The sequence below is a fragment of the Enterobacter cloacae complex sp. IR5403 genome (assembly GCF_049238705.1).
GTDB classification, from domain to species: Bacteria; Pseudomonadota; Gammaproteobacteria; order Enterobacterales; family Enterobacteriaceae; genus Enterobacter; species Enterobacter hormaechei_C.
In genome coordinates, this window is record NZ_JBMKHP010000010.1 from 1 (window position 1) to 57,012 (window position 57,012).

General features: G+C 56.0%; 53 protein-coding genes and 4 tRNA genes (1 of these 57 only partly in view). 33 read left to right on the forward strand and 24 right to left on the reverse strand.

What is annotated here, in order from left to right; all coding sequences use genetic code 11:
- Positions 1 to 156 precede the first annotated feature (156 nt).
- Positions 157 to 1,035 carry a restriction endonuclease gene (locus ACOTW6_RS14505; protein WP_042111475.1) on the forward strand — a complete coding sequence of 293 codons (879 nt, stop codon included), beginning with the start codon at positions 157 to 159 and terminating at the stop codon, positions 1,033 to 1,035.
- A 589-nt stretch (positions 1,036 to 1,624) separates the two neighbouring features.
- Here ACOTW6_RS14505 and ACOTW6_RS14510 read toward each other — a convergent pair.
- Positions 1,625 to 1,700: transfer RNA gene (locus tag ACOTW6_RS14510), tRNA-Phe, on the reverse strand.
- A 169-nt stretch (positions 1,701 to 1,869) separates the two neighbouring features.
- Between ACOTW6_RS14510 and ACOTW6_RS14515 the strand changes: the two genes are divergently transcribed.
- Together ACOTW6_RS14515 and ACOTW6_RS14520 are read left to right on the forward strand one after the other, a co-directional pair.
- Positions 1,870 to 2,715 carry an AraC family transcriptional regulator gene (locus ACOTW6_RS14515; RefSeq protein WP_047052648.1) on the forward strand — a complete coding sequence of 282 codons (846 nt, stop codon included), beginning with the start codon at positions 1,870 to 1,872 and terminating at the stop codon, positions 2,713 to 2,715.
- A 37-nt stretch (positions 2,716 to 2,752) separates the two neighbouring features.
- A complete protein-coding gene (locus tag ACOTW6_RS14520) occupies positions 2,753 to 3,343 on the forward strand; it encodes a LysE family translocator (protein WP_062932493.1) in 591 nt (196 codons plus the stop codon).
- Here ACOTW6_RS14520 and ACOTW6_RS14525 read toward each other — a convergent pair.
- The 5 genes from ACOTW6_RS14525 to aspA form a co-directional block, all read right to left on the reverse strand.
- A complete protein-coding gene (locus ACOTW6_RS14525; protein ID WP_017383972.1) occupies positions 3,340 to 3,915 on the reverse strand; it encodes a transcriptional regulator in 576 nt (191 codons plus the stop codon). The two genes, ACOTW6_RS14520 and ACOTW6_RS14525, sit on opposite strands and share 4 nt — an antisense overlap.
- 49 nt (positions 3,916 to 3,964) lie before the next feature.
- Complete coding sequence (locus tag ACOTW6_RS14530; protein WP_062932492.1) at positions 3,965 to 5,668, reverse strand: protein-disulfide reductase DsbD; 1,704 nt, start codon at positions 5,666 to 5,668, stop codon at positions 3,965 to 3,967.
- Positions 5,644 to 5,967, reverse strand: a complete 324-nt coding sequence (gene cutA / locus ACOTW6_RS14535; RefSeq protein WP_003855908.1) for a divalent cation tolerance protein CutA — start codon at positions 5,965 to 5,967, stop codon at positions 5,644 to 5,646. Before cutA ends, ACOTW6_RS14530 begins: the two co-directional genes overlap by 25 nt.
- A gap of 113 nt (positions 5,968 to 6,080) precedes the next feature.
- Positions 6,081 to 7,382, reverse strand: coding sequence for an anaerobic C4-dicarboxylate transporter (locus tag ACOTW6_RS14540; protein WP_003855921.1), 1,302 nt, complete (start codon positions 7,380 to 7,382; stop codon positions 6,081 to 6,083).
- 116 nt (positions 7,383 to 7,498) lie between these two features.
- The gene (aspA, locus tag ACOTW6_RS14545; protein WP_015572444.1) at positions 7,499 to 8,935 is read right to left on the reverse strand and encodes an aspartate ammonia-lyase; all 1,437 of its coding nucleotides are present in this window, start codon (positions 8,933 to 8,935) and stop codon (positions 7,499 to 7,501) included.
- Positions 8,936 to 9,270: 335 nt separating this feature from the next.
- Here aspA and ACOTW6_RS14550 point away from each other — a divergent pair, with 335 nt between their 5' ends.
- Positions 9,271 to 9,735 carry an FxsA family protein gene (locus ACOTW6_RS14550; protein WP_003855925.1) on the forward strand — a complete coding sequence of 155 codons (465 nt, stop codon included), beginning with the start codon at positions 9,271 to 9,273 and terminating at the stop codon, positions 9,733 to 9,735.
- 23 nt (positions 9,736 to 9,758) lie between these two features.
- On the opposite strand, the gene yjeH is transcribed toward ACOTW6_RS14550, so the two are convergent.
- A complete protein-coding gene (gene yjeH / locus ACOTW6_RS14555; RefSeq protein ID WP_032646955.1) occupies positions 9,759 to 11,006 on the reverse strand; it encodes an L-methionine/branched-chain amino acid transporter in 1,248 nt (415 codons plus the stop codon).
- Between the two features lie 178 nt (positions 11,007 to 11,184).
- Here yjeH and ACOTW6_RS14560 point away from each other — a divergent pair, with 178 nt between their 5' ends.
- Together ACOTW6_RS14560 and groL are read left to right on the forward strand one after the other, a co-directional pair.
- Positions 11,185 to 11,478: a co-chaperone GroES gene (locus tag ACOTW6_RS14560; protein WP_003855929.1), complete on the forward strand. Its 294-nt coding sequence runs from the start codon at positions 11,185 to 11,187 to the stop codon at positions 11,476 to 11,478.
- Positions 11,479 to 11,518: 40 nt separating this feature from the next.
- Positions 11,519 to 13,165, forward strand: coding sequence for a chaperonin GroEL (gene groL, locus ACOTW6_RS14565; protein ID WP_003855930.1), 1,647 nt, complete (start codon positions 11,519 to 11,521; stop codon positions 13,163 to 13,165).
- A gap of 65 nt (positions 13,166 to 13,230) precedes the next feature.
- On the opposite strand, the gene iadA is transcribed toward groL, so the two are convergent.
- From iadA to ACOTW6_RS14580, 3 genes are read right to left on the reverse strand one after another with little or no spacing between them, the layout of a single operon-like run.
- Positions 13,231 to 14,394 carry a beta-aspartyl-peptidase gene (gene iadA, locus ACOTW6_RS14570; RefSeq protein ID WP_121479366.1) on the reverse strand — a complete coding sequence of 388 codons (1,164 nt, stop codon included), beginning with the start codon at positions 14,392 to 14,394 and terminating at the stop codon, positions 13,231 to 13,233.
- Positions 14,395 to 14,404: 10 nt separating this feature from the next.
- Positions 14,405 to 14,866, reverse strand: a complete 462-nt coding sequence (locus ACOTW6_RS14575) for a YjiG family protein (RefSeq protein ID WP_006810414.1) — start codon at positions 14,864 to 14,866, stop codon at positions 14,405 to 14,407.
- The gene (locus ACOTW6_RS14580; protein WP_017694685.1) at positions 14,863 to 15,510 is read right to left on the reverse strand and encodes a nucleoside recognition domain-containing protein; all 648 of its coding nucleotides are present in this window, start codon (positions 15,508 to 15,510) and stop codon (positions 14,863 to 14,865) included. Before ACOTW6_RS14580 ends, ACOTW6_RS14575 begins: the two co-directional genes overlap by 4 nt.
- A gap of 233 nt (positions 15,511 to 15,743) precedes the next feature.
- On the opposite strand from ACOTW6_RS14580, the gene ACOTW6_RS14585 reads away from it, so the two are divergent.
- Positions 15,744 to 16,097: a DUF4156 domain-containing protein gene (locus ACOTW6_RS14585; RefSeq protein ID WP_121479365.1), complete on the forward strand. Its 354-nt coding sequence runs from the start codon at positions 15,744 to 15,746 to the stop codon at positions 16,095 to 16,097.
- Positions 16,098 to 16,162: 65 nt separating this feature from the next.
- On the opposite strand, the gene epmB is transcribed toward ACOTW6_RS14585, so the two are convergent.
- Complete coding sequence (gene epmB, locus ACOTW6_RS14590; RefSeq protein ID WP_062932489.1) at positions 16,163 to 17,191, reverse strand: EF-P beta-lysylation protein EpmB; 1,029 nt, start codon at positions 17,189 to 17,191, stop codon at positions 16,163 to 16,165.
- 40 nt (positions 17,192 to 17,231) lie between these two features.
- On the opposite strand from epmB, the gene efp reads away from it, so the two are divergent.
- The 3 genes from efp to ecnB all read left to right on the forward strand — a co-directional run bounded on the left by efp (position 17,232) and on the right by ecnB (position 18,242).
- Positions 17,232 to 17,798, forward strand: a complete 567-nt coding sequence (gene efp / locus ACOTW6_RS14595) for an elongation factor P (protein ID WP_003855940.1) — start codon at positions 17,232 to 17,234, stop codon at positions 17,796 to 17,798.
- A gap of 57 nt (positions 17,799 to 17,855) precedes the next feature.
- A complete protein-coding gene (locus ACOTW6_RS14600) occupies positions 17,856 to 17,987 on the forward strand; it encodes an entericidin A/B family lipoprotein (protein ID WP_006810410.1) in 132 nt (43 codons plus the stop codon).
- Between the two features lie 108 nt (positions 17,988 to 18,095).
- Positions 18,096 to 18,242, forward strand: coding sequence for a lipoprotein toxin entericidin B (ecnB, locus tag ACOTW6_RS14605; RefSeq protein WP_003855942.1), 147 nt, complete (start codon positions 18,096 to 18,098; stop codon positions 18,240 to 18,242).
- Positions 18,243 to 18,279: 37 nt separating this feature from the next.
- On the opposite strand, the gene ACOTW6_RS14610 is transcribed toward ecnB, so the two are convergent.
- Complete coding sequence (locus tag ACOTW6_RS14610) at positions 18,280 to 18,879, reverse strand: helix-turn-helix transcriptional regulator (RefSeq protein WP_062932488.1); 600 nt, start codon at positions 18,877 to 18,879, stop codon at positions 18,280 to 18,282.
- 262 nt (positions 18,880 to 19,141) lie between these two features.
- Between ACOTW6_RS14610 and sugE the strand changes: the two genes are divergently transcribed.
- A complete protein-coding gene (sugE, locus tag ACOTW6_RS14615) occupies positions 19,142 to 19,459 on the forward strand; it encodes a quaternary ammonium compound efflux SMR transporter SugE (RefSeq protein WP_015572453.1) in 318 nt (105 codons plus the stop codon).
- On the opposite strand, the gene ACOTW6_RS14620 is transcribed toward sugE, so the two are convergent.
- Both ACOTW6_RS14620 and ACOTW6_RS14625 read right to left on the reverse strand, forming a co-directional pair.
- Positions 19,456 to 19,986 (reverse strand): lipocalin family protein, encoded by a 531-nt coding sequence (locus tag ACOTW6_RS14620; RefSeq protein ID WP_047052638.1) that lies wholly within the window; start codon positions 19,984 to 19,986, stop codon positions 19,456 to 19,458. The genes sugE and ACOTW6_RS14620 overlap by 4 nt on opposite strands.
- A 106-nt stretch (positions 19,987 to 20,092) precedes the next feature.
- Positions 20,093 to 21,238 carry a cephalosporin-hydrolyzing class C beta-lactamase ACT-147 gene (locus ACOTW6_RS14625; RefSeq protein WP_062932487.1) on the reverse strand — a complete coding sequence of 382 codons (1,146 nt, stop codon included), beginning with the start codon at positions 21,236 to 21,238 and terminating at the stop codon, positions 20,093 to 20,095.
- Between the two features lie 132 nt (positions 21,239 to 21,370).
- Here ACOTW6_RS14625 and ampR point away from each other — a divergent pair, with 132 nt between their 5' ends.
- Positions 21,371 to 22,246, forward strand: a complete 876-nt coding sequence (ampR, locus tag ACOTW6_RS14630) for a LysR family transcriptional regulator AmpR (protein WP_062932486.1) — start codon at positions 21,371 to 21,373, stop codon at positions 22,244 to 22,246.
- 29 nt (positions 22,247 to 22,275) lie between these two features.
- Here ampR and frdD read toward each other — a convergent pair whose 3' ends face one another.
- Genes frdD through frdA form a run of 4 tightly spaced genes read right to left on the reverse strand, consistent with a single transcriptional unit; the run spans position 22,276 to position 25,569 of the window.
- On the reverse strand, positions 22,276 to 22,635 hold the full coding sequence (gene frdD / locus ACOTW6_RS14635) for a fumarate reductase subunit FrdD (RefSeq protein ID WP_000609653.1): 360 nt from the start codon (positions 22,633 to 22,635) through the stop codon (positions 22,276 to 22,278).
- Positions 22,636 to 22,645: 10 nt separating this feature from the next.
- Positions 22,646 to 23,041 (reverse strand): fumarate reductase subunit FrdC, encoded by a 396-nt coding sequence (gene frdC / locus ACOTW6_RS14640; protein ID WP_121479364.1) that lies wholly within the window; start codon positions 23,039 to 23,041, stop codon positions 22,646 to 22,648.
- 10 nt (positions 23,042 to 23,051) lie between these two features.
- The gene (locus ACOTW6_RS14645) at positions 23,052 to 23,786 is read right to left on the reverse strand and encodes a succinate dehydrogenase/fumarate reductase iron-sulfur subunit (RefSeq protein ID WP_121479363.1); all 735 of its coding nucleotides are present in this window, start codon (positions 23,784 to 23,786) and stop codon (positions 23,052 to 23,054) included.
- Positions 23,779 to 25,569 carry a fumarate reductase (quinol) flavoprotein subunit gene (gene frdA, locus ACOTW6_RS14650; RefSeq protein WP_006810402.1) on the reverse strand — a complete coding sequence of 597 codons (1,791 nt, stop codon included), beginning with the start codon at positions 25,567 to 25,569 and terminating at the stop codon, positions 23,779 to 23,781. Before frdA ends, ACOTW6_RS14645 begins: the two co-directional genes overlap by 8 nt.
- A gap of 310 nt (positions 25,570 to 25,879) precedes the next feature.
- Here frdA and epmA point away from each other — a divergent pair, with 310 nt between their 5' ends.
- Together epmA and yjeM are read left to right on the forward strand one after the other, a co-directional pair.
- On the forward strand, positions 25,880 to 26,857 hold the full coding sequence (epmA, locus tag ACOTW6_RS14655; protein ID WP_047052634.1) for an elongation factor P--(R)-beta-lysine ligase: 978 nt from the start codon (positions 25,880 to 25,882) through the stop codon (positions 26,855 to 26,857).
- A 177-nt stretch (positions 26,858 to 27,034) separates the two neighbouring features.
- A complete protein-coding gene (yjeM, locus tag ACOTW6_RS14660; protein ID WP_213789226.1) occupies positions 27,035 to 28,534 on the forward strand; it encodes a glutamate/gamma-aminobutyrate family transporter YjeM in 1,500 nt (499 codons plus the stop codon).
- 36 nt (positions 28,535 to 28,570) lie between these two features.
- On the opposite strand, the gene mscM is transcribed toward yjeM, so the two are convergent.
- From mscM to rsgA, 3 genes are all read right to left on the reverse strand, one after another.
- Positions 28,571 to 31,894, reverse strand: a complete 3,324-nt coding sequence (mscM, locus tag ACOTW6_RS14665) for a miniconductance mechanosensitive channel MscM (protein WP_047052632.1) — start codon at positions 31,892 to 31,894, stop codon at positions 28,571 to 28,573.
- Between the two features lie 19 nt (positions 31,895 to 31,913).
- Positions 31,914 to 32,882: an archaetidylserine decarboxylase gene (asd, locus tag ACOTW6_RS14670; protein WP_026080660.1), complete on the reverse strand. Its 969-nt coding sequence runs from the start codon at positions 32,880 to 32,882 to the stop codon at positions 31,914 to 31,916.
- Positions 32,883 to 32,979: 97 nt separating this feature from the next.
- Positions 32,980 to 34,032, reverse strand: coding sequence for a small ribosomal subunit biogenesis GTPase RsgA (gene rsgA, locus ACOTW6_RS14675; protein WP_003855964.1), 1,053 nt, complete (start codon positions 34,030 to 34,032; stop codon positions 32,980 to 32,982).
- Positions 34,033 to 34,139: 107 nt separating this feature from the next.
- On the opposite strand from rsgA, the gene orn reads away from it, so the two are divergent.
- From orn to ACOTW6_RS14695, 4 genes are all read left to right on the forward strand, one after another.
- Positions 34,140 to 34,685, forward strand: a complete 546-nt coding sequence (gene orn, locus ACOTW6_RS14680) for an oligoribonuclease (RefSeq protein ID WP_023295796.1) — start codon at positions 34,140 to 34,142, stop codon at positions 34,683 to 34,685.
- Between the two features lie 196 nt (positions 34,686 to 34,881).
- A tRNA-Gly gene (locus tag ACOTW6_RS14685) sits at positions 34,882 to 34,957 on the forward strand.
- A 45-nt stretch (positions 34,958 to 35,002) separates the two neighbouring features.
- Positions 35,003 to 35,078, forward strand: a tRNA-Gly gene (locus ACOTW6_RS14690).
- Between the two features lie 45 nt (positions 35,079 to 35,123).
- A tRNA-Gly gene (locus tag ACOTW6_RS14695) sits at positions 35,124 to 35,199 on the forward strand.
- Between the two features lie 270 nt (positions 35,200 to 35,469).
- Here ACOTW6_RS14695 and queG read toward each other — a convergent pair.
- Entirely contained in the window at positions 35,470 to 36,609 is a 1,140-nt protein-coding gene (gene queG / locus ACOTW6_RS14700; RefSeq protein WP_421766263.1) for a tRNA epoxyqueuosine(34) reductase QueG, read from the reverse strand.
- Here queG and nnr point away from each other — a divergent pair.
- The 14 genes from nnr to rlmB all read left to right on the forward strand — a co-directional run bounded on the left by nnr (position 36,608) and on the right by rlmB (position 52,380).
- Positions 36,608 to 38,131, forward strand: a complete 1,524-nt coding sequence (nnr, locus tag ACOTW6_RS14705) for a bifunctional ADP-dependent NAD(P)H-hydrate dehydratase/NAD(P)H-hydrate epimerase (RefSeq protein WP_213789227.1) — start codon at positions 36,608 to 36,610, stop codon at positions 38,129 to 38,131. The genes queG and nnr overlap by 2 nt on opposite strands.
- Positions 38,124 to 38,585: a tRNA (adenosine(37)-N6)-threonylcarbamoyltransferase complex ATPase subunit type 1 TsaE gene (gene tsaE, locus ACOTW6_RS14710; RefSeq protein ID WP_003855970.1), complete on the forward strand. Its 462-nt coding sequence runs from the start codon at positions 38,124 to 38,126 to the stop codon at positions 38,583 to 38,585. Before nnr ends, tsaE begins: the two co-directional genes overlap by 8 nt.
- A gap of 16 nt (positions 38,586 to 38,601) precedes the next feature.
- Positions 38,602 to 39,942: an N-acetylmuramoyl-L-alanine amidase AmiB gene (amiB, locus tag ACOTW6_RS14715; RefSeq protein ID WP_213789228.1), complete on the forward strand. Its 1,341-nt coding sequence runs from the start codon at positions 38,602 to 38,604 to the stop codon at positions 39,940 to 39,942.
- A gap of 9 nt (positions 39,943 to 39,951) precedes the next feature.
- Positions 39,952 to 41,796, forward strand: a complete 1,845-nt coding sequence (gene mutL / locus ACOTW6_RS14720; protein ID WP_193136422.1) for a DNA mismatch repair endonuclease MutL — start codon at positions 39,952 to 39,954, stop codon at positions 41,794 to 41,796.
- Positions 41,789 to 42,739 carry a tRNA (adenosine(37)-N6)-dimethylallyltransferase MiaA gene (gene miaA / locus ACOTW6_RS14725; protein WP_017383956.1) on the forward strand — a complete coding sequence of 317 codons (951 nt, stop codon included), beginning with the start codon at positions 41,789 to 41,791 and terminating at the stop codon, positions 42,737 to 42,739. The genes mutL and miaA overlap by 8 nt, the downstream gene beginning before the upstream one ends.
- Before the next feature lie 85 nt (positions 42,740 to 42,824).
- A complete protein-coding gene (hfq, locus tag ACOTW6_RS14730; RefSeq protein ID WP_003855990.1) occupies positions 42,825 to 43,136 on the forward strand; it encodes an RNA chaperone Hfq in 312 nt (103 codons plus the stop codon).
- Positions 43,137 to 43,210: 74 nt separating this feature from the next.
- A complete protein-coding gene (gene hflX / locus ACOTW6_RS14735; protein WP_213789229.1) occupies positions 43,211 to 44,491 on the forward strand; it encodes a ribosome rescue GTPase HflX in 1,281 nt (426 codons plus the stop codon).
- 56 nt (positions 44,492 to 44,547) lie between these two features.
- Positions 44,548 to 45,807, forward strand: a complete 1,260-nt coding sequence (hflK, locus tag ACOTW6_RS14740; protein WP_047052628.1) for an FtsH protease activity modulator HflK — start codon at positions 44,548 to 44,550, stop codon at positions 45,805 to 45,807.
- A 2-nt stretch (positions 45,808 to 45,809) separates the two neighbouring features.
- Positions 45,810 to 46,814 (forward strand): protease modulator HflC, encoded by a 1,005-nt coding sequence (hflC, locus tag ACOTW6_RS14745; RefSeq protein ID WP_003855994.1) that lies wholly within the window; start codon positions 45,810 to 45,812, stop codon positions 46,812 to 46,814.
- 71 nt (positions 46,815 to 46,885) lie between these two features.
- Entirely contained in the window at positions 46,886 to 47,083 is a 198-nt protein-coding gene (locus ACOTW6_RS14750) for a DUF2065 domain-containing protein (protein WP_003855996.1), read from the forward strand.
- 104 nt (positions 47,084 to 47,187) lie between these two features.
- On the forward strand, positions 47,188 to 48,486 hold the full coding sequence (locus ACOTW6_RS14755; protein ID WP_003855997.1) for an adenylosuccinate synthase: 1,299 nt from the start codon (positions 47,188 to 47,190) through the stop codon (positions 48,484 to 48,486).
- 192 nt (positions 48,487 to 48,678) lie between these two features.
- Positions 48,679 to 49,104 (forward strand): nitric oxide-sensing transcriptional repressor NsrR, encoded by a 426-nt coding sequence (gene nsrR / locus ACOTW6_RS14760; protein ID WP_003855998.1) that lies wholly within the window; start codon positions 48,679 to 48,681, stop codon positions 49,102 to 49,104.
- 38 nt (positions 49,105 to 49,142) lie between these two features.
- Entirely contained in the window at positions 49,143 to 51,584 is a 2,442-nt protein-coding gene (gene rnr / locus ACOTW6_RS14765; RefSeq protein ID WP_032104769.1) for a ribonuclease R, read from the forward strand.
- Positions 51,585 to 51,648: 64 nt separating this feature from the next.
- Positions 51,649 to 52,380 (forward strand): 23S rRNA (guanosine(2251)-2'-O)-methyltransferase RlmB, encoded by a 732-nt coding sequence (rlmB, locus tag ACOTW6_RS14770; protein ID WP_015572470.1) that lies wholly within the window; start codon positions 51,649 to 51,651, stop codon positions 52,378 to 52,380.
- 91 nt (positions 52,381 to 52,471) lie between these two features.
- Here rlmB and ACOTW6_RS14775 read toward each other — a convergent pair whose 3' ends face one another.
- Positions 52,472 to 53,746 (reverse strand): MFS transporter, encoded by a 1,275-nt coding sequence (locus tag ACOTW6_RS14775; RefSeq protein WP_213789231.1) that lies wholly within the window; start codon positions 53,744 to 53,746, stop codon positions 52,472 to 52,474.
- Between the two features lie 195 nt (positions 53,747 to 53,941).
- Between ACOTW6_RS14775 and ACOTW6_RS14780 the strand changes: the two genes are divergently transcribed.
- Positions 53,942 to 55,564, forward strand: coding sequence for an isovaleryl-CoA dehydrogenase (locus ACOTW6_RS14780; RefSeq protein WP_213789232.1), 1,623 nt, complete (start codon positions 53,942 to 53,944; stop codon positions 55,562 to 55,564).
- Here ACOTW6_RS14780 and ACOTW6_RS14785 read toward each other — a convergent pair.
- Positions 55,561 to 57,012 carry the 3' portion of a methyl-accepting chemotaxis protein gene (locus ACOTW6_RS14785; RefSeq protein ID WP_047052618.1) on the reverse strand. Its footprint extends 480 nt past the window's final position, so 1,452 of the gene's 1,932 nt are visible here — the last part of the coding sequence; its start codon lies off the right edge, out of view — the gene reads right to left on this strand; the stop codon is at positions 55,561 to 55,563. The genes ACOTW6_RS14780 and ACOTW6_RS14785 overlap by 4 nt on opposite strands.

Consider the following 57,012-nt stretch of genomic DNA (forward strand, 5'->3'; position numbering starts at 1 on the left):
GTTTAAACTCTGCGCTGAAATTTCTTTTTTTCATTATGACACCTGTGTTGTTCTGAGGTGAGCATATCACCTCTGTTCAGGTGGCCAAATTCAGTAAACCACTTCATTTCCTCCTCCACTTTCATCCCGTTATACTGTGAAAAAAAGGAGGTAGGCGTGAAACTGAAAATGCAGGATTTGAGGCTGTTTAATCTCGTGTTTGAGAGCGATCCTGGCTGGATACTTGATTTCTCTAACCGCACCTTGTCTGCTTTTTTTGATGAAGAACTAAACATTGATATTGATGATGAACGTTATCAGGAAGAGGGGACGTCAAAGGCCAAACGAGTTAGATGCTTGCTGAAACAGGCTGATCGTGAGACCGCTCTGCGGGTTCTTGGCGCTGTCTGGCAGTATAAAACGGAATCCATGCCTGAACAGGCTGAACAAAGCCGTAATGACTATCTTGCACTGATTTCCCGCTTAGAAAACGCTGGCACCGATGAAGCCAAAGGCGTAAAGCCTGTCCAGGCATGGCATGGTGTTGACTGGCCTTCACTTATCGCTGAAATGAACGAGATGAAATCTCTGCCGCCACATCCACGTGGTTTTCGGTTTGAAGCCTGGCTTGCTGAACTGTTCAGTATCTTTAAGCTCGCTCCCCGTTCGTCTTTCCGAAACACAGGCGAACAGATTGACGGAAGTTTCCGACTGAATGATGAATTTTACCTGATAGAGGCAAAGTGGCATCAGAAAAGAACGTCGGCTGCCGATCTCCATGTATTTGAAGGAAAGCTCAGTACCAAGGCAACCTGGACACGCGGTGTTTTTATCAGTTGGATGGGGTTTACGCCTGAAGGTCTGACGGCTTTTGGTAAAGGGAAGCGTGTTATCTGTGTCAGTGGTTATGATCTTTACCACTCACTGAGTCATGGAATCCCTTTGCCCGGCCTTCTGGACGCTAAAACCCGGCACGCAGCTGAAACGGGAGAGCCCTATGCTGAGTTCGACCGACTATATGCACTGAAGAACAAACAGTTTGGCACGATGAAATAACGGGTTGGGAAGCGGTGACTGCTCCCCGTTGTTTAACACAGAGTGCTGCTAGTAATGCCCGCATATCCCTCCCAGCGGACACTCAGCTTTAACAGTCCAATACGTTTAGCTCAAGTAGTACTACGGATAAACCATTTTATGATGGCGTGGAGGACGGGGGATTCTGGTAACGGTAAGAAATGAAAAGGAAAGAAGATCTGTTGCAGGTGGACTGACTGGTGAAAATCCCCATGTGAATGGTGGAGGGTGTATGCTGCCTGGTTTCCCCGCTTGCTATTGGGGATTTCCCCACCCTATTCCCCGCGACAAAATCACGTTAAGACCAGCGGATTAAGGAGAAATGATAATCCCCCCGTTTTCCCCGTATCTATGAATGATCTGAGAGAAAGGAACCGTAAAGGACCGTAGAAAGACCGTAGCAGTGAGGTTAGGAAAAGGTACATCAGAGGATGTTGAGGTGTCTAAAAGTAACGAACATCTGCGAAAATGGCGAGAAATCCAGCAAACAAATAACGTGTTGCAACGACCAGAAATCTACCGTAGCCAGAAAAGGAAAAAGCCCCGCTTTGCAGCGAGGCCTTATGAATATTGGTGCCCGGACTCGGAATCGAACCAAGGACACGGGGATTTTCAATCCCCTGCTCTACCGACTGAGCTATCCGGGCAACGGAGCGCATTAAACCGCAATCGCGCGCGATCGTCAACATTATTTCGGGAAAAGCTGTTCAACTGCTTAAGTTTGCGGCAATCTGTCCGTTTGTGCCCTGGAATTGCACAAATCTTCCAGACAGTTCAGGCAAGATGTGACAATGCTGACGGTAAGAGGAGGGCAGTATGGCAAACGACTGGCTTGAGCTGCGTCAGCATGCAGAAACAGGTATTGAGACAATTAAGGCGCATTTCGAAGGACATGCCTTTGATCCCCACTGGCATGATAGCTATCTGGTCGGAATAACCCTTTCCGGCACCCAGCAGTTCCACTGTCGCCGTGAACGCCACCGTAGCCAGCCGGGCGATGCTTTTTTACTTGAGCCCGGGGAGATCCATGACGGTGATGCACCGGTAGAGGGGGGCTTTACTTATCTGACCTTTTATCTGGATGAACACTGGCTCACCCGTACGCTTCAAGGGCTGTACGACTCTACTCCCGGGAGCTACACCCTCCACTTTGCCCAAACGCTGACGCGAGAGCCTCAGTTGGTACGCGCTATCGGTGATACATTTGCCTCGTTGCATAACGATGAGATGAAGATCGTCCAACAGAGCACAATGGATAACCTGCTCTCTCAGATCACTGCCCACTGCCACTGGCGTAAGAAACTCCCGTCTCAGCTACAAAGCTCCGCTGTGGCGCATCGTGCCCGCGACTATCTCTATGCGCATATCGGCGAGAACGTGGGGCTGTCAGACCTTGCCCGTGAGACGGGTACGGATCGCTTTACGCTCACCCGCTGTTTTAAGCGCGAATTTCATCTGGCACCGCACGCCTGGCTTATCCAGCTGCGCCTGGCAAAGGCCCGACAGATGCTGGCGTGTGGGGAATTGCCTGTTGATGTTGCGACGGCAGTGGGTTTTGCCGATCAAAGCCATCTTGGTCGCTGGTTCCAGCGGGCATACCGTATTTCTCCGGCACACTACCGCCGGTTGTGCACAAACCTTCCAGACGTTTCCAGAAAATAACGGCACATTCGTGGCTCTAATAAAAAAGGAGTCGCCTGTGAATTTATTACCCTTCCTGCTGTTTGCATTTGTTGCCTCGATTACGCCGGGGCCAACCAATATTCTGGTACTGGCTAACAGTCAGCACTTTGGCGTAAAAAATACGGTTCCAGCGATCCTGGGCGGGTGTATTGCCGCCAGCGCTATTGTTCTGGTTTCGGGGGCTGGGGCAGGAGAAGTGTTACGCCAGTATCCGCTGATACGTCAGGTAATGAGCTGGGCGGGCGTGCTGTGGCTTTCCTGGATGAGCTGGCAGCTGTTTAGCGCCCCGGCCGCGAATCTCTCCTCCAGACGCCATGTCCGGTTTACCGCGCGGGCGGCGGCGTTATTACAGGTTGTAAACCCAAAAACGTGGATGATGGCGCTGGCAGTTGTCAGCCTGTTTGCTCCGGCAAGCGACCATGCATTACGGGATATTACGCTGATGGCGCTATGGTTTCTGGCGATCTCCGTGGTCTGTTTGTTGTGCTGGGCGTGGCTGGGGAAGGCGGTGAACCGGATTTTCCGCACCACCGTGGCGATGGTGCGATTTCAGCGCGCGATGGCGCTGTGTTTGTTTATTTCCGCCTGGACGGGAATGCTGGCTTAGGTCAGAGCACCACCCATACGACACTGCGCAAACCGCAAAATATCTTCCGCCAGACGGTGCGCCGTATCCACATCCGCCTGGCTACGGTTCACCAGCATGCGGCTCAGGCAACCTTCCAGCACCAGCTCCATCTGCTTCGCGACCATTGCCGGATCATCCACTTCAAGTGTGGTCAGCAGCTCGTGTGTGAACTCGTGCGCGGCACGTTTTTGCTGATCTGCCAGTTGATGGATGGGGTGTCCGGGATCCGGATAGTAGGTGCAGGCGGCGATAAACAGACAGCCTGGGTAGCGGTTGTTGGTAACACACTCCGTCAGTGCGGTATAGCGCGCCAGCAGCTTTTGCTCGGTGGTCAGCTCTTCATTCAGCATCAGCTGCCTGCGCCATATATCCACCTGCTGGCTGAGATAGCGCAGGGCATCATACAGCAGCGCCTCTTTATCCGGCCAGAAGCGCTTAAGTTCATCCAGAGGGTAATCGATACGGTCGGCGACCATCTCAAGCGTGGTGCTGGCGATCCCTTGAATCTCAAGCAATTGCAGGGCTTGTCCCAGTACGTCTTCGCGTTGCACGGTTATCTCCTCCGCTATTCCCAACGGTTTGTCCCGTCTAAAGTGTTGTTTACGGTTGGCGATTGCGCAAATGCGCGTTGAATGCCGTCGCGTCCATAAACCCGGTTACACGCTGCGTCGGCTGTTCTTCCCCCTGTTCATTGAAGAACAGGATGGTAGGCAGCCCGAGCACATTAAGTTGCTTCAGTAGAGCCTTATCCTGGGCGCTGTTGGCAGTAACGTTCGCCTGGAGCAGAACGGTATCGCTCAGCGCATGTTGTACCTGCGGATCGCTGAAAGTGTATTTTTCAAACTCTTTGCAGGCCACGCACCAGTCTGCGTAGAGATCGAGCATGACCGGTTTGCCTTTCGCCTGCGCCAGAGCGCGGTGAAGGTCATCCACGTTCTTAATCTGTATAAAATTCAGATACGCCTGCGTTTGACCTGCCGGGGTGCCAAACGCCCAGTCCTGTAGCGGACGGACGCTCACCAGCGCGGCCGCCAGCAGAAGGATCTGTAGCAGGCGCATCCACGGTTTCTTCGCCCCCAGACTCACGATAAACGCCCAGCTGAAGAAGGCCACGCCGAGCATCGCCCAAAGACGCGTACCCCACACATCACCGATGATGCGCTCCAGCAGAAATACCGGCAGCGCCAGAATGACAAAACCAAACGCGGTTTTCACCGTCTCCATCCACGGACCGCTCTTCGGCAGCAGACGATTGCCAAACACCGTCACCAGGATCAGCGGCAAGCCCATGCCGAGCGCGTAGAGGTACAGCGTGCCGCCGCCGAGCCACAGGTTGCCGCTCTGGGCAATATATAACAGGATGGCGCTCAGCGGCGCGGTGGTGCAGGGGGAGCAAATCAGCCCGGCGATGGCACCCATGGCGAACACGCCGCCCGCAGAGCCACCCTGCTGACGGTTGCTCATCAGCGTCAGACGGGTTTGCAGGGAAGAGGGCAGTTGCAGGGTGAACAGGCCAAACATCGACAGCGCCAGCAGAATAAACACCGCTGACAGACCGATAAGCACATAAGGGTGCTGAAGAGCGGCCTGGAACTGCAATCCGGCAGCGGCGACCACGAGGCCGAGCGCCGTATAGGTTAACGCCATGCCCTGCACATAGATAAAGGCCAGCACCAGCGCGCGGGCGGTGGAAAGGCGTTGTTTACCGCCCAGCACGATGCCAGAGATAAGCGGGTACATGGGCAGCACGCAGGGCGTAAAGGCGATGCCGATACCAATCAATAATGCCCAAAGCGCTGAGAACGGAAGGTCTGAAGCGGCTACGCCTTCACCCCTCACACTGGCCATTTCCCCTGAGGGGGGAGGGGAGGCCGCCGCTTTCACTTCGCTAAGCGGAACGACCTTTGTTTCAGGTGGGTAACAGAATCCGGCATCGGCGCAGCCCTGATAGGTGACCGTTAATGTGGCGCCTTTATCGGCATGGTTCACCGTGACGGGCACGCTTAAGCGCTGGCGATAAATTTCACTCTTACCGTAGAACTCGTCCTCGTGCCACTCGCCAGCGGGCATCTGCAACGCGCCGACGTTCGCCTTTGCCGGCGTGATGCTGACTTGCTTGCGATAGAGGTAGTAACCCTCTTTCACCTGCCAGGTGAGACTGAGATCGTGCTGGTTTTGCTGAAAGTCGAAAACGAATGCCTGGTCGGCAGGAATAAAGTTCGAACGGCCGGGTGCGTCAAACAACCCGGCAAAAACTGACGTGCTGCACAGCAGCAGGATCAGCGTAATGAAGCGTTGAGCCATGAGAGATAATCGTTATCGCCGTGGACCACTGGCAGAACCAGCAGCTCCGGGGTTTGGTATGGATGATGAGACTTGAGGCAATCGAGGAGCGCCTGCTGGTTTGTCAGGTTGGTTTTGAGCAACATCTGGACTTCGTACTCTTGCTCCAGCTTGCCTTCCCAGTAATAAAGGGAGGTGGCGCCGGGAAGAAGTGTGACACAGGCAGCCAGTTTTTCGGCCAGCACTTTGGCGGCCAGATCCTGGGCAGAAGCTTCATCAGGGGCGGTGCACAGTACAACAACAGCATCAGGCGTGTTCACAAGTCGACCTCCTCATCACGAAAGTCTTCACTATATCACGCAAGGCGGTTGGTCATTAATGAAACGGGCCGCAGAGCGGCCCGATTTTAACTATTTTTACAACGGCTAATCGTTTACAGCACAATGCCGCCGATGATAAAGCCGAGGATCACGCAGAGCGTAATCGCCACCACGCCCGGGATGAGGAACGCGTGGTTAAACACGTACTTACCAATACGGGTTGAGCCGGTGTCATCCATCTCAACCGCGGCCAGCAGGGTTGGATAGGTGGGCAGCACGAACAGGGCGGAAACCGCTGCAAAAGAGGCAATCGCCGTCAGCGGCGTCACGCCCAGCATCAGTGCCGCAGGCATCAGCGCTTTGGTGGTCGCAGCCTGGGAGTACAGCAGCGTCGCGGCAAAGAACAGCACTACCGCCAGCAGCCACGGATAGTTGTGCAGCAGGTCGCCTGCAACGGTCTGGATATCGCTGATGTGCGCTTTCACAAAGGTATCGCCGAGCCACGCCACGCCCAGCACGCACACGCAGGCGCTCATACCGGATTTGAAGGTGCTGGCGTTCAGCACTTCGCTGGTGTCGATTTTACAGGTGATGCTGATCAGCGTCGCGATGGTCAGCATAAATACCACAATGGCTTCGTTACGCGGCAGAACCGGGTTCTGGATCAGACCTACCGTATCGCTGATGGCGGTGGCGTAGAACATCACGGCGACGATACCAATCAGGAACAGCAGCACGGAGCGTTTTGCATGCGGCTTCAGCTCGAAGACCTGGCTACCGCGCAGGCTCACTTCACCTTTTGCCAGACGCTCCTGGTAAACCGGATCGTCTTTCAGCTCGGCGCCGAGGAAGTTACACAGCACGGCAGTGATCATTACCGCAATCAGCGTCACCGGAATACAGATTGCCAGCAGCGTCAGGTAACTTACGCCCATCGGCTCAAGGATACCCGCGAAGAAGACCACCGCCGCGGAAATAGGCGAGGCGGTAATCGCAATCTGGGAGGCGACCACGGCAATAGAAAGAGGGCGAGACGGGCGAATACCCTGCTCTTTCGCCACTTCGGTGATTACCGGCAGCGTGGAGAAAGCGGTATGGCCAGTACCGGCGAGGATGGTCATAAACCAGGTCACCAGCGGGGCAAGGAAGGTGATGTATTTCGGATGGCGACGCAGCATACGCTCCGCCAGGCTCACCAGGTAGTCCATACCGCCCGCGACCTGCATGGCCGCGATAGCAGCAATAACCGCCATGATGATTTCGATAACGTCAAAAGGGATTGCGCCGGGTTTAATCTGAAAGATCAGGGTAAGTACAAGCACTCCGAGACCGCCAGCAAAACCGATGCCGATACCCCCGAGTCGTGCGCCCAAATAAATCGCCAACAGGACGATGACGAGTTCTGCTCCAAACATAAAGACCTGCCTTGCTCATTAACAAGTTGATATTGAATTGTTGTGTTTTGGTAACGCCCATAAAGAAAAAAGGCACGTCACAAGTGACGTGCCTTTCGGAAGCTTAGCCTGAACGGTTACTGTTCGCTTTCATCGGTATATCGTTTCGCTTTATATGCCGGGTGCATCAGGTTCTGGGCGGAGAAGATATCGTCCAGTTCGGCTTCGGTCAACAATCCTCGCTCGAGAACCACCTCACGCACGCTCTTACCGGTTTCGGCACAAATCTTCCCGACGATATCGCCGTTGTGGTGGCCGATGAACGGGTTGAGGTAGGTGACGATGCCGATGGAGTTATAGACGTAGCCTTCACACACTTCTTTATTCGCGGTGATGCCGTTGATGCATTTTTCCAGCAGGTTGTAGCAGGCGTTGGTCAGAATATGGATAGATTCAAACATCGCCTGGCCAATCACCGGCTCCATCACGTTAAGCTGGAGCTGACCGGCTTCGGAGGCCATGGTGACGGTCGTATCGTTACCAATAACCTTGAAGCAAACCTGGTTCACCACCTCTGGCACTACCGGGTTCACTTTAGCTGGCATGATGGATGAACCCGCCTGCAACTCTGGCAGGTTGATTTCATTCAGGCCAGCGCGCGGACCGGAGGAGAGCAGACGCAGGTCGTTACAGATTTTGGACAGTTTCACCGCCAGACGTTTCAGTGCGCTGTGCACCATCACGTAGGCGCCGCAGTCTGAGGTAGCTTCAATCAGGTCTTCCGCAGGCACAACCGGCAGGTTGGACACTTCAGCCAGCTTCTGTACCGCCAGCTGCTGATAGCCATCTGGCGTGTTCAGGCGTGTACCGATGGCGGTTGCGCCCAGGTTCACTTCCAGCAGCAGTTCGGACGTGCGCAGCAGGTTTTTGGTCTCTTCGTTCAGCAGCACGTTAAACGCGTGGAATTCCTGTCCGAGGGTCATTGGCACCGCGTCCTGCAACTGGGTACGGCCCATTTTCAGGATGTCCTGGAACTCAACGGCTTTACGCTGGAAGCCATCGCCCAGCTGATTAATCGCGTCGACCAGTTTGACGATAGAGGCATACACCGCGATGCGGAAGCCGGTTGGGTAGGCGTCGTTGGTGGACTGACATTTGTTAACGTGGTCGTTCGGGTTCAGGTACTGGTATTCACCTTTCTGATGACCCATCAGCTCCAGGCCGATGTTTGCCAGCACTTCGTTGGTGTTCATGTTGACGGAGGTGCCCGCGCCGCCCTGATAGACGTCGACCGGGAACTGATCCATGCATTTACCGTTGTTCAGCACCTCATCGCACGCGGCGATAATCGCATTTGCAGCGCTTTTAGGAATGGTTTGCAGCTCTTTGTTCGCCAGAGCCGCGGCTTTTTTTACCATCACCATGCCACGCACAAATTCAGGGATGTCGCTGATTTTGCTGTTGCTGATGTAGAAGTTTTCAATCGCTCTCAGAGTGTGAACACCATAGTAGGCATCCGCTGGAACTTCCCTGGTACCCAACAAATCTTCTTCGATACGAATGTTGTTTAACATGTGAACCTTCTTTTCAAGCTGCCGATGGATTGTACTAAACACACAGTATATATGTGGTTTTGAATATTTTATGACCGACGATTATTCCCTCAATCGGCCAGATGTTCGAGATCATATGCTGATGATAGCGAATTGCCGTAAGCTGGATCACTTATTATCGACCCGATTTCATGATAATTATTAATCTGTGAAATATGTCACCGCTTTAATATTTCCAGAAAAAATATCCGTGCAAACCGATTGAAATTTGGCTAACCGTCACCATCTCTTATCTACGCGCTTCGCGAACACATTCAGTCAGGGGCCAGAAGGCACCTGCCATACAGGAGATGCCAGTGCGCTGGATACCATTTATTGCTTTCTTTCTTTATGTTTACATTGAAATTTCGATTTTCATCCAGGTTGCCCATGTGCTGGGCGTCCTGCTGACGCTGATTCTGGTGATCTTCACCTCCGTCATCGGCATGTCGCTGGTGCGCAATCAGGGTTTCAAAAATTTCCTGTTAATGCAGCAGAAGATGGCCGCAGGCGAAAGCCCTGCCGCCGAGATGATCAAAAGCGTGTCGCTGATTATTGCTGGTTTGCTGCTGATCCTGCCGGGCTTCTTTACCGACTTCCTCGGCCTGCTGTTGCTGTTGCCGCCGGTGCAGAAGCACCTGACCATGAAGCTGCTGCCGCATCTGCGTTTCAGCCGTATGCCAGGCGGTGGTTTCAGCACCGGTCCGGGGGATACCTTTGAAGGGGAATACCAGCGTAAGGATGAGCAGCGCGACCGGTTAGATCATAAAGACGATCGGTAAGTTTCTGGCCCGGTGGCGCTCGCTCACCGGGCCTGAGGATCTTGCCGCTTCGGTAAAAACACCCACAGCCCCGCCAGCATGACGATGGCGTACACACTCTTCCATCCCACCATCGCCAGCAGCATCAGGCACAGGACACACCCGACAGCCGCCAGCGCCTTAAAGCGACCTTTCAGCAGCCGACAGCCCGCCAGCATGCACAGCAGGTAGATCATGATGAAAATACCGTTGGCGTAGACAATCAGCGCGTCAAGGTTGATGTCGAGGAGATAAATGGCCAGGGAACTCACCACGCAGCAGCCCAGTACGGTATTCAGCGCATTCACCGGAAGCTGACGCTTTGACAGGCGTGAGAGGGGGCTATCCGGTTTATAAAGTGCCTGAGACCACACCAGCCGGGCGAAGCTCTGAATATAGATGTTGAGGCTGGCAAAGCAGGCGAGATAGCCAATCACGCAGGCTACCCACAGGGCTTTAACGCCAAACAGCTGCACCACGATGCCCGGCAGCGACGCGGCGGCGGCTTTCTCTTCACCGAATGCGTTGAAGTGCAGCACCAGTACGGTACAGGCCCAGTACACGGTCCCCGCCAGCAGCAGGCCAATCATCAGGGCGCGGGGAAAATCACGCTCGGGCTGTTTAAACTCGGATGCCAGATGAGCGAACGCCTCCAGACCGACGAAACACCAGAACATGACGGATAGTGCAGCGAAAAGCTGTGCGTGGTCGATGTCGTTAATCGCGGGGAAAGGAATATCCGCCACGGTAATGTCACCCGCAAACCAGATGGCGACGATCAGCGCGACAATTAACACGGCGACCAGCGTTTGCAGATTGGCGCTGGAACTGGCCCCGCGCGAGCCTACCCACCAGACAATCGCCAGCGTACCGAGTTCAGCCAGCAGCAGCTGTTCATCGTGCCAGCCAAACAGCGCCTGTCCGAAGCCGGTTGCGATATGCAGGGCTGCCGGAAGGCCAACGGGTATCACCGACAAAAATAGCCAGCCGGTGACGCGCTCCATCCGCGGCCCAAACGCCATGCCGACAAAATGCGCTACGCCGCCCGCGCTCGGGAAGTGCCGCCCGAGTATGGCAAAGACAATCGCCACCGGAAACACCAGCACGATCAGCACCGGCCATGCCCAAAGACTGTTATTGCCGGCAACCAACGCCGCCAGCGCGGGAACCGCAAATACCCCCGTGCCTAATAAAGACGTTGAGAGTAAGCCAATGCCCTGCGCCAGCCCCAACTCCTGCCTGAGTCCACTCATTTACCTCGTCCCGCCACCATCAAAAGAGAGTGGATGGTAACACTTTCGCAAATTTTTTTTCGATTACCCCTTGAAGGGGTAAAAAGCTATCCCCATCTCTCAGGGCACTAGCCGGAAAACCGCATGCGGACCGGCGTCATCCATAACTGATAATGACTTTCTCAAAGGAGAGCTATCAATGAGTATTCGTCCGTTACATGATCGTGTGATCGTCAAACGTAAAGAAGTTGAAACCAAGTCTGCGGGCGGCATCGTTCTGACCGGTTCAGCAGCAGCAAAATCAACGCGTGGCGAAATCATCGCTGTCGGTAAGGGCCGCATCCTGGAAAACGGAACTGTGCAGCCACTGGACGTTAAAGTTGGTGACATCGTCATTTTCAACGATGGCTACGGCGTGAAATCCGAGAAGATCGACAATGAAGAAGTGTTGATCATGTCCGAGAGCGACATTCTGGCAATTGTTGAAGCGTAATTAACGCACGAAAACTGTACGAATTTGAGGAAATAAGAACATGGCAGCTAAAGACGTAAAATTCGGTAACGACGCTCGTGTAAAAATGCTCCGCGGCGTAAACGTACTGGCAGACGCAGTGAAAGTCACTCTGGGCCCGAAAGGCCGTAACGTAGTGCTGGACAAATCCTTCGGCGCGCCAACCATCACCAAAGATGGTGTTTCTGTTGCACGTGAAATCGAGCTGGAAGACAAGTTCGAAAACATGGGCGCACAGATGGTGAAAGAAGTTGCCTCTAAAGCGAACGACGCTGCCGGTGACGGTACCACCACCGCGACCGTACTGGCGCAGGCGATCATCACCGAAGGCCTGAAAGCCGTTGCTGCGGGCATGAACCCAATGGATCTGAAACGTGGTATCGACAAAGCTGTCGCTTCCGCTGTTGAAGAACTGAAAGCGCTGTCCGTACCGTGCTCTGACTCTAAAGCCATTGCTCAGGTTGGTACTATCTCCGCTAACTCCGACGAAACCGTAGGTAAACTGATCGCCGAAGCGATGGATAAAGTCGGTAAAGAAGGCGTGATCACCGTTGAAGACGGTACTGGTCTGGAAGACGAACTGGATGTGGTTGAAGGTATGCAGTTCGACCGCGGTTACCTGTCCCCATACTTCATCAACAAGCCAGAAACTGGCGCTGTTGAGCTGGAAAGCCCGTTCATCCTGCTGGCTGACAAGAAAATCTCCAACATCCGCGAAATGCTGCCAGTGCTGGAAGCCGTTGCGAAAGCAGGCAAGCCGCTGGTAATCATTGCTGAAGACGTTGAAGGCGAAGCGTTGGCGACCCTGGTGGTTAACACCATGCGTGGCATCGTGAAAGTGGCAGCGGTTAAAGCACCTGGCTTCGGCGATCGTCGTAAGGCGATGCTCCAGGATATCGCTACCCTGACTGGCGGTACCGTAATCTCCGAAGAGATCGGTATGGAGCTGGAAAAAGCGACCCTGGAAGACCTGGGCCAGGCGAAACGCGTTGTGATCAACAAAGACACCACCACCATCATCGACGGTGTGGGTGAAGAAGCCGCTATTCAGGGCCGTGTTGGTCAGATCCGTAAGCAGATCGAAGAAGCAACTTCCGATTATGACCGTGAAAAACTCCAGGAGCGCGTAGCGAAACTGGCAGGCGGCGTAGCGGTAATCAAAGTCGGTGCGGCTACCGAAGTTGAAATGAAAGAGAAGAAAGCACGCGTTGACGACGCCCTGCACGCGACCCGTGCTGCGGTAGAAGAAGGCGTGGTTGCTGGTGGTGGTGTCGCGCTGGTGCGTGTAGCCGCTAAACTGGCTGGCCTGACAGCTCAGAACGAAGACCAGAACGTGGGTATCAAAGTTGCGCTGCGCGCAATGGAAGCTCCGCTGCGTCAGATCGTGTCCAACGCCGGTGAAGAGCCGTCTGTGGTTGCGAACAAGGTGAAAGCGGGTGAAGGTAACTACGGTTACAACGCGGCAACTGAAGAATACGGCAACATGATCGACTTCGGTATCCTGGATCCAACTAAAGTGACCCGTTCTGCTCTGCAATACGCGGCATCTGTAGCTGGCCTGATGATCACGACCGAGTGCATGGTGACCGACCTGCCTAAAGGCGACGCGCCTGACTTAGGTGCTGCTGGTGGTATGGGCGGCATGGGTGGCATGGGCGGCATGATGTAATCATGTTGTTCTGAACCTCTCAGAACGAACCCCGGGCAGCAATGCCCGGGGTTTTTTATTGTCTTCTACTCAAACGTGCCTTTCACGCACACAACGCCTTCACGCACCATCTGGCGGCCTTTCGCCCAGACCTCACGGATCTTCAGGTCATCCGTCAGCACCAGGAAGTCGGCATCGCATCCGGGCGCGATCCGCCCTTTATGCTCCAGACCGAGAAACTCCGCCACGTTACGCGTAAACGGCAGAAGCGCCTCCTCCAGCGGCAGGTGATATCGGCCGACCAGCTGCTGTAGCGTCTCAAGCAGGGACTCAAAACCCGCCACGCCAATGCCAACAAGATTACCGTTTGCGTCAAAATTCGGCTGGCTGCCGTTGCCATCCGAGCTGAGCGTGAGCCGGTTAAACGGCACCTGCGCGTCACGGGCCGTCGCGATGGCGGTGGCGGCATCAATGGGCTCACTGATGCTGGTGGTAATGTCGATGTACCCCCCGTCGCGGGCATAGTCCAGTGCGGCGTGGAACAGTGGCCGGGCGCGGTTGACGTGGGTTGGCAGCAGTTTCGTGCGGGGCACGTCGGCGTTATTCAGGATGCTAAGCAGCGGCTCGAGCAGTTTCGGGCTGTTGCCGAGATGAAACACGGATATCCCCGCTTTGGCGCCCAGCAGCCCGCCGACGCGTGACTGGGCGGCCATATTCGCGAGCTGGTCATCTGCCGGAGCGGAAGAGCGATGGTCAGAAATCGCGCATTTCACGCCAATGATTTTATCAATCAGCGCCACATCCTTTTCGATACTGCCGGTAATAGTCGGAGAAGGCAGGCCATATGCGCCTGTCAGCATCCATGCGCTGATCCCTTCATGCTCAAGCGCCCGCGTTTTCGCCAGCAGCGACTCGGGATGGCGGGTCACGCCGTCGGTGCCCAGCAGGCCAACAACGGAGGTGATGCCAGCCGCCACCAGCGCAGACAATCGCACCTCTGGCGTCCGCGTGTGGGGACCGGCTTCACCGCCGCCGCCAATCAGGTGTACATGCTGATCGATAAAACCAGGGCAAACCACCGCTCCGGCGAGATCGCTTTCAGGACAGTCTGGCCTTGTTGTAGCGTGGCCCGCTTTTTCGACTGCGACGATTTTTCCCCCGGCAATCAGCAGATCGCAACGCCCAAGAACCTCGGGAGCGTAAAGCTGCGCATTGCGGAAAAGATGCGGTTCCAGCACTGAAAAATCCATTTTTATCTCCTCAGAAGAGTAGCTGCATCACCCACATTGAGAGCAGGGCGTTAATGACGCAGACCGTAATGATGTGCGGATAATACTTCGGGTTGACGCCTGCGGTGCCAAGGCAACGGCCCGTGTTTTGCACCGGATTACCCATCAGATAGATGGCGGGCAGCAGGATGGTGGCATCGTGACCGTTGAGCGTGCCGGCAGCGACCAGACTGGCGCAGACCCCCACACCGCCGCCCATGCTCATTACCGAGGCCAGAAGAACCGTTGCCGCCGCACCCGGAAGCCCCCACAGGGCCATGATGGGCTCGCATACCCTGCCGACAATATCCAGCAGGCCGGTTACCTTGAGCGCCTGAATGATGACAAACGCCATGACCACGTTCGGCAGCAGGCTGGTGGTGGCGATGGTAAAGCCGCGGCGGGCGCCATCGATAAACAAGTCCATGATATTTTTACGCGGCTGGGCGATCATTTTTCCTCCTGAACGCGGCGAACTTCCATGTGGGCGATCCACAGTCGCAGGAAGTTCGCGCCAACAAATTTGAACACCAGAATGACGGCAAGCGGCGTTATCACCGGGACGGTAATAAAGGTAAAGAGTGCGGCGCCGGAAGAAAAATAGTTGGTGATAATGGCGCTACCGCTGGTCTGGAAGGTGGCGAAAATGGCGCGTTCATGGTCAGTAATCGCCCCTTCGTCGGTCAACTCTTTGGTCATCCCTGCGGCTGCATCGGTATTTTGCAGGTTGGCGATAAGCGCCAGAGAGCAGATGCCCGGCACGCCGAGCAGCGGGCGCAGAATGGGCGTCATGAGCTGTTGTGCGGCGCGCAGCCCGCCCAGCCCCTCGGTAACGGCAATGATCCCGAGCGATAAAATGACCGAGGGCGCCAGTTCAAGGGCAAACAAAAACCCATCTTTCGCTCCTGTGCCGCCCTCGCCGCGAAACGTTAGCGCGCCGTTCACCGGTCCAAAGCTGCCGTTGAGGACGGTAAAATCCAGCACGCGCCACCATTCAGTACTTTTGGCGAAAAAACCTGAGAAAAATACGATGGTGAGCACGAACGCCAGATAGCCCACCCAGGTTACTTTTTCCTCTCCTGAGGATGATGCACTCATGAAACCCCCTTTTTTGATTCGCGTACAAAAGTTGTACGTCGCATCACTAAAAACGATCGGGGGCTAAAACACGATATCCCAAAGGTTATTATCAGAATTCATTTAAGATGTCGGAGGAGTGCCAGCGGAATCTGGCTCGCAGAAATGCTCAGCATTTTTCTTTTGGTCATCTTTTTAGTATAAGGTTTACACGCGGACAACTACTGTCCAGCTTATTGAAAACGAGGAATAATATGCGCATAAAAGTCTGTGCAGGGATTGTAGGTGCAGCATTGCTGCTGGCGGGTTGTAGCATCAGCAATGAGCTGACGGCAGCGGGCCAGAGCGTTCGCTTTGTGGAAGATAAGCCGGGCAGCGAATGCCAGCTGTTAGGCACCGCCACTGGCGAGCAAAGCAACTGGATGTCGGGGCAGCACGGCGAAGAGGGCGGCTCTATGCGTGGTGCGGCCAATGCCCTGCGTAATCAGGCTGCGGCAATGGGCGGCAACGTGATTTACGGGGTGAGCAGCCCGACGCAGGGGATGCTGTCCAGCTTTGTGCCAACCGCCAGCCAGATGAACGGCCAGGTCTATAAGTGCCCGAACTGATATAGCCTTTTGATGGCGCTGTCGCTTTATCTCCAGGGCAGGTAAGCGTAGCGCCACCTGCCTTTTTACTGCTGACGCAGCTGCAAATCCAGCGGCGTCTTACTCGGCTCTCCGCCAATCTCACGAGCCAGCTTCGGCACCATATAACCTGAAACCAGCGTTAACAGCTCGCGCATAATCTTCCGGGCCTCTTCATCCGTCACCATGAAGTGCGCCGCGCCCTGGACGCGATCCAGAACATGCAGGTAATAGGGCATAACGCCCGCATCAAATAAGGCATTGCTAAGATCGGCCAGCACGCGGGCGCTGTCGTTCACGCCGCGCAGTAATACGCTCTGGTTGAGCAGCGTCACGCCTGCCTTTCGCATACGCGCCATCGCCGCACGAAAGTCCGCGTCAATTTCATTCGCGTGGTTGATATGGTTCACCAGCAGTACCTGCAAACGGGACTGCTCCAGGCGCGTGACCAGGGCGTCGGTGATACGCGCCGGGATGACGATCGGTAAACGGCTGTGAATGCGCAGACGCTTAATATGCGGGATGGTCTCAAGCTGAGTCAGCAGCCAGTCCAGCTCATGATCTTTTGCCATCAGCGGATCGCCGCCAGAAAAGATGATTTCATCCAGCTCCGGGTGCGCCGCGATGTAGTCCAGCGCCACCTGCCAGTTGCGCTTATTGCCCTGGTTTTCGGCGTACGGGAAGTGGCGACGGAAGCAATAGCGGCAATTTACCGCGCAACCGCCCTTAACCAGCAGCAGGGCACGATTGCGGTATTTATGCAGCAAACCCGGGACGACACTGTTCTGCTCTTCCAGCGGATCGGTGCTGTATCCGGGAGCGGTAATAAACTCATCCTGAGAAGTAAGCGTTTGTTTTAATAACGGATCATCAGGATTACCCTTTTCCATTCGGGCAACAAACGCGCGGGGAACGCGCAGGGCGAAAAGGCGTTTCGCCTCACGACCTGCACACAACGCTTCATGCTGTTCGAGGTCTAAAAGACGCAGCAATTCATCAGGACTGGTGATTACATCGGCAAGTTGCGATAACCAATCTTCTCTGGACGGGGTGTTTAGGGTTACAATATGCGCCATTTTGTGGCTTAGCTACCAGTTAACAAATTTAGAGGGCCTTATGGCAACGTACTATAGCAACGATTTTCGTGCTGGTCTTAAAATCATGATGGACGGCGAACCGTACGCGGTTGAAGCCAGCGAATTCGTTAAACCAGGTAAAGGCCAGGCATTCGCACGCGTTAAGCTGCGCCGCCTGCTGACCGGTACCCGTGTTGAGAAAACCTTCAAATCTACTGACTCCGCTGAAGGCGCTGATGTTGTCGATATGAACCTGACTTACCTGTACAACGACGGTGAGTTCTGGCACTTCATGAACAACGAAACCTTCGAGCAGCTGTCTGCGGACGCAAAAGCGATTGGCGACAACGCCAAGTGGCTGCTGGATCAGGCTGAGTGCATCGTGACCCTGTGGAACGGTCAGCCTATCGCGGTTACGCCTCCGAACTTCGTTGAGCTGGAAATCGTTGAAACCGATCCAGGTCTGAAAGGTGATACCGCAGGTACTGGCGGCAAGCCTGCCACCCTGTCTACCGGCGCTGTGGTGAAAGTGCCACTGTTCGTACAGATCGGTGAAGTGATCAAAGTGGATACCCGCTCCGGCGAATACGTATCCCGCGTGAAGTAATTTACGTCATGATTAAAGGCGCAGCGCCCGCTGCGCCTGATTTTGCAGGCAGGGAAGATGAAACGTACCGTTAAAATTCTGCTTCTGTTAGCGCTCTCCAGCGCAATTCTCTCCGGTTGCAACACCGCGCGTGGCGTGGGTGAAGATATCCAGGATCTCGGCCATATCATTTCCCATGCGGCCAGCTAATTCCGTCTAATTTTCCTAAAAATTCTTCCTTTTCCGTCAAACGACAAGATCTTGTCTATTCTTAAGTTGCTATACACAAAATAACTTTGGCTATAAAAGGAAGATATTATGGTTAAGAAAACAATTGCAGCGATCTTTTCTGTTCTGGTGCTTTCTTCGGTACTGACTGCATGTAACACCACCCGTGGCGTAGGGGAAGATATCTCCGACGGTGGTAACGCGATTTCTGGCGCAGCAACTAAAGCTCAGAACTAATGAAAGCGACGGTACGGCAGGTCATTTCACCGTACCGTCAATTCTCCACTTCCTGTAGCGATAAAAACGGGGAGTAGCGCGTATCCATATGCAGCTTCATGCGGATATTGCGTTTGTACGTGTACACCGTTTTTCCGTTAATGCGCAGATTGCTGGCAATTTTCTGGTTGCTCGCGCCATCCATCCACAGGGTAAGAACTCTCTCTTCCTGACGCGTCAGTAACGGTGCCGCCATTGCAGGAAGCTCCGCGCTTGCGCATGACGTTAGCGCGTCGTTTATCACCGCCGCCAGTTTTTCCAGATCGGTATTTTTGGAAAGTGAAGCCCATATCGGGAACTGCGCCAGATAATCTGTCATTTCTTGCTCCTGGCCTGATTGCAGCATAATGAAAGGCAGCGTTTCGCTGGCAATCAGCAGGGAGGATAGCTGCTGAAAATGGTGTAAATCCTGCCGGAAGCCAGATAAATCAGCGATGACCAGCGCAGGCTTCCATTGCAGGATATGCTCTCTGGCGAGGAAAAGATTATTCACCCCGGTTACGACGAAATGACCCGAAAACAGGTCTGAATGATTGACCCAGGCTTCAAATCCCGTGCGGGTGAAGTGACAACGGTCAATCAAAAGAATTTTGAACATAAAATTTTCGCAGTCGGCTAGTGGTTTGGCTTCCTGCCATCAGAAAGCCTATCATCATAGAGAAGTCGGATGAGTCATAAATGCCTGAACTACGTGCCTTACTGAGGCTATTTCTTGCCTTAACGTGTTCAGCAGAAAAAGTTTGAAAAAAAATTCCACGCTAACCAAAATATAAGGCGCAATCTCAGCCTTGCGGGACGACCCGTAAGCGCTTCACTCATCGGGGACGGCCCCAACTTGTCGTTAAGTTAAGGAGCCTGATATGTCCTGGATCGTTCTTGTTATTGCCGGTTTGCTCGAAGTGGTATGGGCAATTGGCCTGAAATATACCCACGGTTTTACCCGCCTGACGCCCAGCGTCATCACTATCGCCGCAATGATTGTCAGTATCGTCATGCTGTCATGGGCGATGCGAACCTTGCCAGTCGGAACGGCTTACGCTGTCTGGACGGGAATTGGCGCGGTAGGGGCTGCCATTACCGGCATTCTGCTGCTGGGGGAGTCTGCGAGTCTGGCGCGTATCGCCAGCCTCGCGTTAATCGTCGCGGGTATCATCGGGTTAAAACTCAGTACCCACTAATGCGGCTGTTTTACCCAGATTAATTTCGTCACGTCAAACCCTTGCCGGGTCGCTATGTCCAGCATCTGCTGTTTCATTTCCGCCGGGATCGTTGGCGTGCGGGAGAGGATCCACAGATAGTTGCGATCCGGCCCACACACCAGCGCGTGGCGGTACTCTCTGTCCAGCGCAATGACGTTATACCCGCCGTAGAATGGGCCGATGAAAGAGATTTTCATGGCCGCGCGGTTAGACGCGCCGGTGAAATAGGCCTGACCAACTGACTGCTGCCACATCTGGCGATCCGGGTTATAGCCGCGGTTAATGACCCGGATCCCACCGTCATCCATCGCGCTGTAGCTGACCGTGACTTTCTCTAAGCCCCGTTCGAACTGATGATCCATTCGGGCGATTTCATACCAGGTGCCGAGGAAGCGCTGTGCGTCGAAATTACTGACTACCGTGACGCCAGGCGGAGGAGTAGGGGAACTGCAAGCAACCACTAAAAACGCGGCTGTTACTGCGGCAATAACAGGCAGAATGCGCATAGGAGTTTCCTTACTGTTTTTTGTTAAGTGTAGATGACAGCAGGGAAAATGCGGGAGATTGTGCAGGATGTTTTGCCGGGTAAGCGCAGCGCCACCCGGCAATGTTTTACTGTAACGCCTCGAGGATATGGTATGCCGCCTCAACGCGTGCCGGGTTCGGATAGCTTGTATTCGCGAGCATCACAATACCGATCTGCTTTTCAGGAATAAAGGCCACGTAGCTGCCAAACCCGCCAGTAGAACCCGTTTTATGGACCCAGGACGCTTTGACCGGGGGAGCCGGTGGATTCACTTCTGCCACGGGCAACGGCGCCAGCGCCACCTTACTGTCGCTGCCTTCGACCACCGTGTTGGCCTCCACGGGCCAGTTGAGCATTTCCCAGCCCAGACCCTGATACATTGACCCGATACGCCAGTAGCGCGACTGCGCCAGCGCGATGCCCTGCTTAAGTGAGGCATCGGCAACCTTCTCCGGCGCCATGTTTGCCATGACCCAGTTCGCCATATCCTGCACGTTGGTTTTCACGCCATAGGCTTGTGCATCCAGCATACCCGGCGAAACGCGCACCGCTTTACCGTCACGATAGCCCCAGGCGTAATGCGCCTCTTCCGCTTTCGGCACGTTAATCCAGGTATGGTCCAGCTTGAGCGGCTTAAGGACCCGCGTCGTCATGGCCTGCTCATAGGGCATGCCGGAAGGTTTGACCGCCAGCGCGCCAAAAAGACCGATGCTGGCGTTGGCGTAAAGACGCGTTGTGCCAGGCTTCCACTGTGGCTGCCAGTTTTGATAAAAGCGCAGCAGGGAGGCGTTATCCGTGACCTCATCCGGTACCTGTAGCGGCAGGCCGCCAGCGGTGTAGGTGGCGAGATCCAGCATACGAATACCCTGCCACTGCTTGCCCGTCAGCTGTGGCCAGTATCTGGTCACCGGATCGTCCAGCGAAATTTCACCGCGCGCAATGGCATCCCCACCTAAAACGCCGGTGAAGGTTTTACTTATAGAACCCAGCTCGAACAGGGTCTGAGGCGTAACGGGTTTATTCGCCGCGATATCGGCCTTGCCAAACGTGTAATAGTGCGGTTTTCCCTGATAAATAACGGCCACCGCCATGCCTGGAACAGACTGGGCTTTCATCAGCGGGGTAACCGTATTCGCGACCACCTCCGCCAGCTGTTTTTCCGATACTGGCGCGGCGAGAGCAGAGCAGGAGATGCCGAGCAGCAGGGCGCAGCAAAGGGATTTTTTCATCATCAGTAATCTTCCGTAATAGCGAGTCAAGGGGATGTCCGGGCCCGTCAGACAGGCGTAGTCTGTTGGATTTGACTGTGCCTGACAAACGGTTAAATTTAGCATTAGCTGTTAATTTTTCTAACGGAAGAGACCATGACGCGAAGCTATCTCCCTCTCAATTCGCTTCGGGCTTTTGAGGCCGCCGCAAGACATCTCAGCTTTACGCATGCGGCCATTGAACTGAACGTGACGCACTCGGCGATTAGCCAGCATGTGAAAACGCTGGAGCAGCACCTTAACTGTCAGCTGTTCGTTCGCGTGTCGCGCGGGCTGATGTTGACTACCGAGGGCGAAAATTTACTGCCGGTGCTGAATGATTCGTTCGATCGTATAGCCGGAATGCTGGATCGCTTCGCTAACCATCGTGCGCAGGAGAAGCTGAAAATCGGCGTGGTGGGTACGTTTGCCACCGGGGTTTTATTCTCGCAGCTGGAGGATTTTCGCCGTGGCTATCCACACATCGATCTTCAGCTTTCCACCCATAACAACCGCGTTGATCCGGCTGCCGAAGGGCTTGACTATACGATCCGCTACGGTGGTGGGGCGTGGCACGGCACCGAGGCTGAATTTCTTTGTCATGCGCCGCTCGCGCCGCTGTGTACGCCTGATATCGCCGCCAGTCTGCACAGTCCGGCCGACATCCTCAGGTTTACGCTGCTGCGCTCCTACCGACGCGACGAGTGGACCGCGTGGATGCAGGCGGCCGGCGAGCATCCCCCTTCACCAACGCACCGCGTGATGGTATTTGATTCGTCCGTGACCATGCTGGAGGCCGCTCAGGCAGGAGTGGGCATTGCTATTGCGCCTGTCGATATGTTTACCCATCTGTTAGCCAGCGAGCGCATTGTGCAGCCCTTTGCGACGCAGGTTGAGCTCGGCAGCTACTGGCTGACCCGATTGCAGTCCCGGGCAAAAACGCCAGCCATGCGCGAATTTTCCCGGTGGCTGGTGGAGAAGATGAAAAAGTAAAAAGCCCGCCGGATGGCGGGCCTGTTCAGTCAGATGGTGACCACGGCAATCAACGTGACGACCGTCAGAATGGTCGCCAGACCGTAGAAGACCCATTTACCGCTTGGCACATGGATTTTCAGATCGTGCATCGCATGATGGATACGATGCAGACCACACCACAGCGGCAGGACGATCATCAGGAAGATGAACACGCGGCCAATAAAGCTGCTCGCAAAGGCCAGCACGCGCTCATAGCTCAGCGCATCGCCCGGGAACAGCCCCAGCGGCAGCATGATCCCGACCAGCAGGATAATGACCGGGGCAATAATGGCGCTCCACATGCCGCCTGCGCCAAACAGCCCCCAGAAGACCGGCTCGTCTGAACGTTTTGGATTTGGATTGATCACAGTAGTCTCCTTACCAGAACAGTGCGACAAACAGAATGACCATAGAGACAACTGCTGTCACTGCCCAGAGCCCTTTAATGACCGGCTCTGGCCCCATTTTTTCGCCTTTTACAATGATGTTCGCTGCTTTTGGCGCCAGTTCAAACCAGGTTTTGGTATGTAGCAGCGCGGCGGCGAGCACAATCAGGTTCAACACAACGATGATTGGGTTTTGCAGGAAGCCCACAAAACTGGCCCAGGCTTCCGGGCCATGCTTGAGGGCATAAACCCCGTACAGCAGTTCGAGGCTGAACCAGACCGCGGGAACAGCCGTGCCTTCACGCAGCATATAGAAGCGATAAAACGGCAGTTTTTTCCACCAGGTGGACGGCATTGGTCGCACGTAGGCTTTGCGTTTAGTCGTCATCATGCACTCCTTAGCGTGGTTTCAGGGTAGCGATAAGAAAGTCTTTCGAGCTTTCCACCTTACCCTGCTGAATGGCGGCAGCCGGGTCGACATGCTTCGGACAGACTTCGGAGCAGTAACCGACAAACGTGCAGGTCCAGACCCCGTTCTGGCTGTTCAGCTGGGCCATACGTTCTTTTTTGCCGTGGTCGCGGCTGTCTTCGTTATAGCGGTGCGCCAGGGTAATGGCGGCCGGGCCGATAAACTCAGGGTTCAGGCCAAACTGCGGACAGGCGGCGTAGCACAGGCCGCAGTTGATGCAGCCGGAGAACTGATGGTATTTCGCCATCTGCGCGGGCGTCTGGGTGTTTGGCCCCTGATCCGGCGTGCGCGGGTTGCCGATGATGTACGGCTTAATCGCTTCGAGGCTTTCGATAAAGTGGGTCATGTCGACCACCAGATCGCGCTCAATCGGGAAGTTGCCCAGCGCTTCAACCTTGATGCCTTTGGTGTAATCACGCAGGAAGGTTTTACACGCCAGGTTTGGCACCTTGTTGACCATCATGCCGCAGGAGCCGCAAATTGCCATGCGGCAGGACCAGCGGTAGCTCAGGTCTGGGGCCAGGTTATCTTTGATATAGCCGAGCGCATCCAGCAGGGAGGTTTGCTCGTCGTAAGGGACTTCATAGAAAGCGCTGTGCGGCGCGGCGTCCACTTCCGGATTGTAGCGCACCACTTCAACTTTCAGTTTTTGCATCTCAGCCATTCGCCTTCTCCTTCTTATCGGCGGCTTCTGCTTCTGCACCGTACACGCGTTTCGCCGGTGGCAGCGTGGTGATTTTCACGTCGCTGTAGTCCAGACGGGTGGTGCCATCCGCATCGCGCCAGGCGAGAGTGTGTTTAAGGAAATTGACGTCGTCACGTTCGGTGCAGCCCTCATCCAGACGCTGGTGCGCGCCGCGGGACTCTTTACGCGCCAGGGCGGAATGGGCCATACACTCTGCGACGTTCAGGCCATGGCCCAGTTCAATGGTATAAAGCAGATCGGTATTGAAGACGCTGGAAGTGTCGGTGATGCGCACGCGTTTGAAGCGTTCCTGGAGTTCCGCCAGCTTGTCGACGGTTTTCTGCATCAGCTCTGGCGTACGGTAGATCCCGCAGCCTTCTTCCATCGACAGCCCCATTTCGTCGCGGATCTTCGACCAGTTTTCATTACCTTCCTGGTTCACCAGGTCTTTCAGGCGTTTTTCGACGTCTGCAACCTGCGCATCCAGCGCCGCGCTGTTAGCTTCACCTGCCGTTGCGGCACGCTCCATCGCACGTTCGCCCGCCATGCGACCAAAGACCACCAGCTCAGCCAGCGAGTTCGAGCCCAGACGGTTTGCCCCGTGCAGACCGACGGAGGAACACTCGCCCACCGCAAACAGCCCTTTGATGCGGGTTTCACACTGCTGGTCGGTTTCGATACCACCCATGGTGTAGTGCGCGGTTGGACGCACCGGGATCGGCTCTTTCACCGGGTCGACGCCCACATACGCTTTCGCCAGCTCGCAGATAAACGGCAGACGCTCCAGCAGTTTCTTCTCGCCGAGATGACGCAGGTCGAGATGCACCACGTCGCCGCGCGGCGTTGAGATGGTGTTGCCTTTGCGCCACTCGTGCCAGAAAGCCTGAGAAACTTTGTCGCGTGGGCCGAGTTCCATGTATTTGTTTTTCGGCTCGCCAAGCGGGGTTTCCGGACCCATGCCGTAATCCTGCAAATAGCGATAGCCGTTTTTGTTGACCAGAATACCGCCTTCACCGCGGCAGCCTTCCGTCATCAGAATGCCGGAGCCCGGCAGGCCGGTTGGGTGATACTGGACGAACTCCATATCACGCAGCGGGACGCCGTGGCTGAGCGCCATGCCCATACCGTCACCGGTGACGATGCCGCCGTTGGTGTTGTAGCGGTATACGCGGCCCGCGCCGCCCGTTGCCATCACCACCGCGTTAGCGCGGATCTGGACAAGCGTGCCTTCCATCATATTCATTGCCACCAGTCCGCGCGCATGACCGTCGTCGACCAGAATGTCGAGAACGAAATGTTCGTCAAAGCGCTGGATTTGTGGGAACTGGAGGGAGGTCTGGAACAGGGTGTGCAGCATGTGGAAGCCGGTCTTATCGGCGGCAAACCAGGTGCGTTCGATCTTCATGCCACCGAAGCGGCGGACGTTGACGCTCCCGTCCGGACGGCGGCTCCACGGGCATCCCCACTGTTCCAGCTGGGTCATTTCCGTTGGGCAATGGTGCACGAAGTAATCAACGACATCCTGTTCGCAAAGCCAGTCACCTCCTGCAACCGTGTCGTGGAAATGGTATTCGAAGCTGTCATGATCCTGCGCGACGGCGGCGGATCCTCCTTCTGCGGCTACCGTGTGGCTGCGCATCGGATAGACTTTTGAAATCAATGCGATTTTAGCGTTCGGATTGGCTTGTGCCGCAGCAATTGCAGCGCGTAATCCAGCCCCGCCAGCGCCTATTACGGCAAGATCGGCTTGAAAAGTTTGCACGACATTCCTCCAGATTTTTGTTTTCCCGCAACGGGATGAACTAAAGGACGTTCACCTGCCCGAACGGGCGATTGCGGAAGCGATTCCACTGCTCCTTTATGGGTAAAACAGTATAACCGCGTAGAAGTGAGGGAAATTTGACGTGTTCGATTTTTTTGCTGTTCTGTGCGGTGATTTATCATCGTGATTAATGAATGACGTCACAGTATTTCTCTGTGCAATGAAAAGGGACTTTTACTGTGCAAAATTTGTCTCTGCCCCGGCTTACGAGTAGACTTCGTGCCCTTGTCTGAAAACGGAGAAATAACTCATGAGCGAAACGGCCACCTGGCAGCCGAGCGCATCCATTCCAAACCTGCTAAAGCGCGCAGCAATTATGGCGGAGATCCGCCGCTTCTTTGCGGATCGCGGCGTCCTGGAGGTGGAAACGCCGTGCATGAGTCAGGCGACGGTCACGGATATTCATCTGGTCCCGTTTGAAACCCGTTTTGTTGGCCCAGGCCACTCTCAGGGCATGAATCTGTATCTGATGACCAGCCCGGAATACCATATGAAGCGTCTGCTGGCGGCCGGGTGTGGTCCGGTCTATCAGCTGTGCCGTAGCTTCCGTAATGAAGAGATGGGCCGACACCATAATCCGGAATTCACCATGCTGGAGTGGTACCGCCCGCACTACGACATGTATCGTCTGATGAACGAAGTCGACGATCTGCTGCAACAGGTGCTGGATTGCGCGGAAGCTGAAACGCTCTCTTATCAGCAGGCCTTCCAGCGCCATCTGGAAATCGATCCGCTGTCGGCTGATAAAACACAGCTGCGTGAAGTGGCGGCAAAACTGGATCTGAGCAACGTGGCGGATACCGAAGAAGATCGCGACACGCTGCTGCAACTGCTGTTCACCTTTGGTGTTGAACCGCAGATTGGCAAAGATCGTCCGACGTTTGTCTATCACTTCCCGGCGAGCCAGGCCTCACTGGCGCAGATCAGCACCGAAGATCACCGCGTGGCGGAGCGTTTTGAGGTGTACTTCAAAGGCATTGAGCTGGCGAACGGTTTCCACGAGCTGACCGACGCGCGCGAACAGCAGCAGCGTTTCGAGCAGGATAACCGCAAACGCAACGCGCGCGGTCTGCCGCAGCAGCCGATTGATAACAACCTGCTGGAAGCGTTAAAGGCCGGTCTGCCGGACTGCTCCGGCGTGGCGCTGGGCGTGGATCGTCTGGTCATGCTGGCGCTGGGCGCAGAACAGCTGGGCGATGTGATTGCCTTTACGGTCGATCGCGCCTGAAAAAATGCCGGGTGGCGCTGCGCCTACCCGGCCTACTCGGTCATTTAACTCTGCCACATTAAAAACTGCTCATTTCTCTCTATACGGGTCTTTTTCTTAATTTGACTCGGATAGCCACATTGTTTGTCTGGTCATCTGCTACCATCCGCGCAGTTTAATTCCGTTTCGGATGGTTATATGCCTCACTCACTCAAAAAAATGACCCTTACCGGGCTCATCCTGATGATTTTTACGTCAGTCTTTGGCTTTGCCAACAGCCCGTCCGCGTTTTATCTGATGGGCTACAGCGCGACGCCGTTTTATATCGTTTCCGCTCTGTTCTTCTTTATCCCGTTTGCGCTGATGATGGCGGAGATGGGCTCGGCGTACCGGAAAGAAGAGGGCGGCATCTATTCGTGGATGAACAACAGCGTCGGCCCCCGTTATGCATTTATCGGTACGTTCATGTGGTTTTCATCCTACGTCGTCTGGATGGTCAGCACGGCGGCCAAGGTCTGGGTGCCGTTCTCAACGTTTCTCTTCGGTGCGGATAAAACGCAGGTCTGGTCTCTGGCGGGGCTGAGCTCCACGCAGGTGGTCGGTATTCTGGCAGTGTGCTGGATGGTGGTGGTCACCCTGGTGGCCTCGAAAGGCATCAACAAAATTGCCCGTATCACTGCCGTTGGCGGTATTTCCGTGATGTGCCTGAACCTGGTGCTGCTGCTGGTCAGCATCGCCATTCTGTGCCTGAACGGCGGGCATTTCGCCCAGGAAGTCAACTTTGTTTCATCGCCTAATCCGGGTTACCAGTCCGGGCTGGCCATGCTCTCCTTCGTGGTGTTTGCCATCTTTGCTTACGGTGGAATTGAAGCCGTGGGCGGGCTGGTCGACAAAACCGAAAATCCGGAAAAGAACTTCGCCAAAGGCATTATCTTTGCCGCCATCGTCATTTCCATTGGCTATTCACTGGCGATTTTCCTCTGGGGCGTCAGCACCAACTGGCAGCAGGTGTTAAGTAATAACACCACCAACCTCGGCAACATTACCTACGTGCTGATGAAAAGCCTGGGGGTGACGCTGGGCAACGCCATGGATCTCGCGCCGGAAACGTCGGCCACCCTGGGGATCTGGTTTGCGCGGATTACCGGTTTGTCGATGTTCCTCGCCTATACTGGCGCGTTCTTCACGCTGATCTACTCGCCGCTGAAAGCGATTATTCAGGGGACGCCAAAGGCGCTGTGGCCCGCACGTATGACGCAGCTGAACGCTGCCGGTATGCCTGCCAACGCGATGTGGATGCAGTGCCTGCTGGTGTGCGTGTTCATTCTGCTGGTGTCCTTCGGCGGTGATACCGCGTCGGCGTTCTATAACAAGCTGACCCTGATGGCGAACGTATCGATGACGCTGCCGTATCTGTTTCTGACCCTGGCGTTCCCGTTCTTCAAGGCGAAGCAGGATCTGGAGCGACCATTTGTGATCTTCAAAACCCGTGCGGCGACGCTGCTGGCGACCACTGTTGTGGTGCTGGTCGTCGCGTTCGCCAACATCTTTACCGTCATTCAGCCCGTGGTTGAGGCAAATGACTGGAACAGCACGCTGTGGATGGTTGGCGGACCGATCTTCTTCTCGCTGCTGGCAATGGGGATTTATGAGCATTACCGTCGTCGCTCGACGGCCTATGTAGCAGAAGTGGCATAAAGGATTGACCCCCTCCCGACGGGGAGGGGGAAAGGATTACAAACTTCCCGCCGGGCGCGTACGCGCCGCTGACGTCAACGTTCTTCCCGTCTTACGTCCGTCCAGCGTTTCCAGACGCATCTGGAACGGTGGGAACGGCATATCAATTCCGTGCTCGCGGAAGCCAGCCAGAATCAGCTGGTGGATCTCATGGCGCAGCGGCATACGGTGTCCCATCTCGGCGGCGTAGATACGCAGCTCGAAAATCTGGATCCCCTGCTGCAAATCAACCAGGAACACTTCCGGTGGCGGGTTGTCGATTACCAGCGAACAGCGTTCAGCAGCCGTATAGAGGATCTGCGTCACCTCTTCGCTGTTGGCATCCGACGGAGCGGGTACGGTCAGCACCACACGCGTGACGGAGTCGGACAGCGACCAGTTGATAAACTGCTCGGTGATAAACGCCTTGTTCGGGACGATGATCTCTTTACGGTCCCAGTCGCTGATGGTGGTGGCGCGGGTGTTGATCCTGGTGACGCTCCCGGTGAGATCGCGGATGGTCACCGTATCGCCAATTCGAATCGGCTTTTCAAACAGAATGATCAGACCAGAGACGAAGTTGGCAAAAATCTCCTGTAAACCAAAGCCCAGGCCTACGGTCAGGGCGGCAACCAGCCATTGCAGTTTTGACCATTCGATACCAATCATCGAGAAGCCGACCAGCCCACCAAACAGCATGATTAAATACTTGGTGATGGTGGTGATCGCATAGCCCGTGCCTGGGGTTAAATCCAGATGCTGCAACAGCGCCAGCTCCAGCAGAGCAGGGAAGTTACGTATCAGCTGCGTGGTGATGATCAGCACCAGAATCGCAATCAGCACGGCCCCTAAGGTGATGGGCTCCAGGCTTTCGACCCCCTGCACCGTGGACGTCACATCCCACAAAGAGATGTTCTCCAGGAAGCCAAACGCGGAGTGGATTTCCGACCACAGGTAGATCACCGACAGCAGGGCAACCAGCATCAGAATTGAGCGTACCAGCCGCAGGGACTGGGTACTGATCGCATCCAGATCCAGTTCGACGTCATCGGCGTCTGTGGTCCCTTCGGTGCTGTTGACATGGTTCGGCTCTTCCTCACCCCGCGCGCGCTGGGCCAGAATTTCTGCGCGACGATGTTTGGCACGGTCAAACGCCAGACGACGACGCTGGATCAGCATGCCGCGGCGGATAACATGGTAGACCACCAGCAGCAGGAACCAGATAGCCACCGACGTTTCCAGTCGGGCGAGCAGCGCCTGCGACGTGGCGAGATAACCGACCGCTGCCGCCAGCATCGCCGCCAGCGGCGCGCTGAGCAGCAGGTTCCACAGCAGACGGTTTAACATGTTATCGCCGCTGCCGGTCTTGTCGAGATAGAGCGGGATCCCGGCGCGTTTCAGGCTGAGCGTCACTACCGCTAACGCCCCGCAGATCAGCATAAAGCACAGCCGTCCCAGCGAGCCGGAGAACTCCCGGTCATTGAGATTATCGAACATGATCAACGCCATAATCAGCGGCACAATCAGCCCGATACTCATCAGGTAGTAACGCATCGCCCGCGCAACGCGATTACGCGGCCAGCCAAAGTGAGCGATGAACAGACCATTTGGCCGCGCAAACGTGGCGCAAATCATCACCACCCACAGCAGCGGAACGGTGGCGGTCACGCCATCGCCAATCGCGACGGCAAGCGGGTAGGGCCAGGCTTCACGCAGGCCGTATCCGAGCGTCATCCACAGCACCGGCAGCGGAGACGCGACCAGAATTGACCAGAACACCGTGCGCAACGTCAGCCAGAAGTGATCCTGGGTTACTTTTCCCACTCGGGCGCTGGAGCGCTCAAGGAAACGGGTGAAGTGACGACGGGAATAAATACTGAAGCCCACCAGAATCAGCGCCCCCAGCAGCGGGAAGATGGTCTCCTTGCTGGTTATCATCATTACGCTGGCGAGGCCCAGCTGGCTAAAGGTGTCCAGCGAAATGAGGCGGCGCAGATCCTGCACAATCTCAATCGGCCAGGCGAAGGTCATCGGCCGCACGTCGGACGTCCAGAAAAGGTAACGGTGCGTGGCTTCGTTGACCTCTTTCAGCGCATCCTCCAGCTGGCTATTCGAGACTTTCAGCTTGGTCAGCTCAAGGATCAGCGTATCGCCTCCCTGCAACAGGGAATTGAGCAGTTCGCGTTGGGTGCGCAGTTGCGCTTCCAGAATACGACTTTGCTCGGCGGTGAGCGGCTGTCCGTCAGCCTGACGGATCTGGCGGATTTGCGGCTGCTTGTTGAGGAGATCTTCATAATGAAGACGCTGAACGCGCAGCTGCGCCATCTCCGTATCAAGCTGCTGCGGTTTTGGCATCTCTGGCAGACGAGCCACCTGCGCGCGTAACGCTTCGCCCAACAGGTTAGACGAGCCAAGCCACTGGGACTGTTCGCGCAGCGTGTTGAGCGCCTGACGAACCTGGAGGGTTTGATTGGTGGCCTGACGCTGCTGCGAGGCCACCAAATCCATGCGCTGCGCCTGCTGATTCAGCGCGGCAGAAAGCTCGCGGTTAACCTTAAACTGGGCGACGATGCTGTCGGGCAGGTTAGCGCTGTTTTCGGCCAGTAATTCGGTGCTTTCCAGCGCACGTTCAGCTTCACGCTGACGCTGGCTGTTGAGTTGATTTCTCAGCGCCTGGAGATACGCATCCAGCTGCTGGCTCTGCTTCTGCGCCAGCTCGGAACGCATCCGCGACAGCTCCTGGCGGTTGTTAGCGGAAAGCTGCGCCAGCTCCAGTTCATCAACCAGCGCTTTTAGTCTGGCGGATTCCGCCTGTAACCCAAGATTTTGCGCCTGATTCTGCGGTGTGCTGCCTGTCTGCGTCCCGATGCGGCGTTCCACCTCATTTAACTGACGGCGGGCATCGGTTTGCTGCTGTGGAAGCTGACTGAGGGAATCGGCAATTTCACGCGCCCGTTCCTGCTCCTGCTGCGCCAGCCGGCTCTTTTCCAGAAGCTGGCTGCTGACTTGCAGGATCTCCTGATTCAGCGCCTCGGACGTCATCCCCGCGGGGACCTGGCGTGGTTCATCGCGCAGGTTGTTTAGCTGCGAGCGCAGGGTCTGAGAGAGTTTGGGGAAGTTGTCGATAACCTGCTGATACTGCTGCGCGCGCTCAAGGGAACCCTTTCGTTCCTCAAGCGCGTTCAGTGCAGACTGGAGCGACTCAACGGTCTCCGGCTGAGCGGGTTTCGCCGCTTTTGCCTGCTCCAGCTCCTGGGTTATCTGTTTGGCGTCGGGGGCTGTCGCTGCGTACGCCCCCATGCTGAGGCACCAGGCCATCAGTAATACGATAATCGGGCGCACGTCAGCGATCCTTCTGTTGTTAGCCTTCGTCTTTTTTGTCGTCAACCAGCGGGCTGGCGTCATGCTCGGCTTTGATCTCTTCTTCCGGCAACGGGGCAGGCGCAACCTCTGGCGTCACAAAGACCTCCGTCGATACTGCCAGAGGCTGGCCGAGTTTGGTCACGGACAGGCTTTCCAGCTCGTCGACCAGGTTAACTTTGCCCGGCGCGAACAGGTTGATGACCGTTGAGCCCAGCTTGAAGCGGCCCATTTCCTGACCTTTCAGCAGTGCCACAGAACCTTCTTCTTCGCCGGCAGGCCAGGTCCAGCGCTTGATCACGCCTTCGCGTGGCGGCGTAATGGTGCCCGCCCAGACGGTTTCGATGCTGCCTACAATGGTAGCACCCACCAGAATCTGCGCCATTGGGCCAAATTCAGTATCAAACAGGCAGATGACGCGCTCGTTACGGGCAAACAGGTTAGGAACGTTTTGCGCCGTCAGGTGGTTTACGGAGAACAGATCCCCCGGCACGTAGATCATCTCGCGCAGAATACCGTTACACGGCATATGCACGCGGTGGTAGTCGCGTGGGGAGAGATAGGTGGTCGCGAAAGTCCCGTTGCGGAACAGATCGGCCATTATGTAGTTACCGGCCAGCAGCGCTTCCAGGCTGTAGTTATGGCCTTTCGCCTGCAAAATTTTGTCGTCTTCAATTTTACCCAGCTGGCTGATCACGCCATCCGCTGGCATCACCAGCACGTTCGGGTCGGTATTCAGCGGGCGCACTTCGTCGCGCAGCGGACGCACAAAAAATTCGTTGAAGGTACGATAGCTTGCCGTATCCGGCTTCTGCGCTTCTTTCATGTCGACCTTGTAGTATTTCACGAACAGGTCGATGACCAGTTTGGTCAGCCAGCCCGCTCGTTTGCTCGCGCCCCAGCCCGCCAGGCGAGTGAGCCACAGTTTCGGCAGAATGTATTGAAGCGAAAGTTTAAATGAGTTTAACAAGGTAGCCTCCAGGCCATTGTTTTGTCGTTCCTGATCCGGCATTACGCTGCCGGAACCTGAAAAAAGGGGACGATTTTAGCGACGCTTAGCTTAGTTGTCAGTTATCAGAATCAGAAAAGTTTTTACGCGTTTTTACCTGGTCCATGCTTTCGAGAATACGGTGGTAATTTTCGAAACGGGTTTCCGCAATTTCTCCGTTCTCTACCGCTTCGCGGATGGCGCAGCCCGGATCGTTGTCATGTTTACAGTCGCGATATTTGCAAGCGCCTAAATAGTCATGAAATTCGACAAATCCGTTAAAGATTTGTTCCGGCTCGAGGTGCCAGAGACCAAATTCACGCACGCCCGGGGAGTCAATCACATCGCCGCCGTGCGGGAAGTGATAGAGACGTGAGGCGGTGGTGGTGTGCTGGCCCAGGCCCGAGACGTCAGACACATCGTTGGTCAGGATCTCCTGCTGAAGGCCGAGCAGGTTGTTAAGCAGGCTCGATTTACCTACGCCGGACTGCCCCGCAAAGATGCTGATGCGGTCGGTCAGCGCATCTTCTAACGGCTTCAGGCCATCTTTGGTGCGGCTGGACACCATCAACACGCGATAGCCAATGTTGCGGTAAATATCCATCTGCTCATTGACAAAGGCCATGGCCTCGTCATCCAGCAGATCGATTTTATTCAGCACGATGAGCGGCTCAACCTGTAGCGTTTCGCAGGCCACCAGATAACGGTCAATAATATTGAGTGAAAGCTCAGGCAAAATCGCCGAAACGATCACGATCTGGTTAATGTTGGCGGCAATGGGCTTCACGCCGTCGTAGAAATCTGGACGGGTCAGAACCGACGTGCGTTCATGCACGGCTTCAACGATGCCTTTAACCGTTACCCCTTCTGCCGCCTCTTTGCCTGGACGCCAGACCACGCGGTCACCGGTCACCAGGGAACGGATGGTGCGACGGATATTGCAACGGTGGATATCCCCGTCGGCGGATTCGACATCAGCGTGCATGCCGAAGCGGCTAATCACAACGCCTTCTGTCGCTTCGCCAAACAGGTTGTCGTCGTAATCGGGCTTCTCCGTAGTGGTTTTAAGACGGCGCTGGTGATTTGCATTCACGCGGCGCTGCTGCCCTTTGGAGAGTTTATTTTTACTCAATCGCGCTGGCTCCTGGTCGCCCGTAGCGGGCAAAACCTCTATGATACACTCTAATTAATACTAGTTAACCTGCTACTGCCGGTTATGCGAGAAGGGTGGAAAATAACATGAGCGCGGACGAAAACAACCTGATTTGGATCGATCTGGAGATGACCGGCCTGGATCCCGAGCGCGATCGCATTATTGAGATCGCCACACTGGTCACCGATGCCAATCTCAATATTCTGGCGGAAGGCCCAACGATTGCCGTGCACCAGTCCGATGACCAGCTTGCGTTGATGGATGAGTGGAACGTGCGTACCCATACCGGCAGCGGGCTGGTGGAACGCGTGAAGGCCAGCACCCTGGGCGACCGCGAAGCGGAGCTGGCGACGCTTGAATTTCTGAAGCAGTGGGTGCCGCCAGGAAAATCGCCTATCTGTGGCAACAGCATTGGTCAGGATCGTCGTTTCCTGTTTAAGTACATGCCGGAGCTGGAGTCCTACTTCCACTACCGCTATCTGGATGTGAGCACCCTGAAAGAGCTGGCCCGCCGCTGGAAACCGGAAATTCTCGACGGCTTTACAAAGCAGGGGACGCACCAGGCGATGGACGACATCCGGGAGTCTGTTGCGGAGCTGGCGTACTATCGCGAAAACTTTATTAAGCTCTGATTTTGCGATCCGGCGCCTTGCGTGGCCGGGTTTTTGTCGCTAAATTGTTCAGCTTGCCGATTAAATAAGCACTTGAACTGAATTTCAAAAAAATCGCTTTGAGGGGGGTTGCAGCTAAACGGATTTCTCGTATAATGCGCCTCCCGTAACGACAGAGAATTACACGTTACGACAGCAACAAAAGCAGTACAGATTTGCGGGAATAGCTCAGTTGGTAGAGCACGACCTTGCCAAGGTCGGGGTCGCGAGTTCGAGTCTCGTTTCCCGCTCCAAAATTTGAAAAGTATCGCAAGATACGCCAGCACCAGAACACCCAAGCGGGAATAGCTCAGTTGGTAGAGCACGACCTTGCCAAGGTCGGGGTCGCGAGTTCGAGTCTCGTTTCCCGCTCCAAAATTTGAAAGTATCGCAAGATACGCATAGCACCAGAACACCCAAGCGGGAATAGCTCAGTTGGTAGAGCACGACCTTGCCAAGGTCGGGGTCGCGAGTTCGAGTCTCGTTTCCCGCTCCAAATTCTTCTTCATCTCCAGATTATCCACAGCGAAGCGCTTCGTTGGGGACGTTTTCTATTATGTCTGAAATACTCTTGTGAACAGAGTTATCCACAGAAAGCGTGATAAAACCAGTCTGTACGAAATGTTAGCAGGGTGAATAATATCTGCGTAATTAACTGTAATTTATGAAGAAAATTTGATTTCAAAATGTTATTGAGATCACTTGACCTGTTTGCCAGAGCTGATGGCGCCTGAATTCTTATTTTTATTCACAGGCTGTGAATATATCACACATCCCGCGGCAGCCCTTTTTCAATCACCCTGACCAGACGCTGTTTCTTCGGTAACTGCACTTCAACCACGCCGGCATTTCGCTTCTCAATTTGCTGCGCAATCGCCCATTCTATGTGCTCATCAAGAAGTGGGTGCTCACCTCTACGGCTTTCGAGCGCCTGAAGATTTGCTTCATCCCACGGGGCATTCCCCAGCGCAACGGCCACATTACGCAGCCAGCGCAGGTGGCCGATACGACGTATGGCGGAACCTTCCGTCACCTTCAGGAACCAGGCTTCGCTCCAGGCGAACAGTTCGATCAACTGCGGGGCATGTAACGCCTTGCGCGGACTGAAGTCTTCTTCGTCCGTCAACTGTGAATAACGGTTCCACGGACAAATCAGCTGACAGTCATCACAGCCGTAGATGCGGTTGCCAATAAGCGGACGAAACTCCTCTGGAATGGCGCCTTCCAGCTCGATAGTGAGATAAGAGATACAGCGGCGCGCATCAACGGTATACGGTTCGACAATCGCGCCCGTTGGGCAGATGGTCATACAGGCCACACAGCGACCACAGCCTTCTTCCACCGGACCGTCTACCGGCAGGGGTAAATCAATCAGCAGTTCACCCAGGAAAAAGAATGAGCCCGCGTCGCGGCTTAAGATAAGTGAGTGCTTACCTGTCCAGCCGAGCCCGGCTTTTTCGGCGATCGGGCGCTCAAGAATAGGCGCAGAATCGACAAAGGGTCTAAAATTCAGCGAAACACAGTGCTGCTGAATGGTTTCCCCGAGCTTTTTTAGACGGTTGCGCAGAAGTTTATGGTAGTCACGTCCCAGCGCGTATCGGCTGACGTAACCCAGCGAAGGATTTTTTAGCGTGCGCGCAAAGGCCGCGTTAGCAGGCAGATAGTTCATGCGTACGCTAATAACGCGCAGCGTACCCGGCAACAGCTCGTGGGGGCGGGCACGCATCATACCGTGACGCGCCATCCACTCCATCTCGCCGTGGTATTGTTTATCCAGCCATGCCTGGAGCTTAGGCTCACTGGCAGAGAGGTCGGTGTCAGTAATACCGACCTTCTGGAAGCCCAGTTCAGCACCCCAATGTTTTATTTTTTGCGCTAATTCATTGAGATCGAGGGGCTGTGACATGACGGACCATACTGTGAAGAAAAACCCCGCAAGTATACCACATTCCATCTGGCATGCGGATGACCTCCGTCGGGCCGAGAAAGAGGCCGCAGATAGCCTGGGCATTACCCTTTACGAACTGATGCAGCGCGCGGGCGAGGCGGCGTTTAACGTGGCGCGCACGGCATATCCGGATGCCTCGCTCTATCTGATCCTGTGCGGACACGGCAATAACGGTGGCGATGGTTATGTGGTGGCTCGTCTTGCGGTGGCGGCGGGGCTGCGCGTCACCCTGCTGGCGCTGGAGAGCGACAAGCCGTTACCGGAAGAAGCGGGCATGGCGAGAGAGGCCTGGCTGAATGCGGGGGGCATTATTCATGCGCCTGATATTGTCTGGCCCGAGGATGTCGACGTGATTGTTGATGGGCTGCTGGGGACGGGACTGATGCGCGCGCCTCGCGATGACGTCGCCGCGCTGATTACGCGCGCTAATGCGCACCCCGCCCCGGTGGTAGCGCTGGATATTCCCTCCGGCCTGATAGCGCAAACTGGCGCGACGCCGGGCGTGTCGATTGAGGCGGCGCACACCGTGACCTTTATCGCTCTGAAGCCGGGTTTGCTTACCGGTAAAGCGCGGGATGTCGTGGGCACGTTACACCACAACGCCCTGGGGCTGGAAAACTGGCTGGCCGGACAGGATACCCACATCACCCGCTTTGATGACTCCCTGCTTGCACAGTGGCTGCCGCCGCGCCGTCCCACCTCCCATAAGGGCGACCATGGCCGACTGCTGATTATCGGCGGCGATCGCGGCACGGCAGGTGCGATTCGTATGACCGGAGAGGCCGCGTTGCGCAGCGGCGCCGGATTAATACGCGTGCTGACCCGCAGCGAAAACATTTCGCCCATTATTACCGCGCGGCCGGAGCTGATGGTCCACGAGCTTACCCCGCAGGCGATTGAAGAGGGTCTTGAGTGGGCGGACGTGGTGGTCATTGGTCCGGGCCTGGGTCAGCAGGAGTGGGGCAAACAGGCCCTGCAAAAGGCCGAGAATTTTCGTAAACCGATGCTCTGGGATGCCGACGCGCTTAACCTTCTGGCAATAAACCCGGATAAGCGTCACAATCGCATTCTGACGCCGCACCCCGGCGAAGCCGCACGGCTGCTTAACTGTAGCGTGGCAGAAATTGAAAGCGATCGCTTACTTTCAGCCCAACGTCTGGTAAAACGTTACGGAGGTGTTGCCGTTTTGAAAGGGGCGGGGACCGTTATCGCCAGCGATGATGCGATGGGCATCGTTGATGCCGGTAATGCAGGCATGGCGAGCGGCGGCATGGGCGATGTGCTCTCTGGCATCATTGGCGCATTGCTCGGACAGAAACTTCCCCTTTATGATGCAGCCTGTGCGGGCTGCGTGGCCCACGGTGCGGCGGCTGACAGGCTGGCTGCTCGTTACGGAACGCGCGGAATGCTGGCCACCGATCTTTTTTGCACGCTGCGGCGTGTTGTTAACCCGGATGTGATTGACGTAGAAAATGACTAATCGAGCGATTCCTTTACCTGATGAACAAGCCACTTTAGATCTCGGCAAGCGCGTGGCGCAGGCCTGTCAGGGGGCGACCGTCATTTATCTGTATGGTGATTTAGGCGCGGGTAAAACAACCTTCAGCCGTGGCTTTTTGCAGGCGTTAGGCCATAACGGGAACGTAAAAAGCCCGACCTATACGCTGGTAGAACCGTACACGCTTGAAAATATCATGGTGTACCACTTTGATTTATATCGTCTTGCGGATCCTGAGGAGCTGGAATTTATGGGGATCCGCGATTACTTTGCCAACGACGCCATCTGCCTGGTGGAGTGGCCGCAACAAGGTGCGGGTGTGCTGCCTGACCCGGATGTCGAAATTCACTTAGATTACCAGGCACAAGGGCGTGAGGCGCGCATCAGTGCGGTTTCCTCATCAGGCTGTTCCTTACTGGCGCGTTTAGCCGGTTGAGCGTAGGGATAACGGGATGATTAATCGCGTTAAAGGTTGGGTGCTGGCTGCCACGGTCCTGCTGTGCGCGCAGGCCGGGGCGGCCAGCCTCTCGGATATTCAGGTGTCGAATGGCGATAGCCAGGCCCGTATTACGTTCAGCTTTATGGGCGATCCTGAATATGCTTTCTCACAAATCGACAGCCGCAGCGTGGCGCTCGATATTAAACAGACCGGGGTGATCCAGGGGCTGCCGCTCCAGTTCAGCGGCAACAATCTGGTGAAAAGCATCCGTTCGGGAACGCCGAAGGATGCGCAGTCTCTGCGTCTGGTGGTCGATCTCACCGAAAAGGGCAAAACGAAGGCGGTTAAGCAGCAAAACGGCACCAATTATACGGTGGTCTTTACCATTAATGCTGATGTTCCGCCGCCGCCACCGCCTGCACCTGTTGTAGCAAAACGCGTGGAAGCGCCGGTTTATACTCCAGGGCCGTCTGAGCCAGCCCGTAATCCGTTTAAATCACAAAATGACCGACTTACCGCCGTGACCAGCAGCAACACGGTGACGCGTCCGGCGGTCAGCGCGCGGCGTACGCCGGTCAGTGGCGACAAAGTGATTATCGCCATTGACGCCGGACACGGCGGGCAAGATCCTGGCGCGATTGGCCCGGGCGGCACGCGGGAGAAAAACGTCACTATCGCCATTGCCCGTAAGCTGCGTGCGCTTCTGAATGACGATCCGATGTTTAAAGGGGTCATGACCCGCGACGGAGATTACTTTATTTCAGTGATGGGACGCTCGGATGTGGCGCGTAAGCAAAACGCCAACTTCCTGGTGTCGATTCACGCGGATGCTGCGCCGAACCGTAACGCCACCGGCGCGTCGGTATGGGTGCTGTCGAACCGTCGCGCCAACAGTGAAATGGCGAACTGGCTTGAAGAGCACGAGAAGCAGTCTGAACTGTTAGGCGGGGCAGGCGATGTGCTGGCAAACAGCCAGGCCGATCCGTATCTCAGCCAGGCGGTGCTGGATTTACAGTTCGGTCATTCTCAGCGCGTCGGGTATGATGTCGCCACTAACGTACTGAGCCAGCTGCAAAGCATTGGATCGCTGCATAAGCGTCGCCCTGAGCATGCAAGCCTCGGTGTCCTGCGTTCGCCGGATATTCCGTCGATTCTGGTGGAGACGGGCTTTATCAGTAACCATGGTGAAGAGCGTTTACTGGGAAGCGACAGCTATCAGCAGCAAATTGCCGAAGCGATTTATAACGGCCTGCGTAAATACTTTGACGCGCATCCGCTTCAGTCTGCGCCGCAGGGCGGGGCCGCCCAGACGGCAAGCGCCGCGCTGCCGGGTGAGATGACCGCGACTAATTAAGGAGAGTTCATGCCGATTCAGGTTCTACCGCCGCAGCTCGCGAACCAAATCGCCGCCGGTGAGGTGGTGGAACGCCCTGCGTCGGTGGTGAAGGAACTGGTGGAAAACAGCCTCGATGCAGGGGCGACCCGCATCGATATCGATATCGAACGCGGGGGCGCAAAGCTTATCCGCATTCGTGATAACGGCTGTGGCATCAAAAAGGACGAGCTGGCGCTGGCGCTGGCGCGTCACGCCACCAGTAAAATTGCCTCACTTGACGATCTGGAAGCGATTATCAGCCTGGGTTTTCGCGGCGAAGCGCTGGCCAGTATCAGCTCCGTTTCCCGCTTAACGTTGACCTCCCGCACGGCCGACCAGCAGGAAGCCTGGCAGGCCTACGCCGAAGGGCGCGATATGGACGTCACGGTTAAACCTGCGGCGCACCCGGTAGGCACCACGCTTGAAGTGCTGGATCTCTTCTATAACACCCCCGCCCGGCGCAAGTTTATGCGAACCGAGAAGACCGAATTCGGACATATCGATGAGATCATCCGCCGCATTGCGCTGGCGCGCTTTGATGTCACCCTCAACCTCAGCCATAACGGTAAGGTGATGCGCCAGTACCGCGCGGTGGCGGAGGGTGGACAAAAGGAGCGTCGGTTGGGCGCCATCTGCGGCACACCGTTTCTGGAAAAGGCGCTGGCCATTGAGTGGCAGCATGGCGATCTGGCCCTGCGCGGCTGGGTAGCCGATCCGAACGCCAGCAGCGCCGCGTTCGCAGAAATTCAGTATTGCTACGTCAACGGCCGCATGATGCGCGACCGCCTGATTAACCACGCTATTCGACAGGCCTGTGAAGATAAGCTCGGCGCCGATCAACAGCCCGCCTTTGTGCTTTATCTGGAGATCGACCCGCATCAGGTTGACGTTAACGTGCACCCCGCGAAGCACGAGGTGCGTTTCCACCAGTCGCGCCTGGTGCATGATTTCATCTACCAGGGCGTTGCCGCTGTATTGCAGCAGCAGGCAGAGCCTGAGTGGCCGCTGGCAAAAGAAGAGCCCGCGCCGCGCCCACTGCCGGAAAACCGCGTGGCGGCCGGGCGTAACCATTTTGCCGAACCGGCGGTCGCGCGCGAGCCGGCTGCTCCACGTTTATCCCCGGCGGGTAACGCGCCGCGACCAACCGGCGCCAACTATCCCAACGCTCAGCCGGGCTATCACAAACAGCAGGGGGCGCTGTACCGCAAACTGCTGGATACGCCGGCGGTGGAGCATAAAGAGCACATCACGGTTTCAACCCCCTCTCTGGATGGGCATAGCCAGAGTTTTGGTCGGGTATTGACCATTATTGCCCCCGACATGGCGTTGCTTGAACGCGAAGGTAAACTCCTGTTGCTGGCGCTTTCCGTGGCGGAGCGCTGGCTCAAACAGGCGCAGTTAACCCCGGGGGTGAATGCCGCCTGCGCGCAGCCGCTGTTGATCCCCGTTCGCCTGAAAATAACCCCTGAAGAAACAGGGGTTTTGCGGCGCGTGCAGACGCAACTGGCCGAAATGGGGATTGAAATCGTACTGGACGCGCAGCATGTGACAATTCGCGCAGTGCCTTTACCCTTACGCCAACAAAATTTACAAAACTTGATTCCTGAACTGATAGGCTACCTGGCGCAGCAAACGACGTTTGATGCCGCCGATACTGCGCAGTGGATCGCCCGCCACCTGGCCAGCGAACATGCACCGTGGAGTATGGCGCAGGCGATTACCGTTCTGGCGGAGGTGGAGCGCCTCTGTCCACAGCTGGTGAAAGCGCCTCCAGGTGGTTTGTTACAACCTGTTGATTTACAAACGGCGATGACCGCCCTGAAACATGACTGATGTAAGTAAGGCGAGCCTGCCAAAGGCGATTTTTTTAATGGGGCCAACGGCCTCCGGTAAAACGGCGTTAGCCATTGAGTTACGTAAAGTTTTGCCAGTAGAGTTGATTAGCGTTGATTCAGCCCTCATTTACCGAGGGATGGACATCGGCACGGCGAAGCCCAACGCAGACGAACTGCGTGCGGCGCCGCACCGTTTACTGGATATTCTCGACCCGGCACAGGCTTACTCCGCGGCAGATTTTCGCCGCGACGCCTTAGCCGAGATGGCCGAGATTACCGCCGCGGGACGCATACCGCTGTTAGTTGGCGGCACGATGCTCTACTTTAAGGCGCTGCTGGAGGGGTTATCGCCTCTGCCATCGGCCGATCCGGAAGTGAGAGCGAAGATTGAGCGGCAGGCGGCAGAGCAGGGGTGGGACGCTTTGCACAGGCAACTGGAAGAGATTGACCCGGTTGCCGCAGCGCGGATCCACCCAAACGATCCGCAAAGGCTTTCCCGGGCACTGGAAGTTTTTTTCATTTCGGGTAAAACTTTAACGGAACTGACGCAAACGTCAGGAGACGCTCTGCCGTATCAGGTGCATCAGTTCGCCATCGCCCCGGCGAGCCGTGAACTGCTCCATCAACGAATTGAGCAGCGTTTTCATCAGATGTTGGCTTCAGATTTTGAAGCAGAAGTGCGGGCGCTTTTTGCCCGTGGAGATTTGCATACGGACATGCCTTCCATTCGTTGTGTGGGATACCGCCAGATGTGGTCGTATCTTGAAGGTGAGATTTCATACGATGAAATGGTTTATCGAGGTGTTTGCGCCACGAGACAGTTAGCGAAGCGCCAGATCACCTGGTTACGCGGTTGGGAGGGGGTTCACTGGTTAGACAGTGAAAAACCACAACAGGCGTTAAACGAAGTGATTGAGGTTATTGGTGATATCGCTGACTGAATGTGTACAATTAAGCCGTATCGTGCGCAATTTTTCAGAATCGCAAGGTTCTAAGTACAAAACAAGCATATAAGGAAAAGATAGAATGGCTAAGGGGCAATCTTTACAAGATCCGTTCCTGAACGCATTGCGTCGGGAGCGTGTTCCAGTTTCTATTTATTTGGTGAATGGTATTAAGCTGCAAGGTCAGATTGAGTCTTTCGATCAGTTCGTGATCCTGTTGAAAAACACGGTCAGCCAGATGGTCTATAAGCACGCGATTTCTACTGTTGTTCCGTCCCGTCCGGTATCTCATCACAGCAATAACGCTGGCGGCGGCACTGGCAGTAACTACCATCACGGCAGCAACGCGCAGGGTTCTTCAACACCAGCGCAGGACAGCGAAGAAACCGAATAAGGTTTTGGGCTGTTATCCACACGGGGAGCCAGGGATCCTGCGTTCCCCGCTGATCTTTTTAGAGAGGTTTACGCTTGTTTGACCGTTATGACGCCGGTGAGCAGGCGGTGCTGGTACACATCTATTTTTCGCAAGACAAAGATATGGAAGACCTCCAGGAGTTTGAATCTCTGGTCTCTTCCGCCGGTGTCGAAGCAATGCAGGTGATTACCGGTAGCCGTAAAGCGCCGCACCCGAAGTACTTTGTTGGTGAAGGTAAAGCAGTTGAAATTGCGGATGCCGTGAAAGCAACCGGCGCATCCGTTGTGCTGTTTGATCATGCGCTGTCTCCGGCTCAGGAACGTAACCTGGAAGCTCTCTGCGAATGCCGTGTAATCGATCGCACGGGATTGATCTTAGATATTTTTGCTCAGCGTGCGCGTACCCACGAGGGTAAGTTGCAGGTTGAGCTGGCGCAGTTGCGCCATCTGGCGACGCGTCTGGTGCGTGGCTGGACACACCTTGAAAGACAAAAAGGCGGGATTGGTTTGCGCGGCCCGGGTGAAACCCAGCTCGAAACCGACCGCCGTTTGCTGCGTGGGCGTATAACCCAGATCCTTTCACGTCTGGAACGTGTAGAGAAACAGCGCGAACAGGGGCGTCGGGCGCGAACGAAAGCCGATATCCCAACGGTGTCGCTGGTGGGTTATACCAACGCCGGTAAATCCACCCTGTTTAACCAGATAACCGAGGCCCAGGTGTATGCCGCAGACCAGCTGTTTGCGACCCTGGACCCAACCCTGCGCCGTATTGACGTCGCAGACGTGGGTGAAACGGTGCTGGCGGATACCGTAGGGTTTATCCGCCATCTGCCGCACGATCTGGTCGCGGCGTTTAAAGCGACGTTGCAGGAGACGCGTCAGGCGACCCTGCTGCTGCACGTCATTGATGCGGCGGACGTACGCGTGCAGGAGAACATCGACGCGGTGAACGTGGTGCTCGAAGAGATCGACGCCCACGAAATTCCCACCCTGTTGGTGATGAATAAGATCGATATGCTGGACGATTTCGAACCGCGTATTGACCGAGACGAAGAGAACAAACCGATTCGGGTCTGGCTGTCTGCTCAGGCCGGGATTGGTGTGCCACTGCTTTTCCAGGCTTTGACAGAATGTCTTTCCGGTGAGGTAGCTCAGCACACGCTGCGACTGCCGCCACAGGAAGGCAGGCTGCGCAGCCGGTTTTATCAGCTTCAGGCGATAGAAAAAGAGTGGATGGAGGATGACGGCAGCGTGGGGATGCAGGTGCGTATGCCGATCGTTGACTGGCGTCGCCTCTGTAAACAAGAACCTGCGCTGGCGGACTATATCGTCTGATCAGAAAGGGGAAGCCTGAAAAATTCGCCCTTGCATAACAAATATGGAGCATATACATGGCGTGGAATCAGCCCGGTAATAACGGACAAGACCGCGACCCGTGGGGAAGCAGCAATAATCAAGGCGGCAACTCTGGGGGAAATGGCAACAAAGGTGGTCGCGAGCAGGGGCCGCCGGATCTGGATGATATCTTCCGCAAACTGAGCAAAAAGCTTGGTGGCCTTGGCGGAGGAAAAGGTTCTGGCTCGGGTGGCAATTCCACTCAGAGTCCGCGCCCGCCAATGGGTGGCCGCGTGGTGGGCATTGTCGCCGCTGCGGTGGTAATCATCTGGGCAGCCAGCGGGTTCTACACCATTAAAGAAGCAGAGCGCGGCGTGGTCACCCGTTTCGGTAAGTTCAGCCATCTGGTTGAGCCGGGCCTGAACTGGAAGCCGACCTTCATCGATGATGTGACCGCGGTTAACGTAGAGTCCGTCCGTGAACTGGCCGCCTCTGGCGTGATGCTGACCTCTGACGAGAACGTGGTGCGCGTTGAGATGAACGTGCAGTACCGCGTGACCGATCCTGAACGTTATCTGTTTAGCGTGACCAGCGCCGATGACAGCCTGCGTCAGGCGACCGACAGCGCCCTGCGTGGCGTGATCGGTAAATACACCATGGACCGTATCCTGACCGAAGGTCGTACCGTTATTCGTAGCGATACCCAGCGTGAGCTGGAAGAGACCATCCGTCCGTACAACATGGGTATCACCCTGCTGGACGTCAACTTCCAGGCTGCACGTCCGCCGGAAGAGGTGAAAGCCGCGTTTGACGATGCGATTGCCGCGCGTGAAAACGAACAGCAGTACATCCGTGAAGCGGAAGCGTACACCAACGAAGTTCAGCCGCGTGCAAACGGTCAGGCGCAGCGTATTCTGGAAGAAGCGCGTGCGTATAAGACCCAGACCATCCTGGAAGCACAGGGTGAAGTGGCTCGCTTCGCGAAGATCCTGCCGGAATATAAAGCCGCGCCGGAAATTACCCGTGAGCGTCTCTATATCGAGACCATGGAAAAAGTGCTGAGCCATACGCGTAAAGTGCTGGTTAACGACAACAAAGGCGGAAACCTGATGGTCCTGCCGCTGGATCAGATGCTGAAAGGCAGTTCTGCACCGGCAGCAAAAGACAACAGCGGTGCGAACAACCTGCTGCGTCTGCCACCGGCCTCGTCTGGCAGCGCCAGCGCGAACACAACGCCTTCTTCGAACGATGGTGACATTATGGACCAACGCCGTGCTAACGCGCAGCGTAACGACTACCAGCGTCAGGGGGAATAAGGATGCGTAAGTCAGTTATTGCGATCATCATCATCGTACTGGTCGTGCTCTACACCTCCATCTTTGTGGTGAAAGAGGGCGAACGTGGGATCAAGTTCCAGTTCAGCAGCGTCGTGCGTGACGGCGACAAGCGTCCGGTGATTTATGAGCCGGGTCTGCACTTTAAGATCCCGTTCATTCAGTCAGTGAAAACGCTCGATGCGCGTATCCAGACCATGGATAACCAGGCCGATCGTTTCGTGACCAAAGAGAAGAAAGACCTGATCGTTGATTCCTATATCAAATGGCGCATCAGCGATTTCAGCCGCTACTTCCTGGCAACCGGGGGTGGCGACGTTTCTCAGGCAGAAGTGCTGCTGAAACGTAAGTTCTCTGACCGTCTGCGTTCTGAAATTGGTCGTCTGGATGTGAAAGACATCGTGACCGACTCTCGTGGTCGTCTGACGCTGGAAGTGCGTGATGCGCTGAACTCCGGCTCTGCGGGCACCGAGGATGAAGTTGAAACCCCGGCGGCAGACGATGCCATTGCCAAAGCGGCTGAACGTGTTCAGGCTGAAACCAACGGTAAAGTGCCGGTGATCAACCCGAACAGTATGGCTGCTCTGGGCATCGAAGTGGTTGACGTGCGCATCAAGCAGATCAACCTGCCAGCGGAAGTGTCCGAGGCGATCTACAACCGTATGCGCGCCGAGCGTGAAGCGGTAGCCCGTCGTCACCGTTCACAGGGTCAGGAAGAAGCGGAAAAACTGCGCGCGGCAGCGGACTATGAAGTCACCAAGACGCTGGCGGAATCTGAGCGCCAGGGTCGTATCCTGCGCGGTGAAGGTGATGCCGAAGCGGCGAAACTGTTTGCTGATGCATTCAGCCAGGATCCAGACTTCTATGCCTTCATCCGTAGCCTTCGCGCTTACGAGAATAGCTTCAAGAGCAACCAGGATGTGATGGTGCTCAGCCCGGACAGCGATTTCTTCCGTTATATGAAGACGCCGACCAACGCAACGCGATAAACTCAGGCTCGTTTGAGTATTCAAACCACCGCTCTTCACGGAGCGGTGGTTTTCTTTTATAAGGAACCAAAATGAATTCCACGATCTGGCTCGCACTGGCCCTGGTTTTGGTGCTGGAAGGCCTCGGCCCGATGCTCTATCCGCGCGCATGGCGCCGGATGATCGCGACAATGAGCCAACTCCCGGACAATATTTTGCGTCGTTTTGGCGGTGGTCTTGTGGTTGCCGGTATCGTTATCTACTACATGTTGAGGAAAACGATTGGCTGATCAAAAACTAACCGCAATTGGCATATTTTAGGGTCAAAAAGTGCTGTATATCTGAAAAAGCGATGGTAGAATCCATTTTTAAGCAAACGGTGATTTTGAAAAAAATGGGTAACAACGTCGTCGTACTGGGCACCCAATGGGGTGACGAAGGTAAAGGGAAGATTGTTGATCTTCTGACTGAACGGGCTAAATATGTTGTACGCTACCAGGGCGGTCACAACGCAGGCCATACTCTCGTAATCAACGGTGAAAAAACCGTCCTCCATCTTATTCCATCAGGCATTCTTCGCGAAAACGTCACCAGCATCATCGGTAACGGCGTTGTGCTGTCTCCAGCAGCGCTGATGAAAGAGATGAAAGGTCTGGAAGACCGTGGTATCCCTGTTCGTGAGCGTCTGCTGCTCTCCGAAGCCTGCCCGCTGATCCTGGATTATCACGTGGCGCTGGACGTGGCGCGTGAAAAAGCGCGTGGCGCGAAAGCGATCGGCACCACCGGTCGTGGTATCGGCCCGGCTTACGAAGATAAAGTGGCTCGTCGTGGTCTGCGCGTGGGCGACCTCTTCGACAAAGCGACCTTCGCTGAAAAACTGAAAGAAGTGATGGAATATCACAACTTCCAGTTGGTGAACTTCTACAAAGCCGAAGCCGTTGACTACCAGAAAGTGCTGGATGACGTCATGGCGATTGCTGATATTCTGACCGGTATGGTTGTTGATGTGTCCGATCTGCTGGACCAGGCGCGCAAGCGTGGCGATTTCGTCATGTTCGAAGGTGCGCAGGGTACGCTGCTGGACATCGACCACGGTACCTATCCGTACGTAACGTCCTCTAACACCACCGCAGGTGGCGTGGCGACTGGCTCCGGCCTGGGCCCGCGTTATGTCGATTACGTTCTGGGCATCATCAAAGCGTACTCCACTCGCGTGGGTGCGGGTCCATTCCCGACCGAGCTGTTTGATGAGACCGGCGAGTTCCTCTGCAAGCAGGGTAACGAGTTTGGCGCGACCACCGGTCGTCGTCGTCGTACCGGCTGGCTGGACGCCGTTGCCGTACGTCGCGCAGTGCAGATCAACTCCCTGTCTGGCTTCTGCCTGACCAAGCTGGACGTACTGGACGGCCTGAAAGAAGTGAAAATCTGCGTAGGCTACCGTATGCCAGATGGCCGCGAAGTGACCACCACTCCGCTGGCTGCTGACGACTGGGAAGGCATTGAGCCAATCTACGAAACCATGCCGGGCTGGTCTGAGACCACCTTCGGTGTGAAAGAGCGTAGTGGCCTGCCAAAAGCCGCGCTGGACTACATCAAGCGCATTGAAGAACTGACCGAAGTGCCGATCGATATTATTTCTACCGGCCCGGATCGTACTGAAACGATGATCCTGCGCGACCCGTTCGACGCATAATCTTCGTGACTGCTGGCCTGCGGGGAAACCCGTAGGCCGGATAAGCGCAGCGCCATCCGGCGACCGCTCCTGGATCTCCGCTTTTTCGCCCCGTCTGTCAAATAAATTAGCCGCTAACTATCTGGCTGGTTTATCATCATTAATGAATATCTCTGCGGTTTGACCGCGTTTTCCCTTTTTCCTGAGGTTGATGTGCAGTTAACAAGTTTCACCGATTACGGCTTACGCGCGCTGATTTACATGGCGTCGTTACCCGATGGGAAGATGACCAGCATCTCTGAAGTCACAGAGGTGTACGGTGTGTCCCGTAATCATATGGTCAAAATAATCAATCAACTTAGTCGTGCCGGATACGTTGCTGCCGTCCGCGGGAAGAATGGAGGGATCCGTCTCGGTAAACCGGCGCAGAGTATCCGTATTGGCGATGTGGTACGTGAACTGGAGCCGCTCTCTCTGGTGAACTGTAGCAGCGCGTTCTGCCACATTACGCCCGCTTGCCGCCTGAAACAGGCGCTTTCAAAGGCCGTGCAAAGTTTTCTCAAGGAACTGGATAACTACACGCTGGCCGATTTGGTTGAAGAGAATCAACCGCTTTATAAATTATTGCTGGTGGAATGAAGAAAATTTCCACCGGAGCTGACAACGGAGGAACCGACATGTCACAAGATCCTTTCCAGGAACGCGAAGCCGAAAAATACGCGAATCCTATCCCCAGCCGCGAGTTCATCATTGAACACTTAACAAAACGCGAAAAACCCGCCAATCGTGAAGAACTTGCCGTTGAACTGAACATTGAAGGTGAAGAGCAAATTGAAGCCCTTCGCCGCCGCCTGCGCGCCATGGAGCGTGACGGGCAGCTGGTCTTTACTCGTCGCCAGTGCTACGCGCTGCCAGAACGCCTCGACCTGCTGAAAGGCACCGTTATTGGTCACCGCGATGGCTTCGGCTTCCTGCGCGTGGAAGGCCGTAAAGACGACCTGTACCTCTCATCCGAACAGATGAAGATGTGTATTCACGGCGACCAGATCCTGGCGCAGCCGCTGGGTGCAGATCGTAAAGGGCGCCGCGAAGCGCGCGTGGTCCGCGTGCTGGTGCCGAAAACCAGCCAGATCGTTGGCCGTTACTTTACCGATGCGGGCGTAGGCTTTGTGGTGCCGGATGACAGCCGTCTGAGCTTCGACATTCTCATCCCACCTGAAGAGGTGATGGGCGCACGCATGGGCTTTGTGGTGGTGGTGGAACTCACCCAGCGCCCAACCCGTCGCACCAAAGCGGTGGGTAAAATCGTTGAAGTGCTGGGCGATAACATGGGCACCGGTATGGCCGTCGATATGGCGCTGCGTACCCATGAAATTCCGTACGTCTGGCCGAAAGCGGTTGAAGATCAGATTGAAAACCTTCGTGAAGAAGTGCCGGAAGAGTCCAAAGCAGGCCGCGTGGATCTGCGCGATCTGCCGCTGGTCACCATTGATGGTGAAGACGCCCGTGACTTCGATGATGCCGTATATTGTGAGAAAAAACGCGGTGGCGGCTGGCGTCTGTGGGTGGCCATCGCGGATGTGAGTTATTATGTACGTCCACACACGCCGCTGGATAACGAAGCGCGCAGCCGCGGTACGTCGGTCTACTTCCCGTCTCAGGTTGTACCGATGCTGCCAGAAGTGCTCTCTAACGGCCTGTGTTCCCTCAACCCGCAGGTGGACCGCCTGTGTATGGTCTGCGAAATGACCATCTCCAGCAAGGGACGTCTGACGGGCTATAAGTTCTACGAAGCGGTGATGAGTTCCCATGCGCGCCTGACCTATACCAAGGTCTGGCATATGTTGCAGGGCGATCAGGATCTTCGCGAACAGTACGCGCCGCTGGTCAAACACATCGAAGAGCTGCATAACCTCTACAAAACGCTGGATCAGGCGCGCGAAGAGCGCGGTGGGATCTCGTTTGAGAGTGAAGAGGCGAAGTTTATCTTTAACGCTGAGCGTCGTATCGAGCGTATCGAGCAGACCCAGCGTAACGATGCGCACAAGCTGATTGAAGAGTGTATGATCCTGGCGAACATCTCGGCGGCACGTTTCGTTGAGAAAGCCAAAGAGCCTGCGCTGTTCCGTATTCACGACAAGCCAACTACGGAAGCCGTGACCTCGTTCCGCTCTGTGCTGGCTGAACTCGGCCTGGAGCTGCCTGGCGGTAATAAGCCTGAGCCACGCGATTACGCCGAGCTGCTGGAATCCATCAGCGATCGTCCTGACGCGGAAATGCTGCAAACCATGCTGCTGCGCTCCATGAAGCAGGCGATTTACGATCCGGAAAACCGGGGCCACTTTGGTCTGGCCTTACAGTCGTACGCGCACTTCACCTCGCCGATCCGCCGTTATCCGGATCTGTCCCTGCACCGTGCGATCAAGTATTTGCTGGCGCACGAGCAGGGTCATAAAGGCAACACGACCGAAACCGGAGGGTATCACTACTCCATGGAAGAGATGCTGCAACTGGGCCAGCACTGTTCCATGACCGAGCGTCGTGCGGATGAAGCAACGCGCGACGTGGCGGACTGGCTGAAGTGTGACTTTATGCTGGATCAGGTGGGCAACGTCTTTAAAGGCGTGATTGCCAGCGTCACCGGCTTTGGCTTCTTCGTGCGTCTGGATGAGCTGTTTATCGACGGTCTGGTGCACGTTTCCAGCCTCGATAACGATTACTACCGCTTCGACCAGGTCGGACAACGTCTGATCGGCGAATCCGGCGGCCAGACCTACCGTCTGGGCGATCGGGTGGAAGTGAAGGTTGAAGCCGTGAATATGGACGACCGTAAAATCGACTTCAGCCTCATCTCCAGCGAGCGTGCTCCGCGTAACGTCGGCAAAACCGAGCGTGAGAAAGCGAAAAAAGGCGGCAACGGTAAAGCGGGCGGCAAGCGACGTCAGGCAGGTAAAAGAGTAAACTTTGAGCCAGACAGCGCTTTCCGTGGCGAGAAGAAACAGAAGCCTAAGGCGGCGAAAAAAGACGCTCGTAAAGCGAAAAAACCGTCGACCAAGACCCAAAAAATAGCGGCCGCGACCAAAGCGAAGCGCGCGGCGAAGAAACAGCAGGCGGAGTAATTTCCCCTCACCCTGACCCTCTCCCTGACAGGGAGAGGGAAAATATTTATTACGAGAACCATCAATGAGTGAAATGATTTACGGCATCCACGCGGTGCAGGCCCTGCTGGAGCGCGCGCCGGAGCGTTTTCAGGAAGTGTTTATTCTGAAAGGGCGTGAAGACAAACGTCTGATGCCGCTGATCCACGCGCTGGAAGCGCAGGGCGTAGTGATCCAGCTGGCGAACCGTCAGTATCTGGATGAAAAAAGCGAAGGTGCTGTACACCAGGGCATTATCGCGCGCGTGAAGCCAGGCCGTCAGTATCAGGAGAACGATCTGCCGGATCTGATCGCCGGGCTGGAGAACCCGTTCTTCCTGATCCTCGATGGCGTAACCGACCCACATAACCTGGGCGCGTGCCTGCGTAGCGCCGATGCAGCAGGCGTGCATGCGGTGATTGTGCCAAAAGATCGCTCTGCGCAGCTTAACGCTACCGCTAAAAAAGTCGCCTGCGGCGCGGCGGAAAACGTCCCGTTGATCCGTGTGACTAACCTGGCGCGCACCATGCGTCTATTGCAGGAAGAAAATATCTGGATCGTGGGAACCGCTGGTGAAGCGGATCACACCCTGTACCAGAGCAAAATGACCGGCCGTATGGCACTGGTGATGGGAGCGGAAGGCGAAGGTATGCGTCGTCTGACGCGCGAGCACTGCGATGAGCTGATCAGCATCCCGATGGCGGGCAGCGTATCGTCCCTGAACGTTTCAGTTGCGACGGGTATCTGCCTGTTTGAAGCGGTGCGTCAGCGCGGGTAGCCTGTTGTGCCGGGTGGCGGCTTCGCCTTACCCGGCCTACAAAAGCATGGTAACGTAGGCCCGCTAAGCGCAGCGCCACCGGGCAACAATCTCACTCCTCTAACGACCGTAAATGGTCATCCTTCCTCAGCGTCATCAGCGCGAAAATACTCACCACCGCCGTTGCCATCACGTAGTACGCCGGAATATCCAGATTGCCCGTCTCTTTAATCAGCCCGGTAATGATCAGCCCCGCGCAGCCCGAGAAGATCGCATTCGACAGAGAATAGGCCAGCCCCAGTCCGGTATAACGCACGCGCGTCGGGAACATCTCAGACAGCATTGCCGGCCCCGGTCCTGCCAGCATCCCCACCAGACCTCCCGCAATCAACACCACAATCGCTTTAACCGCCAGCGTGCTGGACTCCGCCTGCAAAATTTTCAGCAGCGGCAGGGCGAGGATCAGCAGGAGCACGGTGGCGATAATCATCACCGTCCGCCGCCCGATCCTGTCGCTCAGCATGCCTGACGGAATGATCGTGAGCGCAAACCCAATGTTAGAAATCACCGCAATCAGCAGCGCCTGGTTAAAACCGGTGTGCAGCGCAGATTGCAGATAGGTCGGCATAATCACCAGATAGGTATAACCCGCCGCAGACCAGACCATCACGCGGCCAATGCCCATCAGGATGGTTTTGAACGTGGCGGCGGTGCTGGCATGAGTAACAACCGGTTTTTCCCGTTGCTGCACAAAGCTCGGCGTCTCTTCCATGCTCACCCGCAGCCATAGCGCGACCGCACCCATCGGCAGCGCCAGGAAGAACGGAATGCGCCAGCCCCAGTCGTGCAAGGCTTCAGGGGAGAGAAGGGCAGAGAGCATCGCGACAATGCCTGCGCCCGCTAACAGCCCGAGCGCCACGGTGAAGGACTGCCATGCCCCGTAAAGACCGCGCTTGCCGCGCGGGGCGAACTCCGTCATCAATGAGACCGCACCGCCATACTCACCGCCCGCGAACAGTCCTTGCAGAATACGCAGGAGCGTAACGATCAGCGGCGCGGCAATCCCGATACTGGCGTAGACAGGCACAATACCGATGGCAGCGGTGGCGAGCGTCATCAATACCAGCACAATAATCAGCGTCGGTTTGCGGCCAATCCTGTCGCCAATGCGGCCAAAGACCACCGCACCCAGCGGACGGAAGAAGAACGCGATGGCGAACGAGGCCCAGGTAAGGATCAGGCTGGTGAGCTCCGCTTCCCCCTCAAGCTGGAAGAAGTTTCTGGCAATCACCGTTGCCAGAAAACCGTAGACCGCAAATTCATACCACTCGATGAAATTACCGATGGAGCCTGCAATTAATGCACGCTTGTGCGCATCCTGTTGCATAACGATCCTCACATAAACGGGGTAAGAATAAATTATTCAGCATTGGTGAAGTAATGAAATAGTTTATTCTTATGTTCTGTGAGCTATTTCACGAATGATATCAACACGATCGTCATCGTGTGACCCCCCTCCCATGCAGCGTGCATGCCCTCTGTCCATACTTACCTTTATTGCCAATGAAAGGAGGGAGACAGCATGCACTGGCAGACACATACCGTTTTTAATCAACCTGCACCGCTATCGAACAGCAATCTTTTTCTCTCTGATTGCGCCCTGCGCGATGCGGTAGCGCGCGAAGGGGCTGAGTGGGATGTGGATCTTCTTGCCAGCATCGGACAGCAGTTGGGTACGGCGGAGTCGCTGGAGCTGGGCAGGCTGGCGAACGTTAATCCGCCGGAGCTGCTGCGTTATGACGCCACGGGAGAGCGGCTGGACGACGTCCGCTTTCATCCGGCATGGCATCTTCTGATGCAGGGGCTTTGCGCCAACCGGGTGCACAACCTGGCGTGGGAGGAGGAGGCGCGGAAAGGATCGTTCGTCGCCAGGGCCGCGCGTTTTGTGCTGCATGCTCAGGTGGAGGCGGGAACGCTATGCCCGGTGACCATGACCTTTGCGGCCACGCCGCTGTTGCTACAGTCGCTGCCCAAACCGTTTCACGACTGGTTAACGCCGCTGATGAGCGATCGCTACGATCCCCATCTCGCACCGGGGGCGCAAAAGCGCGGCCTGCTGATCGGCATGGGGATGACGGAAAAGCAGGGCGGTTCGGACGTACTCAGTAATACCACCAAAGCAGAGAAATGCAGTGATGGCAGTTACCGGCTGGTGGGGCACAAATGGTTTTTCTCCGTGCCGCAGAGCGATGCGCATCTGGTGCTGGCGCAGGCGAAGGGCGGGCTTTCCTGCTTTTTTGTTCCGCGTTTCTTACCCGACGGGCAACGTAATGCCGTGCGCCTTGAGCGTCTGAAGGACAAGCTCGGTAACCGCTCGAATGCCAGCAGTGAGGCTGAGTTCCTTGATGCTTACGGCTGGCTGCTGGGCGAAGAGGGGGAAGGCGTCCGGCAAATTCTGAAGATGGGTGGGCTGACGCGCTTTGACTGCGCGCTTGGCAGCCACGGACTGATGCGCCGTGCGCTCTCGGTGGCGCTTTATCATGCCCATCAGCGGCAGACCTTCGGCAAAAATCTGATCGACCAGCCGTTAATGCGCGACGTGCTAAGCCGTATGGCGCTGGTGCTGGAGGGGCACACGGCACTGCTGTTCCGACTCGCCCGGGCGTGGGACAACCGCACCGACCCGCAGGAGGCCGCATGGGCGCGGCTTTTCACTCCGGCGGCAAAATACAGCGTCTGCAAAACGGGCATACCGTTTGTGGCAGAGGCAATGGAGGTGCTGGGCGGCGCAGGCTATTGCGAAGAGAGTGAGCTTCCACGGTTGTACCGTGAAATGCCCGTCAACAGCATCTGGGAAGGCTCTGGCAATATTATGTGCCTGGATGTACTGCGCGTGCTGGCGAAGCAGTCGGGCATTCTCGACCTGCTCGCCGATGATTTCGCGCAGGTCAAAGGCCAGGACAGGCATTTCGATCGCAGCTGGCGGCAGCTACAGCAGAAGCTGCGTAAACCGCAGGAAGCGCAGGGCAGGGAGATCGCGCGGCAGCTCTTTTTACTCGGGGCCGGAAGCCAGATGCTGCGGCACGCATCGCCGCCCGTGGCGCAGGCGTGGTGCCGCATGATGCTGGATACCCGAGGCGGCACGCTGATGAGCGAACAGGTGCAAACCGACCTGCTGCTGCGCGCCACGGGCCGGGTCGGTTAAGCCTTCAGCTGGAACAGGCTCACCAGCCGGGTGAGATGTGAACCCTTCTCGCGCAGCGTCTGTGCCGTCTGCTCGCTGCGTGAGATGCGATCGGCATTGATATGCGATGCCTCACCGATGTGCGTCATCGCCAGATTCACCTGACCAATCCCCGCAGACTGCTCGCGGGAGGCGTGGTTGATCTCGGTGACAAGCTGGCTGATGTTATCGATATGAACAATGATGGCATCCATCGCCAGACGCGTCTGCTCAGACAGCGCATGGCCTTCGCTCACCTTGTTCAGCGTGTCGCCAATCAACTGTTCAATCTCTTTTACCGCATTGGCGCTGCGTGCGGCCAGGGCGCGCACCTCTTGCGCCACCACTGCGAAACCTTTCCCGTGCTCGCCCGCCCGCGCCGCTTCAACCGCCGCATTGAGCGCCAGGATATTGGTCTGGAAAGCGATGGACTCAATCACGCGGGTGATGTCTTCAATGCGTTTCGATGCATCACGAATATCATCCATGGTGGAGACTGCGTGGGTCACCGTTTCTCCACCCTGATGCACCGCGCGCGAGGTTTCACCTACCAGCTGCTGAGTTTGCTCCATGTTGGCGGCATTTTGCTGCACGGTGGCGGCTAATTGCTCCATGCTGGCGGAGGTCTCCTCAACGCTGCTGGCCTGCTTGTTGATCTGTTCAGAGATCTCGCCGGTATCTGAAGCCAGCGCGTTAGTCCCCAGATGGATTTCGCTTGCGGCCTCGCGGACCTGCAACACAATTTTTTGCAGGCCGCCCCCGATCCCGTTGATGGCATCAATCAGCTGGCCGACCTCATCCTGGCGGGTTACCGGCAGGCTGGCGCGCAGATCGCCTGCGGCATACTGCCGGGCAAGCGCGATCACTGCGCGCAGTGGGCGGGTTAGCATCCGGCGAATGAGGATAACGAACAGGCCCGCGAAGAGTGCGGATAGCACCACGCCCGCCATCAGGAAGCGATCGCGCAGCGTGGTGACGCTTGAAAGCAGTACGGCTTTATCCACTTCACCCACGATGGTCCAGTTCCAGCCCGGCAGCGGCGTGTAGGCGACTTTGAGCGTACGGCCATCCGCGCTCACGCGTTCCAGCGTGCCGGCTTTATCGCTCAGAAGCTGTTGCTGTGTCGCCGTGTCCCAGTTGGGCAGTTTGCCCTCTTCGCTGGCATGGAACAGATACTGTCCGCGCGTTTTGCCGCTGCTGCGATCCAGCACAAAGAAGTGACCGCTCTCGCCCAGACGACGGTTAAGGATTTTCTCGCGCATGACGTTCCACGAATGGGTGATGTCCACGCCGACAAAGATAATCCCGATAACCTGGCCTTCCGCATTTTTAACAGGCTGGTACTGCGTGATATAGCGCTTGCCGAACAGCAGCGCGAGGCCGCGATAGACCTCCCCTTTGGTGACAGCCGCAAATGCCGGGCTGGTGGT

Coding starts and splice junctions, on each gene's coding strand:
- ACOTW6_RS14515 (WP_047052648.1), top strand. CDS start 1,870: ATGGCAAACGACTGGCTTGAGCTGCGTCAGCATGCAGAAACAGGTATT.
- ACOTW6_RS14530 (WP_062932492.1), bottom strand. CDS start 5,668: ATGGCTCAACGCTTCATTACGCTGATCCTGCTGCTGTGCAGCACGTCA.
- ACOTW6_RS14540 (WP_003855921.1), bottom strand. CDS start 7,382: ATGTTTGGAGCAGAACTCGTCATCGTCCTGTTGGCGATTTATTTGGGC.
- aspA (WP_015572444.1), bottom strand. CDS start 8,935: ATGTTAAACAACATTCGTATCGAAGAAGATTTGTTGGGTACCAGGGAA.
- yjeH (WP_032646955.1), bottom strand. CDS start 11,006: ATGAGTGGACTCAGGCAGGAGTTGGGGCTGGCGCAGGGCATTGGCTTA.
- ACOTW6_RS14560 (WP_003855929.1), top strand. CDS start 11,185: ATGAGTATTCGTCCGTTACATGATCGTGTGATCGTCAAACGTAAAGAA.
- groL (WP_003855930.1), top strand. CDS start 11,519: ATGGCAGCTAAAGACGTAAAATTCGGTAACGACGCTCGTGTAAAAATG.
- iadA (WP_121479366.1), bottom strand. CDS start 14,394: ATGGATTTTTCAGTGCTGGAACCGCATCTTTTCCGCAATGCGCAGCTT.
- ACOTW6_RS14575 (WP_006810414.1), bottom strand. CDS start 14,866: ATGATCGCCCAGCCGCGTAAAAATATCATGGACTTGTTTATCGATGGC.
- ACOTW6_RS14580 (WP_017694685.1), bottom strand. CDS start 15,510: ATGAGTGCATCATCCTCAGGAGAGGAAAAAGTAACCTGGGTGGGCTAT.
- ACOTW6_RS14585 (WP_121479365.1), top strand. CDS start 15,744: ATGCGCATAAAAGTCTGTGCAGGGATTGTAGGTGCAGCATTGCTGCTG.
- epmB (WP_062932489.1), bottom strand. CDS start 17,191: ATGGCGCATATTGTAACCCTAAACACCCCGTCCAGAGAAGATTGGTTA.
- efp (WP_003855940.1), top strand. CDS start 17,232: ATGGCAACGTACTATAGCAACGATTTTCGTGCTGGTCTTAAAATCATG.
- ACOTW6_RS14600 (WP_006810410.1), top strand. CDS start 17,856: ATGAAACGTACCGTTAAAATTCTGCTTCTGTTAGCGCTCTCCAGCGCA.
- ecnB (WP_003855942.1), top strand. CDS start 18,096: ATGGTTAAGAAAACAATTGCAGCGATCTTTTCTGTTCTGGTGCTTTCT.
- ACOTW6_RS14610 (WP_062932488.1), bottom strand. CDS start 18,879: ATGTTCAAAATTCTTTTGATTGACCGTTGTCACTTCACCCGCACGGGA.
- sugE (WP_015572453.1), top strand. CDS start 19,142: ATGTCCTGGATCGTTCTTGTTATTGCCGGTTTGCTCGAAGTGGTATGG.
- ACOTW6_RS14620 (WP_047052638.1), bottom strand. CDS start 19,986: ATGCGCATTCTGCCTGTTATTGCCGCAGTAACAGCCGCGTTTTTAGTG.
- ACOTW6_RS14625 (WP_062932487.1), bottom strand. CDS start 21,238: ATGATGAAAAAATCCCTTTGCTGCGCCCTGCTGCTCGGCATCTCCTGC.
- ampR (WP_062932486.1), top strand. CDS start 21,371: ATGACGCGAAGCTATCTCCCTCTCAATTCGCTTCGGGCTTTTGAGGCC.
- frdC (WP_121479364.1), bottom strand. CDS start 23,041: ATGACGACTAAACGCAAAGCCTACGTGCGACCAATGCCGTCCACCTGG.
- ACOTW6_RS14645 (WP_121479363.1), bottom strand. CDS start 23,786: ATGGCTGAGATGCAAAAACTGAAAGTTGAAGTGGTGCGCTACAATCCG.
- epmA (WP_047052634.1), top strand. CDS start 25,880: ATGAGCGAAACGGCCACCTGGCAGCCGAGCGCATCCATTCCAAACCTG.
- yjeM (WP_213789226.1), top strand. CDS start 27,035: ATGCCTCACTCACTCAAAAAAATGACCCTTACCGGGCTCATCCTGATG.
- orn (WP_023295796.1), top strand. CDS start 34,140: ATGAGCGCGGACGAAAACAACCTGATTTGGATCGATCTGGAGATGACC.
- nnr (WP_213789227.1), top strand. CDS start 36,608: ATGACGGACCATACTGTGAAGAAAAACCCCGCAAGTATACCACATTCC.
- queG (WP_421766263.1), bottom strand. CDS start 36,609: ATGTCACAGCCCCTCGATCTCAATGAATTAGCGCAAAAAATAAAACAT.
- tsaE (WP_003855970.1), top strand. CDS start 38,124: ATGACTAATCGAGCGATTCCTTTACCTGATGAACAAGCCACTTTAGAT.
- amiB (WP_213789228.1), top strand. CDS start 38,602: ATGATTAATCGCGTTAAAGGTTGGGTGCTGGCTGCCACGGTCCTGCTG.
- mutL (WP_193136422.1), top strand. CDS start 39,952: ATGCCGATTCAGGTTCTACCGCCGCAGCTCGCGAACCAAATCGCCGCC.
- miaA (WP_017383956.1), top strand. CDS start 41,789: ATGACTGATGTAAGTAAGGCGAGCCTGCCAAAGGCGATTTTTTTAATG.
- hfq (WP_003855990.1), top strand. CDS start 42,825: ATGGCTAAGGGGCAATCTTTACAAGATCCGTTCCTGAACGCATTGCGT.
- hflK (WP_047052628.1), top strand. CDS start 44,548: ATGGCGTGGAATCAGCCCGGTAATAACGGACAAGACCGCGACCCGTGG.
- hflC (WP_003855994.1), top strand. CDS start 45,810: ATGCGTAAGTCAGTTATTGCGATCATCATCATCGTACTGGTCGTGCTC.
- ACOTW6_RS14750 (WP_003855996.1), top strand. CDS start 46,886: ATGAATTCCACGATCTGGCTCGCACTGGCCCTGGTTTTGGTGCTGGAA.
- ACOTW6_RS14755 (WP_003855997.1), top strand. CDS start 47,188: ATGGGTAACAACGTCGTCGTACTGGGCACCCAATGGGGTGACGAAGGT.
- rnr (WP_032104769.1), top strand. CDS start 49,143: ATGTCACAAGATCCTTTCCAGGAACGCGAAGCCGAAAAATACGCGAAT.
- rlmB (WP_015572470.1), top strand. CDS start 51,649: ATGAGTGAAATGATTTACGGCATCCACGCGGTGCAGGCCCTGCTGGAG.
- ACOTW6_RS14775 (WP_213789231.1), bottom strand. CDS start 53,746: ATGCAACAGGATGCGCACAAGCGTGCATTAATTGCAGGCTCCATCGGT.
- ACOTW6_RS14780 (WP_213789232.1), top strand. CDS start 53,942: ATGCACTGGCAGACACATACCGTTTTTAATCAACCTGCACCGCTATCG.